The organism is Bradyrhizobium sp. B120 (assembly GCF_049075665.1).
GTDB lineage: Bacteria > Pseudomonadota > Alphaproteobacteria > Rhizobiales > Xanthobacteraceae > Bradyrhizobium.
The window spans coordinates 1071391-1124895 of sequence record NZ_CP185242.1; the positions used below are offsets into that span (position 1 = coordinate 1071391).

The 53505-nt window shown below is 65.4% G+C and carries 60 protein-coding genes and 1 other RNA gene (2 of these 61 cut by a window edge); 39 read left to right on the forward strand and 22 right to left on the reverse strand.

Annotated features, from left to right (window positions below):
• The 6 genes from ACOIX3_RS05065 to tkt form a co-directional block, all read right to left on the reverse strand.
• A protein-coding gene (locus ACOIX3_RS05065) for a thiamine phosphate synthase (RefSeq protein WP_420968694.1) crosses the window boundary here: on the reverse strand, nucleotides 1-361 show its 5' portion. 317 nt of this gene lie to the left of the window's left edge; only the first 361 of its 678 coding nucleotides appear in the window; its start codon is at nucleotides 359-361; its stop codon lies off the left edge, out of view.
• Nucleotides 362-1387, reverse strand: coding sequence for a class I fructose-bisphosphate aldolase (locus tag ACOIX3_RS05070; protein ID WP_420968695.1), 1026 nt, complete (start codon nucleotides 1385-1387; stop codon nucleotides 362-364).
• A gap of 202 nt (nucleotides 1388-1589) precedes the next feature.
• On the reverse strand, nucleotides 1590-2657 hold the full coding sequence (gene fba, locus ACOIX3_RS05075; RefSeq protein ID WP_420968697.1) for a class II fructose-bisphosphate aldolase: 1068 nt from the start codon (nucleotides 2655-2657) through the stop codon (nucleotides 1590-1592).
• Nucleotides 2658-2698: 41 nt separating this feature from the next.
• Nucleotides 2699-3895, reverse strand: coding sequence for a phosphoglycerate kinase (locus tag ACOIX3_RS05080; protein WP_420968698.1), 1197 nt, complete (start codon nucleotides 3893-3895; stop codon nucleotides 2699-2701).
• A gap of 156 nt (nucleotides 3896-4051) precedes the next feature.
• The gene (gene gap / locus ACOIX3_RS05085; protein ID WP_229169958.1) at nucleotides 4052-5059 is read right to left on the reverse strand and encodes a type I glyceraldehyde-3-phosphate dehydrogenase; all 1008 of its coding nucleotides are present in this window, start codon (nucleotides 5057-5059) and stop codon (nucleotides 4052-4054) included.
• Nucleotides 5060-5221: 162 nt separating this feature from the next.
• The gene (gene tkt, locus ACOIX3_RS05090; RefSeq protein WP_420968699.1) at nucleotides 5222-7204 is read right to left on the reverse strand and encodes a transketolase; all 1983 of its coding nucleotides are present in this window, start codon (nucleotides 7202-7204) and stop codon (nucleotides 5222-5224) included.
• A gap of 337 nt (nucleotides 7205-7541) precedes the next feature.
• Between tkt and ACOIX3_RS05095 the strand changes: the two genes are divergently transcribed.
• Both ACOIX3_RS05095 and ACOIX3_RS05100 read left to right on the forward strand, forming a co-directional pair.
• Nucleotides 7542-7862, forward strand: a complete 321-nt coding sequence (locus ACOIX3_RS05095; RefSeq protein ID WP_092123643.1) for a DUF4164 domain-containing protein — start codon at nucleotides 7542-7544, stop codon at nucleotides 7860-7862.
• Nucleotides 7859-8242: a cell division protein ZapA gene (locus tag ACOIX3_RS05100; protein ID WP_342724566.1), complete on the forward strand. Its 384-nt coding sequence runs from the start codon at nucleotides 7859-7861 to the stop codon at nucleotides 8240-8242. Before ACOIX3_RS05095 ends, ACOIX3_RS05100 begins: the two co-directional genes overlap by 4 nt.
• Before the next feature lie 69 nt (nucleotides 8243-8311).
• On the opposite strand, the gene ACOIX3_RS05105 is transcribed toward ACOIX3_RS05100, so the two are convergent.
• Nucleotides 8312-9472 carry an acyl-CoA dehydrogenase family protein gene (locus tag ACOIX3_RS05105; protein WP_420968701.1) on the reverse strand — a complete coding sequence of 387 codons (1161 nt, stop codon included), beginning with the start codon at nucleotides 9470-9472 and terminating at the stop codon, nucleotides 8312-8314.
• Between the two features lie 170 nt (nucleotides 9473-9642).
• Nucleotides 9643-10119: a PaaI family thioesterase gene (locus ACOIX3_RS05110; protein WP_420968702.1), complete on the reverse strand. Its 477-nt coding sequence runs from the start codon at nucleotides 10117-10119 to the stop codon at nucleotides 9643-9645.
• 126 nt (nucleotides 10120-10245) lie between these two features.
• Here ACOIX3_RS05110 and ACOIX3_RS05115 point away from each other — a divergent pair, with 126 nt between their 5' ends.
• From ACOIX3_RS05115 to ACOIX3_RS05130, 4 genes are all read left to right on the forward strand, one after another.
• Complete coding sequence (locus tag ACOIX3_RS05115; protein WP_420968703.1) at nucleotides 10246-10875, forward strand: TetR/AcrR family transcriptional regulator; 630 nt, start codon at nucleotides 10246-10248, stop codon at nucleotides 10873-10875.
• A gap of 210 nt (nucleotides 10876-11085) precedes the next feature.
• Nucleotides 11086-11246, forward strand: a non-coding RNA gene (gene ssrS, locus ACOIX3_RS05120) — 6S RNA.
• Between the two features lie 197 nt (nucleotides 11247-11443).
• The gene (locus ACOIX3_RS05125) at nucleotides 11444-12022 is read left to right on the forward strand and encodes a 5-formyltetrahydrofolate cyclo-ligase (protein WP_420968704.1); all 579 of its coding nucleotides are present in this window, start codon (nucleotides 11444-11446) and stop codon (nucleotides 12020-12022) included.
• Nucleotides 12023-12024: 2 nt separating this feature from the next.
• On the forward strand, nucleotides 12025-12849 hold the full coding sequence (locus tag ACOIX3_RS05130; protein ID WP_223966788.1) for a TIGR00282 family metallophosphoesterase: 825 nt from the start codon (nucleotides 12025-12027) through the stop codon (nucleotides 12847-12849).
• 276 nt (nucleotides 12850-13125) lie between these two features.
• On the opposite strand, the gene ACOIX3_RS05135 is transcribed toward ACOIX3_RS05130, so the two are convergent.
• Entirely contained in the window at nucleotides 13126-14550 is a 1425-nt protein-coding gene (locus ACOIX3_RS05135; RefSeq protein ID WP_420968706.1) for a methyl-accepting chemotaxis protein, read from the reverse strand.
• Between the two features lie 230 nt (nucleotides 14551-14780).
• Nucleotides 14781-16535 carry a methyl-accepting chemotaxis protein gene (locus ACOIX3_RS05140; RefSeq protein WP_420968708.1) on the reverse strand — a complete coding sequence of 585 codons (1755 nt, stop codon included), beginning with the start codon at nucleotides 16533-16535 and terminating at the stop codon, nucleotides 14781-14783.
• Nucleotides 16536-16771: 236 nt separating this feature from the next.
• Here ACOIX3_RS05140 and ACOIX3_RS05145 point away from each other — a divergent pair, with 236 nt between their 5' ends.
• The 8 genes from ACOIX3_RS05145 to ACOIX3_RS05180 all read left to right on the forward strand — a co-directional run bounded on the left by ACOIX3_RS05145 (nucleotide 16772) and on the right by ACOIX3_RS05180 (nucleotide 23009).
• The gene (locus ACOIX3_RS05145; RefSeq protein ID WP_420968709.1) at nucleotides 16772-17518 is read left to right on the forward strand and encodes a YebC/PmpR family DNA-binding transcriptional regulator; all 747 of its coding nucleotides are present in this window, start codon (nucleotides 16772-16774) and stop codon (nucleotides 17516-17518) included.
• 213 nt (nucleotides 17519-17731) lie between these two features.
• The gene (gene ruvC / locus ACOIX3_RS05150) at nucleotides 17732-18259 is read left to right on the forward strand and encodes a crossover junction endodeoxyribonuclease RuvC (RefSeq protein ID WP_420968710.1); all 528 of its coding nucleotides are present in this window, start codon (nucleotides 17732-17734) and stop codon (nucleotides 18257-18259) included.
• Nucleotides 18256-18873, forward strand: coding sequence for a Holliday junction branch migration protein RuvA (gene ruvA, locus ACOIX3_RS05155; RefSeq protein WP_229170503.1), 618 nt, complete (start codon nucleotides 18256-18258; stop codon nucleotides 18871-18873). Before ruvC ends, ruvA begins: the two co-directional genes overlap by 4 nt.
• A gap of 193 nt (nucleotides 18874-19066) precedes the next feature.
• A complete protein-coding gene (gene ruvB, locus ACOIX3_RS05160; RefSeq protein WP_212313983.1) occupies nucleotides 19067-20116 on the forward strand; it encodes a Holliday junction branch migration DNA helicase RuvB in 1050 nt (349 codons plus the stop codon).
• A 194-nt stretch (nucleotides 20117-20310) separates the two neighbouring features.
• Entirely contained in the window at nucleotides 20311-21228 is a 918-nt protein-coding gene (locus ACOIX3_RS05165; RefSeq protein WP_420968711.1) for a metallophosphoesterase, read from the forward strand.
• Nucleotides 21229-21296: 68 nt separating this feature from the next.
• Nucleotides 21297-21746, forward strand: coding sequence for a tol-pal system-associated acyl-CoA thioesterase (ybgC, locus tag ACOIX3_RS05170; RefSeq protein WP_420968712.1), 450 nt, complete (start codon nucleotides 21297-21299; stop codon nucleotides 21744-21746).
• A gap of 86 nt (nucleotides 21747-21832) precedes the next feature.
• A complete protein-coding gene (locus tag ACOIX3_RS05175; RefSeq protein ID WP_097676708.1) occupies nucleotides 21833-22300 on the forward strand; it encodes a DUF1348 family protein in 468 nt (155 codons plus the stop codon).
• A 232-nt stretch (nucleotides 22301-22532) separates the two neighbouring features.
• Nucleotides 22533-23009 (forward strand): hypothetical protein, encoded by a 477-nt coding sequence (locus ACOIX3_RS05180; protein WP_420968713.1) that lies wholly within the window; start codon nucleotides 22533-22535, stop codon nucleotides 23007-23009.
• A gap of 85 nt (nucleotides 23010-23094) precedes the next feature.
• Here the strand turns inward: ACOIX3_RS05180 and ACOIX3_RS05185 are convergent, their stop codons facing one another.
• Entirely contained in the window at nucleotides 23095-23739 is a 645-nt protein-coding gene (locus tag ACOIX3_RS05185; RefSeq protein ID WP_420968715.1) for a glutathione binding-like protein, read from the reverse strand.
• Between the two features lie 97 nt (nucleotides 23740-23836).
• Between ACOIX3_RS05185 and ACOIX3_RS05190 the strand changes: the two genes are divergently transcribed.
• The 4 genes from ACOIX3_RS05190 (at nucleotide 23837) to ACOIX3_RS05205 (ending at nucleotide 26213) form a co-directional block, all read left to right on the forward strand.
• Complete coding sequence (locus ACOIX3_RS05190) at nucleotides 23837-24496, forward strand: TetR/AcrR family transcriptional regulator (RefSeq protein WP_420968716.1); 660 nt, start codon at nucleotides 23837-23839, stop codon at nucleotides 24494-24496.
• A 91-nt stretch (nucleotides 24497-24587) separates the two neighbouring features.
• Nucleotides 24588-25238: a dihydrofolate reductase family protein gene (locus ACOIX3_RS05195; protein ID WP_420968718.1), complete on the forward strand. Its 651-nt coding sequence runs from the start codon at nucleotides 24588-24590 to the stop codon at nucleotides 25236-25238.
• Nucleotides 25239-25336: 98 nt separating this feature from the next.
• Nucleotides 25337-25741, forward strand: a complete 405-nt coding sequence (locus ACOIX3_RS05200) for an ArsR/SmtB family transcription factor (protein WP_420968719.1) — start codon at nucleotides 25337-25339, stop codon at nucleotides 25739-25741.
• On the forward strand, nucleotides 25734-26213 hold the full coding sequence (locus tag ACOIX3_RS05205) for an SRPBCC domain-containing protein (RefSeq protein WP_420968720.1): 480 nt from the start codon (nucleotides 25734-25736) through the stop codon (nucleotides 26211-26213). The genes ACOIX3_RS05200 and ACOIX3_RS05205 overlap by 8 nt, the downstream gene beginning before the upstream one ends.
• A gap of 180 nt (nucleotides 26214-26393) precedes the next feature.
• On the opposite strand, the gene ACOIX3_RS05210 is transcribed toward ACOIX3_RS05205, so the two are convergent.
• Nucleotides 26394-27359, reverse strand: coding sequence for a 2-hydroxyacid dehydrogenase (locus ACOIX3_RS05210; RefSeq protein WP_420968721.1), 966 nt, complete (start codon nucleotides 27357-27359; stop codon nucleotides 26394-26396).
• A gap of 89 nt (nucleotides 27360-27448) precedes the next feature.
• Here ACOIX3_RS05210 and ACOIX3_RS05215 point away from each other — a divergent pair, with 89 nt between their 5' ends.
• The 6 genes from ACOIX3_RS05215 to ACOIX3_RS05240 all read left to right on the forward strand — a co-directional run bounded on the left by ACOIX3_RS05215 (nucleotide 27449) and on the right by ACOIX3_RS05240 (nucleotide 31241).
• Complete coding sequence (locus ACOIX3_RS05215; RefSeq protein WP_420968722.1) at nucleotides 27449-27736, forward strand: hypothetical protein; 288 nt, start codon at nucleotides 27449-27451, stop codon at nucleotides 27734-27736.
• A gap of 189 nt (nucleotides 27737-27925) precedes the next feature.
• Entirely contained in the window at nucleotides 27926-28294 is a 369-nt protein-coding gene (locus tag ACOIX3_RS05220; RefSeq protein ID WP_157347862.1) for a YciI family protein, read from the forward strand.
• Complete coding sequence (locus tag ACOIX3_RS05225) at nucleotides 28291-29568, forward strand: RNA polymerase sigma factor (RefSeq protein ID WP_420968723.1); 1278 nt, start codon at nucleotides 28291-28293, stop codon at nucleotides 29566-29568. The genes ACOIX3_RS05220 and ACOIX3_RS05225 overlap by 4 nt, the downstream gene beginning before the upstream one ends.
• A 200-nt stretch (nucleotides 29569-29768) precedes the next feature.
• On the forward strand, nucleotides 29769-30179 hold the full coding sequence (locus ACOIX3_RS05230; protein ID WP_176533584.1) for a DoxX family protein: 411 nt from the start codon (nucleotides 29769-29771) through the stop codon (nucleotides 30177-30179).
• Nucleotides 30180-30213: 34 nt separating this feature from the next.
• Entirely contained in the window at nucleotides 30214-30750 is a 537-nt protein-coding gene (locus tag ACOIX3_RS05235) for an SRPBCC family protein (RefSeq protein ID WP_420968724.1), read from the forward strand.
• A gap of 80 nt (nucleotides 30751-30830) precedes the next feature.
• Complete coding sequence (locus ACOIX3_RS05240; protein WP_420968725.1) at nucleotides 30831-31241, forward strand: VOC family protein; 411 nt, start codon at nucleotides 30831-30833, stop codon at nucleotides 31239-31241.
• A 237-nt stretch (nucleotides 31242-31478) separates the two neighbouring features.
• On the opposite strand, the gene ACOIX3_RS05245 is transcribed toward ACOIX3_RS05240, so the two are convergent.
• The 3 genes from ACOIX3_RS05245 to cobT form a co-directional block, all read right to left on the reverse strand.
• A complete protein-coding gene (locus tag ACOIX3_RS05245) occupies nucleotides 31479-31901 on the reverse strand; it encodes a hypothetical protein (RefSeq protein ID WP_420968726.1) in 423 nt (140 codons plus the stop codon).
• A 115-nt stretch (nucleotides 31902-32016) separates the two neighbouring features.
• On the reverse strand, nucleotides 32017-32307 hold the full coding sequence (locus tag ACOIX3_RS05250) for a hypothetical protein (RefSeq protein ID WP_016842535.1): 291 nt from the start codon (nucleotides 32305-32307) through the stop codon (nucleotides 32017-32019).
• A 173-nt stretch (nucleotides 32308-32480) separates the two neighbouring features.
• Nucleotides 32481-33494 carry a nicotinate-nucleotide--dimethylbenzimidazole phosphoribosyltransferase gene (gene cobT / locus ACOIX3_RS05255; RefSeq protein ID WP_420968727.1) on the reverse strand — a complete coding sequence of 338 codons (1014 nt, stop codon included), beginning with the start codon at nucleotides 33492-33494 and terminating at the stop codon, nucleotides 32481-32483.
• Nucleotides 33495-33547: 53 nt separating this feature from the next.
• Here cobT and cobS point away from each other — a divergent pair, with 53 nt between their 5' ends.
• Nucleotides 33548-34300: an adenosylcobinamide-GDP ribazoletransferase gene (gene cobS / locus ACOIX3_RS05260; RefSeq protein WP_420968728.1), complete on the forward strand. Its 753-nt coding sequence runs from the start codon at nucleotides 33548-33550 to the stop codon at nucleotides 34298-34300.
• A gap of 152 nt (nucleotides 34301-34452) precedes the next feature.
• Here the strand turns inward: cobS and ACOIX3_RS05265 are convergent, their stop codons facing one another.
• Nucleotides 34453-34899, reverse strand: a complete 447-nt coding sequence (locus ACOIX3_RS05265; protein WP_420968729.1) for a hypothetical protein — start codon at nucleotides 34897-34899, stop codon at nucleotides 34453-34455.
• A gap of 657 nt (nucleotides 34900-35556) precedes the next feature.
• On the opposite strand from ACOIX3_RS05265, the gene ACOIX3_RS05270 reads away from it, so the two are divergent.
• Complete coding sequence (locus ACOIX3_RS05270) at nucleotides 35557-36126, forward strand: histidine phosphatase family protein (protein WP_420968730.1); 570 nt, start codon at nucleotides 35557-35559, stop codon at nucleotides 36124-36126.
• 160 nt (nucleotides 36127-36286) lie between these two features.
• On the opposite strand, the gene ACOIX3_RS05275 is transcribed toward ACOIX3_RS05270, so the two are convergent.
• Nucleotides 36287-37075, reverse strand: a complete 789-nt coding sequence (locus ACOIX3_RS05275; protein ID WP_420968731.1) for an SDR family NAD(P)-dependent oxidoreductase — start codon at nucleotides 37073-37075, stop codon at nucleotides 36287-36289.
• 156 nt (nucleotides 37076-37231) lie between these two features.
• Nucleotides 37232-38902: a methyl-accepting chemotaxis protein gene (locus ACOIX3_RS05280; RefSeq protein ID WP_420968732.1), complete on the reverse strand. Its 1671-nt coding sequence runs from the start codon at nucleotides 38900-38902 to the stop codon at nucleotides 37232-37234.
• A gap of 486 nt (nucleotides 38903-39388) precedes the next feature.
• Between ACOIX3_RS05280 and ACOIX3_RS05285 the strand changes: the two genes are divergently transcribed.
• From ACOIX3_RS05285 to ACOIX3_RS05335, 11 genes are all read left to right on the forward strand, one after another.
• Nucleotides 39389-40042, forward strand: a complete 654-nt coding sequence (locus ACOIX3_RS05285; RefSeq protein ID WP_420968733.1) for a glutathione S-transferase family protein — start codon at nucleotides 39389-39391, stop codon at nucleotides 40040-40042.
• A gap of 162 nt (nucleotides 40043-40204) precedes the next feature.
• Nucleotides 40205-40576, forward strand: coding sequence for a nuclear transport factor 2 family protein (locus tag ACOIX3_RS05290; RefSeq protein WP_342724533.1), 372 nt, complete (start codon nucleotides 40205-40207; stop codon nucleotides 40574-40576).
• A 70-nt stretch (nucleotides 40577-40646) separates the two neighbouring features.
• Nucleotides 40647-41855 (forward strand): serine hydrolase domain-containing protein, encoded by a 1209-nt coding sequence (locus ACOIX3_RS05295; RefSeq protein WP_420968734.1) that lies wholly within the window; start codon nucleotides 40647-40649, stop codon nucleotides 41853-41855.
• Between the two features lie 123 nt (nucleotides 41856-41978).
• Nucleotides 41979-42395, forward strand: a complete 417-nt coding sequence (locus ACOIX3_RS05300; protein WP_420968735.1) for a YciI family protein — start codon at nucleotides 41979-41981, stop codon at nucleotides 42393-42395.
• 170 nt (nucleotides 42396-42565) lie between these two features.
• Entirely contained in the window at nucleotides 42566-42991 is a 426-nt protein-coding gene (locus tag ACOIX3_RS05305) for a YciI family protein (RefSeq protein WP_207833036.1), read from the forward strand.
• An 81-nt stretch (nucleotides 42992-43072) separates the two neighbouring features.
• Nucleotides 43073-43438: a hypothetical protein gene (locus ACOIX3_RS05310; protein ID WP_420968737.1), complete on the forward strand. Its 366-nt coding sequence runs from the start codon at nucleotides 43073-43075 to the stop codon at nucleotides 43436-43438.
• Between the two features lie 204 nt (nucleotides 43439-43642).
• Nucleotides 43643-44173: a dihydrofolate reductase family protein gene (locus ACOIX3_RS05315; RefSeq protein ID WP_420968738.1), complete on the forward strand. Its 531-nt coding sequence runs from the start codon at nucleotides 43643-43645 to the stop codon at nucleotides 44171-44173.
• A 131-nt stretch (nucleotides 44174-44304) separates the two neighbouring features.
• Complete coding sequence (locus tag ACOIX3_RS05320) at nucleotides 44305-45018, forward strand: TetR/AcrR family transcriptional regulator (protein WP_420968739.1); 714 nt, start codon at nucleotides 44305-44307, stop codon at nucleotides 45016-45018.
• A 131-nt stretch (nucleotides 45019-45149) separates the two neighbouring features.
• Nucleotides 45150-45641 carry a DUF2852 domain-containing protein gene (locus ACOIX3_RS05325; protein ID WP_420971664.1) on the forward strand — a complete coding sequence of 164 codons (492 nt, stop codon included), beginning with the start codon at nucleotides 45150-45152 and terminating at the stop codon, nucleotides 45639-45641.
• A 109-nt stretch (nucleotides 45642-45750) separates the two neighbouring features.
• On the forward strand, nucleotides 45751-46224 hold the full coding sequence (locus ACOIX3_RS05330) for a DUF4304 domain-containing protein (RefSeq protein ID WP_420968740.1): 474 nt from the start codon (nucleotides 45751-45753) through the stop codon (nucleotides 46222-46224).
• Nucleotides 46225-46267: 43 nt separating this feature from the next.
• Nucleotides 46268-47032 carry a serine O-acetyltransferase gene (locus ACOIX3_RS05335; RefSeq protein ID WP_420968741.1) on the forward strand — a complete coding sequence of 255 codons (765 nt, stop codon included), beginning with the start codon at nucleotides 46268-46270 and terminating at the stop codon, nucleotides 47030-47032.
• Between the two features lie 32 nt (nucleotides 47033-47064).
• On the opposite strand, the gene ACOIX3_RS05340 is transcribed toward ACOIX3_RS05335, so the two are convergent.
• The 3 genes from ACOIX3_RS05340 to ACOIX3_RS05350 all read right to left on the reverse strand — a co-directional run bounded on the left by ACOIX3_RS05340 (nucleotide 47065) and on the right by ACOIX3_RS05350 (nucleotide 50560).
• The gene (locus ACOIX3_RS05340) at nucleotides 47065-47823 is read right to left on the reverse strand and encodes a haloacid dehalogenase type II (RefSeq protein ID WP_420968743.1); all 759 of its coding nucleotides are present in this window, start codon (nucleotides 47821-47823) and stop codon (nucleotides 47065-47067) included.
• Nucleotides 47824-48151: 328 nt separating this feature from the next.
• Nucleotides 48152-49225, reverse strand: coding sequence for a tartrate dehydrogenase (locus tag ACOIX3_RS05345; RefSeq protein WP_420968745.1), 1074 nt, complete (start codon nucleotides 49223-49225; stop codon nucleotides 48152-48154).
• A gap of 21 nt (nucleotides 49226-49246) precedes the next feature.
• Nucleotides 49247-50560: an MFS transporter gene (locus tag ACOIX3_RS05350; protein WP_420968746.1), complete on the reverse strand. Its 1314-nt coding sequence runs from the start codon at nucleotides 50558-50560 to the stop codon at nucleotides 49247-49249.
• Between the two features lie 253 nt (nucleotides 50561-50813).
• On the opposite strand from ACOIX3_RS05350, the gene ACOIX3_RS05355 reads away from it, so the two are divergent.
• On the forward strand, nucleotides 50814-51731 hold the full coding sequence (locus ACOIX3_RS05355; RefSeq protein ID WP_420968747.1) for a LysR family transcriptional regulator: 918 nt from the start codon (nucleotides 50814-50816) through the stop codon (nucleotides 51729-51731).
• 140 nt (nucleotides 51732-51871) lie between these two features.
• Here the strand turns inward: ACOIX3_RS05355 and ACOIX3_RS05360 are convergent, their stop codons facing one another.
• A complete protein-coding gene (locus ACOIX3_RS05360) occupies nucleotides 51872-53263 on the reverse strand; it encodes an MFS transporter (protein ID WP_420968748.1) in 1392 nt (463 codons plus the stop codon).
• 237 nt (nucleotides 53264-53500) lie between these two features.
• On the opposite strand from ACOIX3_RS05360, the gene ACOIX3_RS05365 reads away from it, so the two are divergent.
• Nucleotides 53501-53505, forward strand: partial view of a hypothetical protein gene (locus ACOIX3_RS05365; protein WP_223966842.1) — the 5' portion only. It continues 304 nt past the right edge of the window; the window shows 5 of its 309 coding nt (coding positions 1-5); the start codon lies at nucleotides 53501-53503; its stop codon lies beyond the right edge, outside the window.

A 53505-nucleotide genomic window follows, 5' to 3' on the forward strand; every position in this document is an offset into this window, starting at 1 on the left:
CGTGACGCGTCGCGAGCCCGCCGACGCCTGCGATGCGGTCGGGCTTCAGCGCAGGCAGCGCCTCTTCCATCGCGGCGAGGCCGGTCAGATGCGCGCCGTCGGCGCCGGCGCGGGCCACGATGTCGGGATGGCCGTCGATCAGCAGCGCCGCACCCGCGTTCTGGATCGCAGGCGCCAGCGCCTTGATGGTGGAGATCATGCTGCGCGGATCGGTCTCGCGCAGCCGCACCAAGACGGCCGCGACGTCGGCCGCGGCGAGCAGGTCGGCAAGCTCGGCCGCAAGCTGCAACGGCTCGTCGACCGGTGGGGTTGCCAGATAGAGGCGCGGCGCCGGCCGCGGCGGAACGGGCTTGGTGGCCAACTATGCCGCCTGTTTCTCGAGGCGGGCTTCCCAATTGCCGGTGCTCGCCAGCCCGTTCATCCGGGCGCGATGCGAGAAGGCACGCTGGCCCGCCGGGACGTTGTCGGGCTTGCCGGACCACGCCTTCTGCGGCGCGGCCTGCAGCGCACGGCCATAGGAGAAGGTCAGCCGCCAGGGCAAATGGCCGATCTTGTTCATGGCGTCGAGATGCGCGGTCGCCTCCTCGTCGCCCTGTCCGCCGGAGAGGAAGGCGATGCCGGGCACCGCGGCCGGCACGCAGCTCTTGAGCAGACGGATGGTCTTCTCGGCGACTTCCTGCACCGACGCCTGCTTCGGGCATTTCTTGCCCGAGATCACCATGTTGGGCTTCAGGATCATGCCTTCGAGCGCGACGCGCTGCACCCGCAATTCCTGGAAGGTGCGGTTCAGCACGCGCTGCGTCACCTCATAGCAGCGGTCGATGTCGTGATCGCCGTCCATCAGCACCTCGGGCTCGACGATCGGGACGATCTGCGCGGCCTGGCACAGCGCCGCGTAGCGCGCCAGCGCGTGCGCATTGACGCGGACCGCGGTCTGGGTCGGGATTCGCGGCCCGATATCGATCACGGCGCGCCACTTCGCAAAGCGCGCACCGCGGTCGTAGTATTTCTTCAGGCGCTCGGCGAGCTTGTCGAGACCGACGGTGACGAGTTCACCCGGGCAGTTCGGCAGCGCCTGGGTGCCCTCGTCGACCTTGATGCCGGGAATGCTGCCAGCCTGCTCGATCAGCTTGACCAGCGGCGTGCCGTCCTTGGCATTCTGCCAGATCGTCTCGTCGTACAGGATGACGCCGGAGATGTACTTGCTCATCGCCTCCTGCGAGCGGAACAGCATCTCGCGATAGTCGCGGCGACTATCTTCGGTCGAATCGACCTTGATGGCGTCGAAACGCTTCTTGATGGTGCCGGAGGATTCGTCGGCGGCGAGGATGCCCTTGCCCGGGGTGACCATGGCGAGCGCAATTTTGTTGAGGTCAGCGAGGTTCATCGGGGGCGTCCTCCGGAGCCATTGCCTTTGCAAACCAAAATAGGCGGTTCTCGGGCAAATGCCTAGAAAACGTTCGTCGCGGCCGATGTTTGTGGCGGCCGGCGATCAAGCCCCGGGACACCGTTTCCGACTGCGTCAGAACCGGTGTCCCGCCTTAATGATTCAGGCGAGAAGTTGTCAGGCGATCTCTCAGGCAACCTTGTCAGGCGACTTTGGGATCGAGCGCGCCCGAAGCGTAGCGCTTGGCCATTTCCGCGGTGGTCAGCACCTTCTTGATCTTGCTGGCTTGGCCGGCGGTGTTGAACTCCTGCAGGCGCTGCTTGCACAGCCTGGTCATCGCCTCCATCGCAGGCTTCAGGTACTTGCGCGGATCGAACTCTTCCGGATTGTCCTTCAGCACCTTGCGGATCTGGCCGGTCATCGCCATCCGGTTGTCGGTGTCGATGTTGATCTTGCGCACGCCGTTCTTGATGCCGCGCTGGATCTCGGCGACCGGCACGCCCCAGGTCGGCTTCATCTTGCCGCCATTGGCGTTGATGATCTCCTGCAGATCCTGCGGCACCGACGAGGAGCCGTGCATCACGAGATGCGTGTTCGGCAGCTTGCGATGGATTTCCTCGATCACGTTCATGGCGAGGATGTCGCCGTCGGGCTTGCGGGTGAATTTGTAGGCGCCGTGCGAGGTGCCCATCGCGATCGCCAGCGCATCGACCTTGGTTTCCTTGACGAACTTCACGGCCTCGTCCGGATTGGTCAGAAGCTGGTCATGCGACAGCTTGCCCTCGGCGCCGTGGCCGTCTTCCTTGTCGCCCATGCCGGTCTCGAGCGAGCCGAGCACGCCGAGCTCGCCTTCCACCGAGATGCCGCCGAGATGGGCCATGCCCGTCACGGTCCGGGTGACGCCGACATTGTAGTCCCAGTCGCCGGGGGTCTTGCCGTCGGCCTTGAGCGAGCCGTCCATCATGACCGAGGTGAAGCCGGCCTGGATCGCCGTCATGCAGGTGGCGGGCTCGTTGCCGTGGTCGAGATGCACGCAGACCGGGATCTGCGGATAGATCTCGGTGACGGCGTCCATCATGTGCTTGAGCATGACGTCGTTGGCGTAGGACCGCGCACCGCGCGAGGCCTGGATGATGACGGGCGCGTCGACCTCGGAGGCCGCGACCATGATCGCCAGCGCCTGCTCCATGTTGTTGATGTTGAAGGCAGGTACGCCGTAATCATGCTCGGCCGCGTGATCGAGCAGTTGCCGCAATGTTATGCGAGCCATTCCATTTCTCCCTGTAAGCGCGTTCGCGGATCTGAACTAAATCAACGGTTTTTCAACACTTCGACGCCCGGCAGCGGCTTGCCTTCCATCCATTCAAGAAACGCGCCGCCCGCGGTCGAGACGTAGGAAAAATCGCCGGCGACGCCCGCCTGGTTGAGCGCCGCGACGGTATCGCCGCCGCCGGCGACCGAGACCAGCTTTTTGGCCCGCGTGCGCTCGGCGGCATGCTTGGCCGACACCACGGTGCCGCGGTCGAACGGCGTCAATTCGAAGGCGCCGAGCGGCCCGTTCCAGACCAGCGTCGCGGCATCGTCGATCGCGGCATGGATCCGCGCGATCGATTGCGGGCCGACGTCGAGGATCATGCCGTCGGCCGGGATCGCGTCGAGGCCATAGGCATGCGACGGCGCGTTGGCGGCGAACTGGTTGGCGACGACAGCATCGACCGGCAGGATGATCGCGCAATTGGCGGCGTTGGCCTTCTCCATGATCCGCAGCGCAGTCGGAGCGAGGTCCTTCTCGGCGAGCGACTTGCCGACGGCGATGCCCTGCGCGTGCAGGAAGGTGTTGGCCATGCCGCCGCCGATCACCAGCGCATCGACCTTGTTCACGAGGTTTTCCAACAGGTCGATCTTGGTCGAGACCTTGGCGCCGCCGATGATCGCGATCACGGGCTTGGTCGGGGCTTCCAGCGCCTTGCCGAGCGCGTCGAGCTCGGCCTGCATGGTGCGGCCGGCATAGGCCGGCAGCTTGTGGCCGAGCCCTTCGGTCGAGGCGTGGGCGCGATGCGCGGCGGAGAAGGCGTCGTTGACCCAGATGTCGCCGAGTTTTGCCAGCTCTGCGACGAAGCCGGCGTCGTTCTTTTCCTCTTCCTTGTGGAAGCGGGTGTTCTCGAGACAGAGGATGTCGCCGTCCTTGAGGGCCGCAACCGCCTTGGCCGCAGGCTCGCCGATGCAATCCTCGGCGAAGGCGACCGGGCGCTTGATCACCTTGGACAGCGCTTCAGCGACCGGCTTCAGCGACTCCTTCGGATCGCGGCCCTTGGGCCGGCCGAAATGGGCGAGCAGGATCACCTTGCCGCCCTTGTCGGAAATTTCGGTGATGGTGGGAGCAACGCGCTCGAGCCGGGTGGCGTCGGTGACGCGGCCGCCTTCCATGGGAACGTTGAGGTCGACGCGCAGCAGCACGCGCTTGCCCTTCACGTTGACGTCGTCGAGGGTGCGGAACGATTTGGTCATTGGCGTTTCCTGTACGGCGTTTCCTGTGCGACCGGACACAGCCGTCCGACGGACGGCGTCGCTTTCGCTTGCCGATGTCGCGGCCGTTGAGGTCGCGAATGCGGGGGCAAACACGCAGATGCCCGGCGCTCGGCCGGGCATCACGGTGGTCTATTTTCAGATCAGCTTGCCGATCGCGACGGCGGTGTCCGCCATGCGGTTCGAGAAGCCCCACTCATTGTCGTACCAGGCCATCACGCGCACCAGCGTGCCGTTCTGCACCTTGGTCTGGTCCATGTGGAAGGTGGCCGAGTGCGGATCATGGTTGAAATCGATCGAGACGTTCGGCGCGGTGGTAAAGCCGAGGATGCCCTTGAGCTGCTGCTCGGAGGCGCGCTTCATCGCCTCGTTGATTTCCTTGGCGTCGGTTGAGCGCTTGGCGACGATCTTCAGATCGATCACCGAGACGTTCGGGGTCGGCACGCGGATCGAGACGCCGTCGAGCTTGCCCTTCAGTTCCGGCAGCACCAGGCCGATGGCTTTCGCAGCACCGGTCGAGGTCGGGATCATCGACATCGCCGCGGCGCGGCCGCGATAGAGATCCTTGTGCAGGGTGTCGAGCGTCGGCTGGTCGCCGGTATAGGCGTGGATCGTGGTCATGAAGCCGGTCTCGATGCCGACGGTCTCGTTCAGCACCTTGGCAACCGGCGCGAGGCAGTTGGTGGTGCAGGAGCCGTTGGAGATGACGAGCTGATCCTTGTTCAGCGTGTCATGGTTGACGCCGTAGACGATCGTCGCGTCGGCACCGTCGGCGGGCGCCGAGACCAGCACGCGCTTGGCGCCGGCGGTGAGGTGCGCAGAAGCCTTGTCCTTGGCGGTGAAGATGCCGGTGCATTCCAGCGCGATGTCGACGCCGAGGGCCTTCCACGGCAGCTTGGAGGGATCGCGCTCGGCCGAGACCTTGATCTTGTTGTCGCCGACGCTGATCGAGTCGCCGTCGACGGTCACGGTGCCCGGAAAGCGGCCATGCACGGAATCGAAGCGCAGCAGGTGCGCGTTGGTCTCGACCGGGCCGAGGTCGTTGATGCCGACCACCTCGATGTCCTTGCGGCCGGACTCGGCGATGGCGCGCAACACATTGCGGCCGATACGCCCAAACCCGTTGATCGCGACGCGGATTGCCATGCTGTGTCTCCTCTAAAAGCTACTGCCGGCCCCGCGGGAGGTGTCCCACGAGGGTTTTACGGCGGAACGCCCGGTTCAGCCGGACGCGAGCGGAAAAGATGGAGCTTTGGTAATCCTTTTTCGCGGCAAGCTCAACCTTTGACCGGCGGTGTCAGGCCAGCGTCAGACGCGCTTCAGGGCAGCGTTAACGACGGCCTCCGCAGTAATGCCGAAGTGCGGGAAAAGGTCCTTCGCCGGGGCGCTGGCGCCGAAACCGTGCATGCCGACGAATTCGCCATCGCGGCCGATCACGGCATCCCAGCCCCAGCGCACCGCAGCCTCGATCGCGATCTTGACCGGGGCGTTGCCGATCACGGCATTTTGCCGCTCGGCGGGCTGCGCCAGCAGCAATTCGAGCGACGGGACGGAGACGACCCGCGTCGCGATGCCGCGCCCGGCGAGCTGCTTCTGCGCCTCGACCGCGATCTGGACCTCGGAACCGGAGGCGAACAATGACACTTTTGCGTCACCCTGCGCCGCGACCAGCTCGTAGGCGCCGTGGCTGCACGGGTTGTCGTTCGGCGCCGTGGTGCGGAGCTGCGGCAGGTTCTGGCGGGTCAGCGCCAGCACGGTCGGCCCGTCGATCCGGTTGAGCGCCAGTTCCCAGCACTCGGCGGTCTCAACCGCGTCGCAGGGACGGAACACGCGCATGTTGGGCATCGCGCGCAGCGCGGAGAGATGCTCGACCGGCTGGTGCGTCGGGCCGTCCTCGCCAAGACCGATCGAGTCATGGGTCATGACATAGACCACGCCGGTGCCCATCAGCGCCGACAGCCGCATCGCACCGCGCGCATAGTCGGTGAACACCAAGAAGGTGGCGCCGTTCGGCGCGAAGCCGCCATGCAGGAAGATGCCGTTGAGGCACGCCGCCATGCCGTGCTCGCGGATGCCGTAATGGATGAAGCGGCCCTTCGGCGTCTTGGCGGCGAACCCGACCGCCGACTTCGCCTTGTTGTTGTTGGAGCCGGTGAGGTCGGCGGAGCCGGCCACGAATTCCATCGGCATCGCGGCGGCGATCACCTCGATCGCGGCTTCCGACGATTTGCGGGTCGCAACGTTGAGCGGATTTTCCAGCAGGCCCTTCTTGAAGGCGCGCAGCCCCTTGGCGAGCGACTGCGGCCGCTCGTGACGCAGGCGGCGCTCGAACTCGGCGCGCTTGCGGTTGCCGAGCTGCGCGAACTGCTCGTCCCAGGCCTTGTGTTCGGCGGCGCCGCGGGCACCCGCCTCGCGCCAGGCCTTCAGCACGTCGTCGGGCACCGAGAACGGCTCGAGCGAAATGCCGAGCTTCTCCTTGGCACCCTTGAGCTCGGCGGCGCCGAGCGCCTCGCCATGCGCCTTGGCGGTGCCGGCCCTGGTCGGCGCGCCGAAGCCGATCGTGGTTTTGCAGGCGATCATCGAAGGCTTGCTGGATTTCTGCGCGCGGGTGATCGCAGCGGCAATCGCCTGCGGATCATGGCCGTCGATCAATTCGGCGGCCCAGCCGGCGGACTTGAAGCGCTTCACCTGGTCGACGGAATCGGAGATCGAGGTCGGACCGTCGATCGAGATGCCGTTGTCGTCGTACAGCACGATCATCTTGTTGAGGCGCCAGTGACCGGCCAGCGCGATCGCTTCCTGCGAGATGCCTTCCATCAGGTCGCCGTCGGAGGCGAGCACATAGGTGTGGTGGCTGACGATCTTCTTGCCGAACTCTGCGGCGAGCATCTTCTCGGCGAGCGCCATGCCGACCGCGGTGGCAATGCCCTGACCGAGCGGGCCGGTGGTGGTCTCGATGCCCTTGGTGTGGAAATTCTCCGGGTGTCCCGGCGTCAGCGATCCGAGCTGGCGGAAATGCTTGAGCTGGTCGAGCGTCATGTCCTTGTTGCCGGTGAGGTACAGCAACGCATAGAGCAGCATCGAGCCATGGCCGGCCGACAGCACGAAGCGGTCGCGATCGGGCCACGCGGTGTCGGCGGCATCGAATTTCAGGAATTTTGTGAACAGGACGGTCGCGATGTCGGCGGCGCCCATCGGCAGGCCGGGATGGCCGGAATTCGCCTTCTCGACGGCGTCCATGGCAAGGCCACGGATCGCATTGGCCATACGGGTGTGATCGACCTGCGTCATGATGAAAAGTCCGCCTGAAATGAGGAGCTGATTGCTGGACGCATCGGGGCGGGCAGCCGCGATACGCGCGTGGATGGCCTTACGGGTTGGAGGGTGGATTAGCACCTCAATTCCGCAAGTCCAAGGCGATGAAACGCCCCAAAACGGGGAAAAGTTGCTCAAAATGGCCCAATTTCATTGAACGGTGCATAGTTTGGCGCCGCCGTTGCGCTCGGCTCGCTTGCCACGTAAATTTCGTCCGCTAACCGCTTGCCGAACCGCCAGTTTTGCCGTGCGGCAGGCCTGTTTCCACCAGGCTACCCCAGCTAGCCAATTTGAAGGGTCCGCACCGCGTGTCATGAGTGATCGTCTCGCCAACGGCTCTGGCAATACCGAGGCACCGCTCGCCGATATCGATGCTGCGACAAGGCGGCTGATGGCAGCGCTCGACGCGCTGGAGAGCTCGGTGGAGCGGCGCCGCGAGGCCGACCGCGACGAAAACGAATTGGCGAGCCGGATCCAGGCGCTCGGCGCCGATCGCTCCAGGCTTGCCGACGAGCTCGACGGATCGCTGGTGAAGACGCGCAAGCTCGAGCGCGTCAATCGCGACATCGCGGAAAAGCTCGACGCGGCGATCGGCACCATTCGCGCCGTGCTCGAGGGCGGAGAAGGCAGATGAGCCACATCAACGTCACCATCAATGGCCGGCAATACCGGATGGCCTGCGAGGAGGGCCAGGAGGTGCGGCTCCTGAAGCTCGCGGAAAATCTCCAGCAGCGCGTCGAATCGCTGCGCGGCAAGTTCGGCGAGATCGGCGATGCGCGGCTCACCGTGATGGCGGCGCTCACCGCCTGCGACGAACTGGTCGATGCGGGCGCACGCATCCGCAGCCTCGAGGAAGAGGTCGAGCAGCTACGCAATGCTCGCGTCGCCGCCACCGACCGCGCCCGCGCGACCCAGACCGCGGTCTCCAATGCGCTCAACGCCGCTGCGGAGCGGATCGAGCGCACCACGCAGGTGCTCAACCGCACCATCGGCGGCGGCATCGCGATCGGCTGAAATTCGCGGCAGCTTCACCTGCGGGGAGGACAGGCCGGACTGAAATGATCGGACGCCGCCGGATGCGATCTATTTGCCCGCATCTGCCAACAGGCTGCGGGCGATGATCAGTTTCTGGATCTCGCTCGTTCCATCGAAGATCCGGAAAGCACGAACGTGGCGATAGAGCCGTTCAACGACTTCACCCTTGGTGACCCCCATTCCACCGAAAATCTGAACGGCGCTGTCGATGATTCGATGGGCAGCTTCCGATGCGTAAAGCTTGGCCATTGACGACTCGCTGCCGCTGCCGCCCCCGGTGTCCGCGTTCCACGCGGCGCGATAGACGAGCAACGTGGCGGCATCCAGGTCCGTGGCCATCTCCGCAAGCTTCGCCTGGATCAACTGATGTTCGGCAATCGGCTTGTTGAAGGCCCGGCGTGACAGGCTTCGGCGCACCGCCTCGTCGAGTGCCCGGCGAGCGAAGCCGACCGCTGCTGCGCCGACCGTCGGCCTGAAGATCTCGAGCGAACGGAGGGCGGTCCGCAATCCTGCGCCGGCCCCGCCGATCAAGCGACTAGCCGGAACACGACATTCTTCGAGGCGCCACGTGCCGACAGTATGCGGCGACAGCACCTCCAGGCGCCGTTCGAAGACAAGGCCGCCGTCCGCCGGCTCGACGGCGAATGCTGCTATGCCACTTCTGCCCTGCTCCCCATCCAGGCGTGAAAAGACGATGTAAAGGTCGGCGAGCCCGCAATTTGACGTCCAGGTCTTTCGACCGTTGATAACGAAGTGGCTACCCTCCCTCCGTGCGGATGTGGTGATCGCCTGAATGTCCGATCCTGCATCGGGTTCGGAGAGTGCGAATGCAGGTAGCATCGAACCGGCCAAATAGCCGGGAAGATACTTCCGTCTCAGCTCGGCTGAGCCGCCGACTATCAACGGCAGTGCACCGAGCCATGGTTCAGACAACGCAACATCGGCGATCGCCGAAGACTGCCCGCAGATTTCCCGCAGCAGGCATACAGCGCGAAGGTCGAGCGCCATCCCGTGTTCGTCGGATGCGGAGGTCGACCGCAGCCAGCCATCGCGTCCCAGCGCCTCGAAAATCAGGCGTGCCGCCCGTCCATCGCCACCCTCATCAGCTTCATGGGGTGTCAGATTGACATTGGCCCAGTCCGCAAACCTCGTCGCGAGCTCGGAATGACGTGCCTCAAACAGAGGCCAGTGCAGATGTGAAGTTGCCAAGATCGTCGCCTCGCTGCGAGCCTCGGTCCGCACATCGTCCGCCGGACCGCACGAGTGGCGCATGGCGCGCTAAAGCATGATCCGGAATAGTGTGAAGCGGTTTTCCGAAAAGATCATGCTCAAACAAGAAGCTAAAGCGCGATGACGATTCAATCTGATCTCATTACGCTTTAGCGCTCCGGCCGCACCGCGACCCGATATGTCGACGTGATATGGGCGCAAGGGTCTGGCTCGCCGTCGGACGTCAGCCAGCATTCGAGATAATGCAGGCGGCGGCCGCGGCGCACGATGCGCGCCTCCGCGATCAGATCCGAATCCCTGGCTGGCCGCAGGAAGGTGATGTTGAAGGCTGCCATCACCGGGATGACGTTTGCTCCGAGGGCCGCCAGGACGCAGCCGTACATCGTGGTGTCGGCAAGGCCCATCACCATCGGTCCCGAAAACACGCCGCCGCTGCCGTCTTGCCACAACTCGGCTCCCATGAACGCCTGCCGATACGGAAGCCGGACGCGGATCGCGTTCGGTCCGACGTTCTCGACGATTTCGCCGTGGTGATCGATGCTCGGCAGGTTTCGGATGATCGCCCGCCGCACTTGCTCGGCATCCAGCAGAGGCTCAATGGAGCGTGCCGTATCGTGTTCACGCATGGTGCTCTCCGGGAGAGGTTCTGAATTGCGTCTGGCGTCGGAAGTCCTTGGGGCCGCGGCGCCTTGCCCAAGCGAAATAACAGTGTTATCTACTGGAAACGATGTTACAGAATTGGCAAGGAGTCAATGTCTGCCGCTGCGCAAACCTATCAGGAGACCCTCGACCTTCATCGGCGTCGCGTGATCGTTGACGCCGCGCGTCGTGTGTTTGAGGCCAGCGGCCTCGAAGGTGCGTCGATCAGGGCGATCGCGCAAATGGCCGGGTGCACGACAGGCGCGATCTACCCGCTGTTTCGATCGAAGGAGGAAGTATTCGCGGCGGTGCTGGGTGAATCGCTGTCGGCAGTCACTGAAGAAGTCAGGGCAGCGATGGACGGCATCGCTGTTCCCGCGAAATCCCTTCGACGCGGGACCCTCGCGATAAACAAGTACTACGACGCGCATCCGTCCGAGCTGACGCTGTCGCTCTTGCTGTTCAATGGGGACCGCAAGAAGAAGCTCGGGTCCGGATTGGATGAGGCCCTCAAGCGGCAACTGGACGTTCTGCTCGCTCTGCTCGCGGAGCAGGTCCGCAAGGCCACGGCGAAGCCGTTTCTGCCGATGGTCCGCATCGAGGCCACCGCGCTTATCACGCATCTGGTCGGGTTGCTGGTGCTCAAGCACGGGGGAAGGATCGACGTGCTCGGCAACAACGCGCCGGTTCTGCTGGCGCACTACACCAAGAACATGGTGGCGCGGCTGGGCGGCAGAGGCTGATTGAAGGGCCAGCTCGGGCGGCGGGATCGGCTTGGGGTCGCCCGCTCCGACTGGCGCCGCGACGGACCGCACGCCAGGCACCGGATGTTTTGCACTCCGCCGGAAGCCGAGCACGGCGCCGGCGCCCGATTTGCGGAAGTCCGCCCCTTGTTTGCGGAAGTCCGCCCCTTGCCGCTGGCGGAACCGCAACTTCGTCGCTACATTGGCCCTGCGAAGCTGCGTCGTGCGTCAGGAGCCATATATCCCCGGGGCCTTATCGATCCTTTAGGGAACTGTCCCTGGCCGGGTCCGTGGACCCGGACATATGGTGCCCACCTACTTTCGTAGGGAACTCCGGGATCGAGCGCTCCAACGGCCTCTGCGGCTTCGCACTGATTTTTGCTGTTGCCTTGTCGTCGCGCTGCGGCGGTTTGATTAGCAGTTTCCCGCAATGGGTCTCGTCATCGGCTCGCCCGCTGGCAGGCTCTCGCGGGATGTCCAGTGCGCCGCGGCCTGGTCAAACGAATGCTAGCGTTTCTGAGTGCCGGCTCGTTCGCGTTTTGCGGACGATGACAGCGGAAGATGGATCATGCACGCAGCTCCATCGAAGGCCGAGCTTCGGGCGCTTGCTCTCGCCAAGCGCGACGCGCTGAGCGATGAGCAGCGTGCGACCGCCGCCGAAGCGCTCGCCAAGCGCGGCGCGCCGTTCGAGATCACGCAGGGCATGATCATCTCGGGCTATGCGCCGATCCGCAGCGAACTCGATCCGGCACCGCTGATGAAGAAGCTTGCCGAAAAGGGGGCGCGGCTTGCGCTGCCCTGCATCAATGCGCGCGGCCAGTCGCTGACCTTCCGCAGCTGGTCGCCGCAGGACCGGCTGATGCTCGGGCCGCTCGGCATTCCCGAGCCGTCGCCGGCCGCCGCCGAGGTGCATCCCGACGTGATGCTGGTGCCGCTCGCGGCATTCGACAAGCTTGGCCACCGGATCGGCTATGGTGCCGGCTATTACGACTATACCTTTGCGCATCTGCGCAAGGCCAAGCATGTGATCGGGGTGGGGGTCGCCTTTGCTGCACAGGAAACCAAGGCGATTCCGGCGCTGTCGCACGACGTCCCGCTCGATTATGTGCTAACGGAGCGCAAGACGTTCGATTTCCGGAGTAGCTAGCCTTGCGTATTCTGTTCGTTGGTGACGTCGTCGGCAGGACCGGCCGCACCGCCATCTCAGACCATCTTCCCGGCATGATCAAAGACTGGTCGCTCGATCTCGTCGTCGTCAACGGCGAGAACGCCGCCGGCGGCTTCGGCATCACCGAGGCGATTTACCAGGAGCTGCTCGATGCCGGCGCCGATGCGATCACGCTCGGCAACCACGCCTGGAATCAGAAGGAGGCGCTGGTCTTCATCGAGCGCGCGCCGCGCCTGATCCGGCCGCTGAATTTCCCGCGCCATTCGCCGGGCCGCGGCGCCACGCTGGTCGACACCAAGAGCGGCAAGCGCGCGCTGATCATCAACGCGATCGGCCGCGTCTTCATGGAGCCGTCATCGAACGATCCGTTCAGCGCGATCGAGCGCGAGCTCGAGGCTTGCCCGTTGCGCGAGGGCTGCGACGCCATCGTGCTGGATTTCCATGCCGAGGCGACCTCCGAGAAGCAGGGCGTCGGCTTCTTCTGCGACGGCCGCGTCAGCCTCGTGGTCGGGACCCACACCCATGTGCCGACCGCAGACCACCAGGTGCTGCCCGGTGGCACCGCCTATATGAGCGATGCCGGCATGACCGGCGACTATGATTCGGTGATCGGCATGCAGAAGGAGGAGCCGCTGCAGCGTTTCCTCACCGGCATTCCCTCCGGCCGTTTCGAGCCGGCCGGCGGCGTTGCGACGCTGAGCGGCGTCGCGGTCGAGACCGACGATGCGACCGGGCTCGCGGTCAAGGTCGCGCCGGTGCGCGCCGGCGGGCGGCTCGAGCCCGCGGTGCCGCCGTTCTGGACCTAGCGCCCGTAGCCCGGATGGAGCCAACGGGTCGCGCGAACGCGCGCCCGATGACAGGCTCCGCGAAATCCGGGGTCCCTCGCGAGTTGAGAGGCTGTACCCGGATTGCGCTTCGCTCCATCCGGGCTATGGGGCTATTTCGGAATAATGGAAAAATACTTTTGAGTTGCCCGACGTGTCAAGTGCAGTGCCGGGCGCGCCGGCAGCGGCCGGCTACTTTGCATGGGGTTGTTTTCAATATTTTGGCAGTTCACCCCGCCGTCCGGGCGAGGGGCTGGCCTAGCTCTGCCGAAAACCCATCCGGAAGGCGCCCCAGTGGCGGCCGTTCACGACGATCGGCGACGAGACGTCCTTCATCAGCACGAAATTGCCGCCGCCCATGTCGCGGCGATAGGTCTGCAACAGGAACGGCTTGGTATTGGCCGCGACCTTGCTCACCGCGCGATCGTTGAACAGCCGGCGGTTGCGGCAATTGGCGTTATTCCACACCGGGTCCGGTCCCTGCGGCAGCCGGTAGTTCGGATTGTGGGTCGGCAGATAGCCGCTGCGCGCCCAGGCGACGCAGAACACGATGCGCGGATCGGTCTTCTGGATCGGGTCCTGGATCGCGGGCAGCACGCGGTCGGTGAAGCTGACATAGTCGGTGAGATACTGCTTCGGATTGGTGCCCGCGATCTCGCGATAATTCTCGTCCATCAACTGCGCGAGCGTGATCTCGCCGCGCGCGATCGCATGCTCGAACAGCTCTGAGATCTGTTTCGCTGTGTCGATCACGACGCGGATCAGCGGCGCATCGCTGGTCTCGACGCCGCTATCGGCGATGGTCACGATCAGGCTCTCGGACAGCTCGAGCAGCTTCGCGACGCGGCCGTCGGCGTGCTTGAGGTCGCGCGAGGAGAGGTCGACGCCCTTGGCGAGCTCGTTCAGCTCCGCGATCACGGTGTCGCAATGACCGAGATTGGAGGTCGCGGCGCGCGCCACGCTGCCGATCTCGGCGCCGACCGATGAGAAGCCCTCCTGCACGCGCATGATGATGCCTGAGATCTGCCGGGCGCCTTCGCCGGCGCTCTTGGCGCGCAGCGAGGCGTCGCTGCTCTCGCCGATCAGGCTGCCGATCTGGCCGTCGAGGTCGCGCACGGTGTCGGAAATCTGATGGGTCGCCTGGCGGGTCGCCTCGGCAAGGTTCTTCACCTCGCTTGCGACCACGGCAAAGCCGCGGCCGGCGTTGCCGGCGCGCGCGGCCTCGATCGTGGCGTTGAGCGCGAGCAGGTTGGTCTGCTTGGCGATCGCCTCGATCGAACCGGAGACCTTGGCGACCTGGCTCAGCGCGGTGCCGACCGCAGCGAGCCGCGCCTCGATCCGTCCGACCGCCGCGACGAGCTCTGCGATATGGCTCACCGCCGTCTCGACCGCGTTGCGCGATTCCGCGATCTGGCCGACCGCCGCGGATGCGGTCGTTTGCACCGCCTGGGATGCATTGGCGATGTCGTGATTGGCCGAGACCATGATCTCGGCGGTCTCCTGCAAATGATGGAACCGCTCCGACTGGCTCGAGACGCGGTTCGCGACCTCCTGGACGTTGCCGGCGATGTCGGCGAGCTCGACCCCGAGGCCACCAATGCGGTCGGCGAGCTGGTCGACCAGCCGTTCGGCCAGCGTCCGGTCTGATGACGTATCCAGCACTGCAAGCTGCGCCGCCGACATATCGCGTTTCCTCCGTTACAGCAGCCCGTCGCGCCGCCGCAGCATTCCCCATTCCGATCTAAAGCGTGATTCGCTCAGACGGTCTTGCCTGAGCGTGCACTGCGTAGCTCGGACTGCAGCGCAGTGCGTGTCGTCGCGTAGCCCGGATGGAGCGAAGCGCAATCCGGGGTTCCCGTCCGCGGGTACATTGGTCCCGGATTACGCTTCGCTGCATCCGGGCTACGAAGTCATTAGAGCTTGTACGCGGTGCGAAACGCGCCCCAGTGCCGGCCACCCACGCGGATCGGCACGTCGATCTCGCGCATCATCACGGTGGTGCCGTTGCCCATGTCGCGCGCGTAGCTTTGAACCAGATAGGCGCGCTCATTATGCGCGGCGGCGAGGCCCGCGGGATCGTTGAAGACACGGCGATTGCGGCAATTGGCGGTGTTGTAGGCGACGTCGCCCGGCCGCTGCGGCTGCGAGTAGATCTTGTTGTGGACCGGCAGATAGCCGTTCCGGTCGACCGTCGCGCAGAACGCCAGGCGCTTGTCCTTGGCGAGGAACGCCTCGAGCAGAGTGGGCAGCGCGCGATCCGCCCAATCCAGCATCCTGGTCCGATACTGCACCGGGTTGGTGCCTGATATCTCGACATAGTCGGTGTCGAACATGTCAGCGATCGTGATCGCGCCGCTTGCCAGTCCGTCCTCGAAGAGCTTGCTCAGCGTGCGGCCGGCTTCCATCGCGCGGGTGACGAGTTCGGCGTTCTCCTCGTGGATCGCCCACATCCGGTCTTCGATCTTCTCGCGCAGTTCGGCGGACGCCGCCTCGAAGCGCGCCTGGCTGCCTGCCTTGGAGCGGTCGCCGATCCTGATCCGGCAGGCGCCGATATCCTGCAACGTCGCGGTCAGGGTCTCATGGGTCGGCAGCCTCTCGGCATCGGGCCCGCCGATCAGGATGCCGTCCATCGCGATCTCGTAGACCGGCGCGGTGATCATGCCGCGCGCGGTCGTGATCTCGATTGTGAGGCTGCAGGGCAGGCGCTCGTTCTTGCGCGGATCGCCGCGCTCGTCCTGGCGCAGCAGTACCGCGCAGCGCGCCTTCAGCTTCTGGGCGAAGCCGGTCACCGCCTTGCCGGCCTTCGCGACGTTGTCGCCATGCGCGGCAGCTTCGCGCGTTGCCGAATCGATCTCGCCGGCGCTGGTGCCGACCGAGACGATGAAGTGGGAGGCGGAGGCCGCGTTCTGGCCCATCTCGCCGGTGATCTGGTTCTGCTCGGCAACCGCGCCGTTGACGTTCTCGAACACCGGCCGGATCTTTTCGATCGCCTGCGAGATGCGGTGGACGGCGTCCGCCGATCCGGTGGCATCCTTCTGCAGTGCCTCGATCTTGCGCGTGATCTCTTCGGTTGCGCTCTGGGTCTGCACTGCGAGCGCCTTGACCTCGGTGGCGACCACCGCAAAGCCCTTGCCGGCCGCGCCGGCGCGCGCAGCTTCAATGGTCGAGTTGAGCGCGAGCAGCGTGGTCTGCCGCGCGATCTGCGCGATCAGATTGACGACATTGCCGATCGCCGCCGAGGATTCGCGCAAGCGATCGACATTGACCGTTGCCTCGCGCGCCGCTGCTGCGGCATCGTCGGCGAGCTGGCTCGCGCTGCGCACCTGGGCGCCGATGCCTTCGGCGGAGTGGGTGAAACGGTCGGCGGCTTCCGAGAACGTCGTCGCGGTGCTCTGCGCATCGCTGCTGCGGCCGGTCAGTGCGTCGGTGCGGGCGCGGATGGTCGCGAGCTTGGCGGCCGTCGCCTCGGCGCCGTCGGCCACCGAGCCTGCGGCACGCTCGAGCTGGCGGATCATCGCGCCGAGCTCCAGTTCCAGCAATTCCAGGATCTCCCTGGACGAATCCTTGGCCGAATCAGTCTCGGTCGAGGCTTCAGCCGCGGCGGCCACGCTTGGAACCTGCGGCGCAGCCGGCTCCGGCACTTGCTTTCGAAACAAACCGAACGCCATGGGGGCTCTGTGGGGCTGTTGGAAGTTGGCTTGGTAGTTGCCTTGGAAAGTTGCGGCAGGACGGGGTGATCCTCGCATCCGGGCATGAAGTCATGGTTAACAAGTGCCTCATATTCCGGCTTGCGGTAGTATTCCCGCGCCGGACGGCCCCTGCCGACCTTTGATTTTGACCGCCAGGGGCCTATAAGGCCGCGTTTTCCACCCCTGTTCAGATCCTACGCTCGAAGAGACGTCGCATGGCCGGCCATTCCCAATTCAAGAACATCATGCACCGCAAGGGCCGGCAGGATGCCCAGAAGTCGAAGCTTTTCGGCAAGCTGGCCCGCGAAATCACCGTGGCGGCCAAGCTCGGCACCCCGGACCCGGCGATGAATCCGCGGCTGCGCGCCGCCGTGGTCGCCGCCCGCGCCGAGAATATGCCGAAGGACAATATCGACCGTGCCATCAAGAAGGCGATCGGCGGTGAGGGCGAGAACTATGACGAGATCCGCTACGAGGGCTATGGCCCCGGCGGCGTCGCCGTGATCGTCGAGGCGCTGACCGACAACCGCAACCGCGCCGCCTCCGACATCCGCTCCTTCTTCACCAAGTCGGGCGGCAATCTCGGCGAAACCGGTTCGGTCGCCTTCATGTTCGACCGCACCGGCATCATCGAATACGACGCCAAGGTCGCCTCCGACGATGCCATGCTGGATGCCGCGATCGAGGCCGGCGCCGACGACGTGGTCTCGAGCGAAGCCGGTCACGAGGTCTACGCCTCGCAGGACACCTTCCGCGAAGTCGCAAAGGCGCTGGAGGCGAAGTTCGGCGAGCCGCGCAAGGCGGCGCTGACCTGGAAGCCGCAAAACACCGTCGCAGTCGACGACGAGACCGGCGAAAAGCTGCTGAAGCTGATGGACCTGCTCAACGAGCACGACGACGTGCAGAACGTGTACGCCAATTTCGAGGTATCCGACGCGCTGCTCGCGAAGATGGGCGGCTGACGCAGCTCTCGTGTCCCGGACGCGGCGCAGCGCGTAAGCGGTGCGCTGCAGAGCCGGGACCCATGTCTCTGCATGCGAAGAAGATAGATAGGCCCCGGTTCAGCGCCGCATCACTTCGTGCTGCGCCGCGCCCGGGGCACGAACGCCCGCTTTCCCGGGTATGATGGCGGCGTTTGTGTTTCGTTCTCGCAGGCTAGGCGGTATCACTACCCCATGACATCGCAGCCGATTCGCTCTCCCGTCCGCATCATCGGTATCGACCCGGGTCTCCGCCGCACCGGCTGGGGCGTGATCGAGACCGAAGGCAACCGTCTGGTCTATGTCGGCTGCGGTTCGGTCGAGCCGCCGGACGATCTGCCGCTGGCGAGCCGGCTGCTCGCAATCCATGAGGGGCTGGCCGCCGTGCTCGGCGACTACAGGCCGGCGGAGGCGGCGGTCGAGCAGACCTTCGTCAACAAGGACGGCGTTGCCACGCTGAAGCTCGGCCAGGCCCGCGGCGTCGCCATGCTGGCGCCCGCAATGTTCGGTATCTCGGTCGCCGAATACGCGCCGAACCAGGTCAAGAAGACCGTGGTCGGCGCCGGACATGCCGAGAAGAACCAGATCCAGGTGATGCTGAAGATCCTGCTGCCGAAAGCCGAGCCGCCGTCCGCCGACGCCGCCGACGCGCTCGCGATTGCGATCACCCACGCCCATCACCGTCAGAGCATCGCGCTGCGCCTCAGGGTGGCGAACCTATGATCGGCAAGCTCAAGGGCCTGATCGATTCCTACGGCGAGGATTACGTGATCCTCGACGTCGGCGGCGTCGGTTATCAGGTGCATTGCGCGAGCCGCACGTTGCAGGCGCTGCCACAGCCGGGCGGGGCGGCCGTGCTTTCGATCGAGACCTATGTCCGCGAGGACCAGATCAAGCTGTTCGGCTTCCGCTCAGATCTCGAGCGCGAATGGTTTCGTCTGTTGCAGACCGTGCAGGGTGTCGGCGCCAAGGTCGCGCTCGCGGTGCTCAGCACGTTGCCGCCGACCGATCTCGCCAACGCTATCGCGTTGCGCGACAAGGCGGCGGTGGCGCGGACGCCCGGTGTCGGGCCGAAGGTCGCCGAGCGCATCGTCAGCGAATTGAAGGACAAGGCGCCGGGCTTTGCCGATGTCGATCCCGCGGTGGTGCAATTGTCAGGCGCGATCGACAACAATCGCGCGCCACGCCCGGTCACCGACGCGATCTCAGCGTTGGTCAATCTCGGCTACGGCCAGCCGCAGGCCGCCGCCGCCATCGCCGCCGCCTCGCGCAGCGCCGGTGAGAAGGCCGAGACCGCGCAGCTGATCCGGCTGGGGCTTAAGGAATTGTCGAAGTGAACCTGCGCTCGATATCGTGCATCATTCGCGCTGGGCGCGTCACTGCGTTCCCTCCCCCCTTGTGGGGGAGGGTTAGGGAGGGGGGTGCCGCGGCGGCAGTCTTCGTGTGGGCCCCCTTCCCCAACCCCTCCCCACAAGGGGGAGGGGAGCCTAACCACCACCGACGCGGCTTGCGTTGTACTGGTCTGCGAACATGAACACGCCCTCGCGCATCGTTACGCCCGAACGCCGCTCCGACGATGTCGGCGACACCGCGCTGCGTCCGCAGTCGCTGACGGAGTTCGTCGGCCAGGCCCAGGCGCGCAAGAATCTCTCGATCTTCATCGAAGCCGCCAAGAAGCGCGGCGAGGCGCTCGATCACGTGCTGTTCGTCGGTCCTCCGGGCCTCGGCAAGACCACGCTGGCGCAGATCGTCGCGCGCGAGCTCGGTGTCGGCTTTCGTGCCACCTCCGGCCCTGTGATCGCGAAGGCCGGCGACCTTGCGGCGCTGCTCACCAATCTGGAAGAGCGCGACGTGCTGTTCATCGACGAGATCCATCGCCTGAGCCCGGCGGTCGAGGAAGTGCTCTATCCCGCGATGGAGGATTTTCAGCTCGATTTGATCATCGGCGAAGGCCCTGCGGCGCGCTCGGTGAAGATCGAGCTGTCGAAATTCACCCTGGTCGGCGCGACCACGCGCGCAGGCCTGCTCACCAATCCGCTGCGCGATCGCTTCGGCATTCCGATCCGGCTCAATTTCTACACCGTGGAAGAGCTGGAGAAGATCGTCACCCGCGGCGCCCGCGTGCTCAACATCGGCATGAGCCCCGATGGCGCCAACGAGATCGCGCGCCGCGCCCGCGGCACGCCGCGCATCGCCGGCCGCCTCTTGCGCCGCGTGCGCGACTTTGCCTCCGCGGCCGATGCCGACGCCATCGATCGCGGCATCGCCGACCGGGCGCTGAGCGCGCTCGAGGTCGACAGCGCCGGCCTTGATGCGATGGACCGGCGCTATCTCACCACCATCGCCTTGAACTATGGCGGCGGTCCGGTCGGCGTCGAGACCATGGCGGCGGCGCTGTCGGAGCCGCGCGATGCGATCGAGGACATCATCGAGCCCTATCTGATCCAGTGCGGCTATTTGCAGCGCACCCCGCGCGGAAGACTGCTGACCTCGCATGCCTTCCGCCATCTCGGCCTCGCCGAGCCGAACCGCGATCCCTCGCAGTTCGGCCTGTTCGGCGGCAATGGCGACGAGGATTGAGGCACGCGCTCTCGAAGACGTGAACAGACGTGTTGACGCAGTGCATCGCGCCGCGCGGTAACCTTGCGCGCTAACCATTGCGACGTCTCTGCAGGCCGTCTGCACAAACGCGGCCCAATTTCGCTCCAATCAAAGGGCCTATGATCGTTTGGAGCGTCTTCCCGGAAGCGCCAGGCATCACCGATCAAGCGTCCATGATTTCACGTCGACATTTTCTGCGCACCGCCGGCGGATTGACCGCCGCCACCGCCTCGACCGCGGCCTATGGCCTGAGCGAGCCGGTCGTCCGCCTCACGCTGACGCGCTACGATCTGTCGCCGCGGCAATGGCCTTCGGATTTTCCGCTCAAGATCGCCGCGCTCGCCGACATTCACGCTTGCGATCCCTGGATGTCGCTCGATCGCATCGCTGAGATCGTCGAGCGCACCAACGCGCTGAACCCCGACATCATCGTGCTGCTCGGCGACTATGTCGCGGGGTTGCGCCACGTCACCCGCTTCATTCCGGCCTCCGAATGGGCTGCGGTGCTGAAGGATTTGAAGGCGCCGCTCGGCGTGCATGCCGTGCTCGGCAATCACGATTATTGGGAAGACAAGACGGTGCAGCGCCTGGGGCAGGGCACACCCGTCGCGCGCCGTGCGCTGGAGCGCGCCGGCATTCCGGTCTACGAGAACGATGCGGTGCGGCTCACCAAGGATAACCGTCCGTTCTGGCTCGCCGGCCTCGGCGATCAGCTCGCCTATCTGCCGGCGCGGCGTTATCGCGAGGTCCGGCGTATCGGCGTCGACGATCTCAACGCGACGCTTGCAAAAGTCACCGACGACGCGCCGGTGATCCTGCTCGCGCACGAGCCCGACGTCGCGCTCCGCGTGCCCTCGCGCGTCGCGCTGCAACTGTCCGGCCACACCCATGGCGGCCAGATCCGGCTGCTCGGCTGGTCGCCGGCGGTGCCGGTGAAGCACGGCATGCGGCTCGCCTATGGCCACATCAAGCTGAAATGCGACGTTGTCGTCTCTGGCGGCCTCGGCTGCAGCATCATGCCGTTCCGCCTCGGCGTGCCGCCCGAGATCGTGCAGGTCACGCTCGGCGCAAAGGGGCCGGTGGTGTCCTGATCGCGCTTGCGTGATCGCGCAATTTGCGCAAAACGATTGTTCTCACGAGGGCAATCGAGGGGCCGCAATTGACCTTACCCCATATCGACGGCGCGATCCGCGATGGCCGACATCATATGCAGGTCCGTGTCTATTACGAGGACACCGATTTTTCCGGCATCGTCTATCACGCCAATTATTTGCGCTTCATGGAGCGCGGGCGCACCAATCATCTCCGATTGATGGGCGCCGAACAGAACGCGCTGTTCGAGGAGGCGCAGGAGGAGACCGGCGGCTTCGCCTTCGTGGTGCGCTCGATGACGCTGGACTTCCTGAAGCCCGCGCGGATGGACGACATGCTCGACGTCGTGACCTGGCCGATTACGGTGAAGGGCGCCTCCATCATGCTCGCGCAGGAGGTCAGGCGCGGCGATGACGTGCTTGTGAAGGCGCAGGTGCGCGTCGCCTTCGTCAGTCAGGGCCGGGCACAGCCGATTCCGAAGTCCATCCGCGCGCTGATGAAGGCCGATCTGGCCTAGCTATCGGGCGATAGGAAACGCCCCATCGACTCTTCATCCAGCGACGATAGATTTGCGCGTGACAAAACAACCGCGAGGGATCGCCGATGTCACGCCCGCCACTGCCGCCCTTTACCCGCGAGACCGCCGCGCAGAAGGCGCGCATGGCGGAAGATGCCTGGAATTCGCGCGATCCGGTTCGGGTTGCCGGCGCCTATACCGAGGACAGCCGCTGGCGCAATCGCGCCGAGGTGTTTCAGGGGCGCGAGGCGATCGTGGCCTTCCTGACCCGCAAATGGGAAAAGGAGCGGGAGTATCGCCTGATCAAGGATCTCTGGGCGTTCGACGGCAACCGCATCGCGGTGCGCTTCCAGTACGAATGGCACGACGCCGGCGGCAACTGGTTTCGCTCCTACGGCAACGAGCAGTGGGAGTTCGATGAGCACGGCCTGATGCGCCGGCGCGAGGCCTCGATCAACGACATCGCGATCGCAGAGAAAGACCGCCGCTTCCACTGGCCCGCGCCGGGCCCGCGTCCGGCCGATGTGCCTGGGCTAGGGCAAGAGCCGTTCTGATCGCCGCGTAGCCCGGATGGAGCCAACGGGTCGCGCGAATGCGCGCCCGATGACAGGCTCCGCGAAATCCGGGGCAGTCTCTGATGCGGTGAGATCGATCCCGGATTGCGCTTCGCTCCATCCGGGCTACGGGTCGTTGTGGAGACTCATCGAAAGCGGTTGCGCGTGTCGATGAGGGTTGGTCTATGCTGGTCGGCGATTGCAACCTCACCGCGTCCGCCGGATCCACCACATGCCAATTGAACGTTCTGCCGCCTTCGCGCTCGCAGGCTTCCTCCTTGCGACTGCCCTCATTCTTGCCCAGCCCGCGGCTGCGCAGAGCAACGCGGACCATTCCGCAAAATGGGGGGCGCTGTTTCGCACTCAGGTCGCCAAGTGTTGGCGTAAACCTGCCCCCGTTGGGGACGAGGCAGCGAACATAAAGTTGGTTCTCGAGATTAAGCTGACGCGCGAGGGCTCGCTGGCGGAGCAACCGTCGGTGTCGTCGCAGAACAGTCCGGCCGTGTCAGACTACTCCCGGGCATATCGCAAGAGCGCGCTGCAAGCGATCACGCTCTGCCAGCCATATTCCTTGCCGGCCGAATATTACGATGAATGGAAATACTTCATGCCGGTGTTTCTTGAGATGCCGTCCCCTCCCGGCGGGAAGGGGAAGCCTGCAGCCGGGGAGCTCGATAAGCGGAAGCTTTCGATTTGCCGAGGCTGCTGACGTAACAGCAGGCAGCGCATGCGGAAGCAGCCCCTCACCCCAACCCTCTCCCCGTGAAGAACGGGGGAGAGGGGGCGCAGTGTGCTTACGCCGCCGCCTTGTGGCGGGCGATCTCGGCCTTGTAGAGCTCGAACTCTTCCGCGACCGCCTTCGCGACCGACGGCCTCGTGCGCAGGCGTTCGTAATACGCCTTTAGCGCCGGCCATTTCGCGAGCTCGATCGGCGGCGTCGCCATGGTCCAGTTGATGACCGTGACGAGATAGGCGTCGGCGACGCTGAAATGATCCAGCAAATACTCGCGGCCCTTCAGGTGGTCCTCGACATGGTCGAGCCGCGACACGTACTTCTCCAGCGCGTAGGTCTTGGCGTCGGGCGGCGCCTTCTTGTCGAGCAGCGGCAGGAACAGGCCCTTGTGCAGCTCGGTGCCGATGAAGCACAGCCATTGATGCAGCTTTGAACGCTCGGCGTTCGACGCGGTGCCGAGGCCGGCGCGCGGGAACTGGTCGGCGACATATTGCAGGATCGCCGCGTTCTCGGTCAGCACGACGCCGTCGTCGGTGCGCAGCGTCGGCACCAGGCCGAGCGGGTTGACCTTGTTGAAGTCGGAGCCGTCGTTGCGCACCTGCTTGGTCTTCGGATCGACCTCGAGATAGTTGGCCGGCTGGCCGGCTTCATAGAGCGCGACGCGGGTCGCCATCGAGCAGGCGAGCGGCGAGAAATAAAGATCCATGGTGCCTCCTTGGGGCGTCTGGCGCGGGTGTCCCGGCCGTTGTTGATTTTTGTACTGTCTTGGATAATATTGAGGGCGTCAAGGAATTAAATGCGAAATGGTACAAAAAAGTAAGAGGCCGCCAGCTGCTGCCAAAATCGAGGCTCCGGTCGCGCCGAAGCGCCGCGGGCGGCCGCGCGCCTATGAGCCCGAGGTCGCGCTCGGCAAGGCGCTCGATCTGTTCCGCCGCGACGGCTTTGCCGCGACCTCGCTCGACGATCTCAGTGCTGCGACCGGCATGAACCGGCCGAGCCTCTATGGCGCATTCGGCGACAAGCGCGAGCTCTACATCAAGAGCTACCAGCGCTACCGGGACGACGCGCGCGCGGCGATGGTCGACATCTTCCGCGCCGAGGCGCCGCTGCGCGAGCGGCTGGAGCGCATCTATCGGATCGCGCTCGACATCTATCTCTCCGGCGAGTCCGGCCCGCGCGGCTGCTTCACGGTGATGACCGCGGCGTCCGAGGCGGTGTCGGATCCGGGTATCCGCACCATGGTGGTGGAGGGACTGACCGAGCTCGACAAGGCGTTCGGCATCTGCTTCCGCCATGCCAAGGAGCGCGGCGAGCTGCCTGAGGGCGCCGATCCGGCGTCGCTGGCGCATCTTGCCTCCGCCACCGTCCACACCATCGCGATCCGTGCCCGCGCCCGCGTGCCGCGCGGGGAACTCGAGGTGATCGTCAAGGGTGCCCTCGACGTGCTGTGCGCGGCCAAATAGAAGCGGCAAAGTTTCTTCGGCAGCAAATGTCGGGTGCTGTTCTTCCCGCCCGTCTTCCGTATGGTCTCTCAACCTACGGAAGTGGAATATCATGGGAAAAGTCAGGACTTCGGCATTCTCGGTCTCGATCGACGGATTTGGCGCCGCGCCACGGCAGAGCCTCGAAAATCCATTCGGCGAAGGTGGCATGGCGCTGCCAGGCTGGTTCCTCCAGACGCGAACGTTTCGCCAGACCTTCGGCCAGGATGGCGGCAGCACCGGGCTCGATGACGAGATTGCGCGCAAAGCGATGGAAAATATCGGTGCCTGGATTCTGGGCCGCAACATGTTCGGCCCGATCCGCGGGCCGTGGCCGGATCATGCGTGGAAGGGCTGGTGGGGCGCCAATCCGCCGTATCACACGCCGGTCTATGTGCTGACCCATCACGCACGGCCTGACATCGAGATGGAAGGCGGCACCACGTTTCATTTCGTGACCGACGGCATTCACGCCGCGCTCGAGCGGGCGCGCGCCGTTGCGGGGGACAAGGACATCCGGGTGGGTGGCGGCGTGTCGCTGGTGCGCCAATTCCTTCAGGCACGCCTGCTCGACGAGGTGCAACTGGCGCTGTCGCCGGTGCTGCTCGGCGCCGGCGAAAATCTGTTCGCAGGCATTGATCTGCCCGCGCTCGGATATGCCGTCGTCTCGCATGTCGCGAGCCCGAACGCCACCCACGTCACTTTCGCGCGCAAGACATCCTGAACGGTTCACACCCGCGTCAGCGGCCAAAATTGGCCGTTGACGCGACCGCCGTTCGGTCGTATTTAACCCATAGGTTATTTAACCCATGGGCTAAATACATGTCGCTCGATCCCCTCACTTCGACCTTCGCCGCGCTGGCCGATCCGACCCGGCGCGCGATCCTGGCGCGGCTCGCGCTCGGTGAGACCTCGGTGATGGAGCTGGCAAAGCCGTTCGACATGAGCCTGCCGGCGATCTCCAAGCACCTGAAGGTGCTGGAGCATGCCGGGTTGATCTCGCGCGGGCGCGAGGCGCAGTGGCGGCCGTGCCGCATCGCGCCCTCTTCGTTCAAGCAGGTCGACGGCTGGCTCGGGAATTTCCGCCGCTTCTGGGACGAGAGCTTCAACCGCCTCGACGGCCTGCTCGAGGAGATGAAGGCGGAGGAGGCCGCGAAGGCCCCGCCGCACACCACCCGTAAAGTCAGAGTAAAGAAGGAGAAGCAACGTGGACGCACGCGTGGATAAGACGCTGAGGATCACCACCCCGTCGGATTTCGAGTTCGCCATGACGCGCCAGTTCGACGCGCCGCGGCGCTTCGTGTTCGACGCCATGACCAAGCCCGAATACGTCGTGCGCTGGCTCGGCTGCGAGCAGCTCGCAATGCCGGTGTGCGAGATCGACCTGCGCGTCGGCGGCGCCTATCGGTTCGTGTTCCGGTCGTCCGACGGCGTCGAGCACATCCTCACCGGCACCTATCGCGAAGTGGTGCGCCCGGAGCGGCTGGCATTCGGTGAGATCTTTGCGATGCCGGGCTTCACCAGCGACGAATATCTGGTCATCTCGACCTTCGTCGAGGAAGGCGGCACGACCACGCTGACGACCACCATTCGCCATCCCACCAAGGAGGCGCGTGACGGTCATCTCAATTCCGGCATCGACAAGGGCGTCGAGCCAGCCTACGACCGGCTCGCGGAGGTCGTGGCCGAGATGGGGTGAGGCTGCGGCCGAGAGTTGCGCTTCGCCGGCGAAGCGCTGCTCCATCAACGTGGTCGTCCCTGCGAAAGCAGGGACCCATACCCCGCGGCCGGTGTAGTGAAACAGACTCGTCGTTCCACTATCGCGCGTCAATAAGCATCGGTGGTTATGGGTCCCTGCTTTCGCAGGGACGACACTGCCTCAATACCCCCGCGTGCGATCGACCAGGTTCTCCAACGCGCCGCCTTGCTCGAAACGCGCGATCTGCTGCGCGACGTATTTCGAGATCTCGTCGGCGTCGGTGTCGGCGGCGTTGTGCGGCGTCAGCACCACCTTCGGATGGCTCCAGAACGGGCTCGCCTCGGGCAGCGGCTCGGTCTCGAAGACGTCGAGCGAGGCGGCGCCCAGCGTGCCGTCGTCGAGCGCGCGCAAAATGTCTGCTTCGTTCTGCAATCCTCCGCGGCCGGCATTGATGATGACGGGCGCGCCGAACGGGCTGGTGCGGTTCAGTTTCGCGAACGCGTCGCGGTTCAGCACGTGACGGGTATCGGGCGTCAGCGGCAGCAGGCAGACCAGGATGTTGGTCTCGCGCAGGAACGCGTCCAGTCCCTCAGTGCCGTGGTGGCAGGCGATGCCGTCGATCCGCTTCTCGCTGCGGCTCCAGCCGACGACGCGGAAGCCGAGCGCCCGGAGTGCTTTTGCCGAGGCCGCGCCAAGCGTGCCGAGCCCCATCACGCCGACGGTGATCGCGCTTGCCGCCCATTGATAGTCCGGCGCCCAGCGCCTCAATCGTTGCGACTCCCGCAGATAGAGCTCCTGGCGGTGATGCATCAGCACATGCAGCACGACATATTCGGTCATGCGGTCGGTGAGATCGCCGACCGCGACCCGCACCAGCGGCACGTCGGGCAGCGAGCGGTCGGCCATCAGCGCGTCGACGCCGGCGCCGAGGTTGAAGATGACGCGCAGATTCTTGAACGCTGCGAGCTCGCCCGGCTGCGGCTTCCACACCGCGGCATAGTGCACCTCGGCGGGATCGAGCGCGCCGTCCGGCAGCAGCACCACGGGGCGGTCCGGGCAGACCGTGTCGAACCGCGCTTTCCAGCGCGCCGACGACCAGTTTTCCGAGCCGCCATTGATCAGCAGCGCCAGTGCGCCCTTACCCATCCGGATACCTCCAATTTCAATGTGATTGACATCACAGAGCGAGCTTGGCCCGCTCCCTAGTCTCCTGCCATCAACCGGGGAGAACTTCCATGCGCAAGCTGATCCTGATCGCGGCTTTCATCGCAGCCACCGCCACCGCCGCTCACGCTGGCCAGAGCCGAGGCCTCGTGCTCGCAAACGCCGATGCACCCGCGCAGGCGCAACCGGCCGTTGCGCCCGCTGCGGCCGAGGTCCAGCCGGCCCCGTCGCAGGCGCAGCCGGCGGAGCCTTCGGGGCAGCAAGCCTCCCGGCCAACGAACAGGAGCTACGCCAACCGCCGGGAGAGCGATGAAGCCAAGGCGCGCCGGATCGCCGCCCGTTACGGCGTCTATTGGTGATCGCAGCATCGTCGTTGCGGCGATGACCTGACACGCGGTCGCTGTGGCCTCAGCCTTCAGTCTGCCGCGGCGCGCCATGAAGCGTCGGCCAAATCCTTCGCCGACATCCGGAACTTAAATTTCTTTCGCTCCGTCTGTCGGCAGCGGGCATAATCGTTCGTTCTTGCAATGAACGGAGATGCCTTTTCGATGCTGTACGCCATCCTCTGCTATCATGACGAAGACATGGTCGGTTCCTGGAGCAAGGAGCACGACGCCTCGGTCATGCAGAAATTGTCGGTCGTGCAGGACAAGCTCGCCAAGCAGGGCCGGCTCGGCCCGGTGGCGCGGTTGCTGCCGACCACCGCGGCGACCACGCTGCGCAAGGAAAACCCGCCGCTGGTGCTGGACGGCCCGTTCGCCGAAACCAAGGAGCAGCTGCTCGGCTTCTATCTGGTCGAGGGCAAGAATCTCGACGAGGTGCTCGACATCGCGCGCGACCTCGGCGAGGCCAATCCCGGCGGCACCTATGAGATCCGCCCGGTCGGCTACTTCAATCAGGGGGGCACGAAGGCGTGAGCATGACCGACACCGCCTGGATCGATGCCGCGCTGACGTCGGCGCGTCCCCAGGCGGTTGGCGCGCTGCTGCGCTACTTCCGCAATCTCGATACCGCCGAGGAGGCCTTCCAGAATGCCTGCCTGCGGGCGCTGAAGAGCTGGCCGCAGAACGGCCCGCCGCGCGATCCCGCGGCGTGGCTGATCATGGTCGGCCGCAATGTCGCGATCGACGACATCAGGCGCGGCAAGAAGCAGGAGGCGTTGCCCGACGACGACCAGGCGATCTCCGACCTCGGCGACGCCGAGGAGGAGCTCGCCGAGCGGCTCGACGGCTCGCATTACCGCGACGACATCCTGCGGCTGTTGTTCATCTGCTGCCACAAGGACCTGCCGGCAACCCAGCAGATCGCGCTCGCGCTGCGCATCGTCTCCGGCCTGTCGGTGAAGCAGATCGCGCGCGCCTTCCTGGTCTCGGAAGCCGCGATGGAGCAGCGCATCACCCGGGCCAAGACGCGCGTCGCCGACGCCAATGTGCCGTTCGAGACGCCGGGCGCGGTCGAGCGCAGCGAGCGGCTCGTCTCGGTGGCCGCGATGATCTATCTGATCTTCAACGAGGGTTATTCGGCGAGCGGCGACACCGCGCAAATCCGCTCGCCGCTGTGCGAGGAGGCGATTCGCCTCGCCCGCCTGCTGCTGCGGCTGTTCCAGAGCGAGCCGGAGATCATGGGGCTGACAGCGCTGTTGCTGTTGCAGCATGCCCGCGCCGCCGCGCGGTTCGACACCGATGGCGCGGTGATCCTGCTCGACGACCAGGACCGCAGCCTCTGGAACCAGAAGCTGATCGCCGAAGGTCTCGCGCTAATCGACAAGGCGATGCGCCATCGCCGCAGCGGGCCCTATCAGGTGCAGGCCGCGATCGCCGCACTGCACGCCCGTGCGGAAAAGCCCGAGGATACCGACTGGACCCAGATCGACCTGCTCTATGGCGCGCTCGAGATCATGCAGCCGTCGCCGGTGATCACACTCAACCGCGCCGTTGCAGTCTCCAAGGTGAAGGGGCCGGAAGCCGCGCTCGAGATGATCGAGCCGTTGGCGCCGCGGCTTTCCAATTACTTCCATTATTTCGGCGTGCGCGGCGCCTTCCTGATGCAGCTCGGCCGCAACGAGGAGGCCCGCGTCACCTTCGACCGGGCCATCGCGCTCGCCAACACCACCGCCGAAGCCGCCCATATCCGCATGCATATCGACCGCCTGATGCGCGACAGCCAGCCGCGCAACGTGAAGGCGAAGTAGTCCCCCAACATTGCTGCTCGTCATGCCCGGCCTTGTGCCGGGCATCCACGTCTTTGGATGCCGCAAAAAAGGAAGACGTGGATGGCCGGGACGAGCCCGGCCATGACGAATCTCAAAAAATCTTCACCGTCCTTGTCGGTCCAGTACCCCTCCGTTCGTCATGAAGGCAGAGAGCATCACCAAGCGTTACGGAGCCCGCCATGCCGACGATCGTCGACACCGAAGTCTCAAAGCCCGCCCGCATCACCGGCCGCGTCATGAGCGGCGTGGTCATTCTTTTCCTGTTGTTCGATGGCGCCATCAAGCTGCTGCCATTGCCTGTCGTCACCGAGACCATGGACAAGATGGGCTTTGGTGCGAGCGATACGTTGGCGCGCAGCCTCGGCATCATCACCATCGTCTGCACGCTGCTGTACTCGGTGCCGCCGACCTCGATCCTCGGCGCCATCCTGCTCACCGGCTATCTCGGCGGTGCGATCGCGTCCCATGTGCGGATCGGCAGCCCGCTGTTCAGCCACACCCTGTTCGGGCTCTATCTCGGCCTCATGGTGTGGGGCGGGCTCTATCTGCGCGACGGCAATCTGCGCGCGCTGCTTCCGTTCCGCCGCTGAGCTATCTTCTCAATTCATCTGCCTGGAGACCATCATGTTCGAGACCATTGCCATCATCGCCGTCATCCTCGCGGTCGCGATTGCCGTCATCCTCGTCCTCGCGGCGACCAAGCCGAGCACGTTCCGCGTCACGCGTGCGACCAGCATCAATGCGCCGGCCGAGCGGATCTTTCCGCTGATCGACGATTTCCGGCAGTGGACGGTGTGGTCGCCGTACGAGAACCGGGATCCGGCCATGAAGCGCAGCTATGACGGCGCCGGGCGCGGGCAGGGGGCGGTCTATGCCTGGGACGGCAACAAGAATGTCGGCACCGGCCGCATGGAGATCCTGCAATCGTCCGCGCCGTCGAAGGTCGTCATCAAGCTCGACTTCCTCAAGCCGTTCGAGGGCCACAACACGGCCGAGTTCACAATGCTGCCGCAGGGAGATGCGACCAGCGTCACATGGACCATGTATGGTCCGGCCGTCTTCATGTCGAAGGTGATGCAGGTGTTCATGAACCTGGATCACATGATCGGCAAGGATTTCGAGGTCGGTCTCGCCAATCTGAAGAAGCTGACTGAAAAATAGCGAGCGTTTTCGAGCGAAGTGGTTTCCGGTTCGCCTGAAGAAAGCGCGTCAAAACGAGAATCTAACCCAGGGAGCATGTGATGCAGGTCAACCCCTATCTCTCCTACGACGGCAATTGCGGCACCGCGCTGAACTTCTACCAGAAGGTTCTCGGTGCGCGGATCGAGGAAAGCTATCCCTACGGCGAGGGCAATCCTGAGATGCAGACGCCGCCCGGCTGGAAGGACAAGATCATGCACGCCAGGGTCTCGATCGACGGCGAGATCATCATGGCCTCCGACGCCCCGCCCGGCCACTTCCAGAAGCCGCAAGGGTTTCACGTCTCGCTACAGGTCGAGGATCCCACGGAGGCCGCGAGCCGCTTCAAGGCGCTGTCCGAAGGCGGCACGGTCACCATGCCTTTCGGCAAGACCTTCTTCTCCAACGGTTTCGGCATGTGCGTCGATCAGTTCGGCATCCCCTGGATGGTGAACTGCCCGCAGCAGATGTAGGTCGCGAGCAACCCGATTGGACCGTCATCCTGAGGTGGCCGCTCCTTCAGCAGCCCTCTAAGGATCGACGGCCCAGCTGTTGCGACTGCAGGCTGAGCCATCCGGGCCGTGCATCCTTCGAGGCTCGCCCAGCGGCGCAATTGCGCCGCAAGGCTCGCACCTCAGGATGACGGGTTTGGGATCGCAGCGTGGGCATGGCGCAGACGTGCCTTTGCCCACATTACAAGCTGCAAATTCTCACCTGCACCGCGGATAGATCGCGGCGAGCTCGCGGCCGCGCAGCAGCAGCAGGCGTGAGGTCAGGCCGCCGCGGCGCACGATCCAGCCGCGCACCGGCGCCGGATAGGCCTCCAGCACCGCCTCGGATGCTTCCGGCTCCGCATAGGTCCGGCCGCGCCGGTCGATCGAGCGCGCGGCGTGGAAGCCGAGCACGGCGCGCCGCGTCACGCAGATGCGATCGCCCGGCACCGTCGAGAGCACCAGCGTGCAGGCCGACAGGCACGGCCCGTCGATCACCACGCGCTCACCGGACTCGCGCACCTTGTCGAACAGGTCGATGAACGGGCCGACCTGCCCGCCGGGGCTGGCAAGGATGCGGACGTCGGCTTGTGCACAGCCAATCGTTGCGCAGAAGGCTGCCGCCGCGACAAACATTTTCATCAGCGCAATCCCTGCCGACGATGCGGTCGAGGTCTCGCCGCATCCGAAGCCGCAAGGCTCGCGCCGGAATGGGGCATCGTCAAGACCGATGCCCCTTTCGCGATGACAGGCGGGCTCAGGCTGCCCGGTTCTTGAGCGCGCCCACGATCGCCGTGAGCACTGCGCCGGCAACGCCGCCGCCGGCGACCTGTCCGATGATGCTGCCGATGTCAGGCGTCGCGCCGGAATTGGCGAGCAGCGGAATCAGCATGCCCAGAAGCTGTCCGCCCGCGCCGCCGCCGATGGCGCCCGCGATGGTGTTTCCGAGCGTGCCGAGATCGATGTTCTTGGCCGCTCCGGCGGCGACATTGCCGCCGACGGCTCCGCTGATGACTTGAATGATCAGATTGATGAGGACTCCCGACATGACGCGATTTCTCCCCGGTATCTGGTTCAGCATGGCTGAGACGCCGGCGGCGCCCCACCGGGGCAAAGGTTAGGCTTCCAGCGCGCAGAGGTCATGCTGCGCACGCTAAGATTGCGGCCCATGCGGGCGGTATGCACCGGCTTTTTGGGGAGAGGTTCGGCTAACCTGCAGCTTTAGCCCGCTCCGGAGACGCCGGCCTCGGCAAAGGTCGCCATGCCGCCATGACAGGCGAGCGCGGCGCGCAGCAGCAGGATCGCAATCCCTGCGCCGGAGGCTTCGCCGAGCCGCATCTCGAGATCGAGCAGGGGCGCGAGCTGCAATTCGCGCAGCAGCTGGCGATGGCCGAGCTCGGCCGAGACATGCCCGGCGCGGCAATGCGCGAGGCTATCAGGCGCAAGCCGCGCCAGCGGCAGCACCGCCGATGTCGCGACGAAGCCGTCGAGCAGCACCGGGATCGATCGTGCCCGCGCTGCCAGCACGGCGCCCGCGATGGCCGCGAGCTCGCGGCCGCCGAGCGCGACGGCGACGGCGAGCGGATCGTCGAGCAGGCTGCGATGCAGCTTCAGCGCGGTATCGATCACGGTGCGCTTGCGCAGCAGGCCGGCATCGTCGACGCCGGTGCCGCGGCCGGCCCAGCGCGCGCCGCGCCCGCCCATCAATGCCGCGCACAGCGTGGCGGCGACCGTGGTGTTGGCGATGCCCATCTCGCCGACCACGAGCAAATCGCACTGCTCCGGCACCGTGCGCCAGCCGGTGTCGAAGGCGACGAGGAAATCGGCGCCATCCATCGCCGGCGCCATCGTAAAATCGCGGGTCGGACGTGCGAGCTCGAGCGGCTCGACGCGCAGCTCGGCGCCGGCAAGCCTGGCGATCTGGTTGATCGCGGCGCCCCCCGCGGCGAAATTCGCCACCATCTGCGCGGTGACTTCAGAGGGAAAGGCGGAGACGCCGCGTTCGGCGATGCCGTGATTGCCGGCGAACACGGCGATCGTGACCTGGTCGAGCCGGGGGATCTCGCGCCGCTGCCAGCGCGCCAGCCAGATCGCGACCTCTTCCAGCCGGCCGAGGCTGCCCGGCGGCTTGGTCAGGTTCTGCTGGCGCAGCGTGGCGGCCGCGGCGCTCGCTTCGTCGCCGTCGGGCAGCTCGCGACAAAAGCTGCGGATGTCGTCTAGAGTACTGAACTGCATGCGATTCCCTCGTCGAGCGGGCCGCAAAATAGTTCAATTCGAAGGCCGCGACCATGAATCAATGGCTCGACGATCTCAGGACCGCCATCGCCTTCCTGACCCGGCTGCCGATGCCGCATCCGGACGGCGCGCGGCCGGAGGGCTTCGCCCGGGCGCAGCGGCTGTTTCCCCTGGTCGGCGCCGGCATCGGGGCCGCGATCGGCCTGTTCTGTCTGCTGCTGCGGTCGATCGGTGTCCCGGACCTCGCCGCGGCGGCGCTGGCGCTCGGCGGCGGCGCGCTGTTGACCGGCGCGCTGCACGAGGACGGGCTCGCCGATGTCGCCGACGGGTTCGGCGGCGGCCGCGATGCAGCGGCCAAGCTCGAGATCATGCGCGACAGCCGGCTCGGCACCTATGGCGCGCTGGCGCTGGTGGTGAGCTTTGCCACCAGGCTTGCGGCGTTGGCGGCGCTTCCCGACGGCATGGTGGTGCAGAGCCTGATCGCGGCGCATGCGCTCGGCCGCGGTGTGCTGCCGTGGATCGCGATCAGCCTGCCCTACGCGCGCAAGGATGGGCTCGCGGCCAATGCCGGCCGGCCCGATGGCACGATTGCGGTGGTCGCAGCCGGCATCGCGCTGGTGATCGCACTCCTCGCTCTGCCTTTCGGCAGCGCGCTGCTGGCGGCGATCGCGGCCGGTGCGAGCGCATTGATCATGGCGCTGCTGGCAAAGCGGCAGATCGGCGGCCAGACCGGCGACGTGCTCGGCGGCGCCGAGCAGGTTGCGGAGGCCGCGATCCTGGTGTTGCTCGCGGCGCGGCTCGGCTAGAGCATTTCCAAGCGAAGTGGAGACCGGTTCGCGTGAAGATGATGCGATCCCATGCAACAGTCGGCGCGAAATTCAGCTATGGCCCGAACTGGAGGCCGCGCCGATCTAGCCGCTGTTGCGGGACAAGACATCGATGAGCATTGCATCGACCATCACCATTCGTCGTAGAGCCACTCCCTGGGCATTGGAGGCCGCGCTCTTGCATACGGGGGCTGAGCCGTCCGCTCGGGCTTGCGCACGCTTGGAGTCGGTGGCGTCGGAAGCGGTAACGGCTTCGGCTCGGAGACCTTCGCTAGCGTCCGTTTCATTTCTTCCTGGCTCGCCTTGAGTTCCTCGATGGCTTTGGAGTTCGCGCGGGCCATCTGTTGCTGGTCCGCCTTGAGCTGCTCGATACTTCGCTCAACATTTTCGAGGTTGCGGGCGATCGTTTGCAGCAGCTGCGCCTGGTCGGGAAGAGCTGTATTGGCTGTCGGCGCGGCATTCTGCGGCGGTGCGGTCTGAACCGGGGGCGTCGCTTGGGGCGGAGCGGCGTCTGCCGCTGCGACCTGAACGGTCGGTGGAGCGGGCTGCACCGCAAGCGGCGGATTATCCGGGGGCAATGATGGAGTCGAAGCGAGCTGGGGCACCCAACGGGCGACAACCTGCTTGGCTCCTCTACCATACGACGACTGCAAAGCCAGTGCAGCGACAACGATACATGCTGCCAGCGACAAGCCGGCGACAGCACGGAACCCCGGCATTCGGCGCGGCGATCGCGAGCGAGGTCCCGAAGAGGTAGGGCCAGGCTCGGAAGCGGCAGGGCTGGGTCCGACCGAAGGCGGGGCAGGTTGCGCCGGAGCCGGGGATGCAGCATCGCGCTCCATTCTTGCAAGCTGATCGCTCAAACGCGCGAGATCTTCATTGGCGCGCGTGATCTGCTTGTGGGTTTCTGCGAGTCTTTCGTCGGCGCCCGTGGCCGGGCCATCGTTTGATTCGACTGGGTTCGGGGTGGGGGTGGAGTTCACTGGCGCTTCCCTTTCCATCCAATGTCACCCAAGCGTGCCGACTCGGTTATCCGTTAGGGTCGATCAGCCCCCAGCACTCCCGTCAGTCTTGTCCAAAAAATGGCCGGATGATAGCGGGCTTGAGGTCTCGTGGTAATGGAGGGGGACCAGCTCGTGCCGAGCACGTTAACGCATTTCCGCCTTGCCCGATAAATCGGGCATCAACTGTCCATGAGTACACGCCCTGGTCAGAATGGAAGGGCTCCTGCAGCGATGGATTACGAAACGCATCTCTGGCTGATCCGCCACGCGCCGGTCGACGGTCCGCGCGGCGTGATCCATGCGCCGGATGCGCCCGCGGATCTCGGCGATGCCGCGGCCTTTGCCGCGCTAAAGGCGCGGCTGCCGGCCGACGCTGTCGCGATCTGCAGCCCGGCGCGGCGCACAAGCGAGACCGCAGCAAAGCTCGGCCTCACGGCAACGGCGGATGATGCTTTTCGCGAGCAGGATTTTGGCGACTGGACCGGCCGTCGCCACAGCGAGATTGAAGCCGAATTCGGTGCGGCGGCCTATCGTGCATTCTGGCAATCGCCGGGGACCAACCGGCCGCCCGGCGGCGAAAGCTTCGCCGATCAGATCACGCGGGCGCGGGCAGGGCTTGCGCGCCTGCCGTCCGGCGATGTCGTGCTGGTCGTGCACTCCGGCACCATCCGCGCGATTCTCGCAATCGCGCTCGAGCTGGCGCCGGAATTGGCGCTGCGCTTCGTCATCGATCCGCTGTCGCTGACGCGGATCGACCGGCTGCCGGGCGCGTGGCGCGTTGTTGCAGTGAATGGGCGGTAGGCCAACTACGCCGCTGCCAACCCCGTCATCCTGAGGTGCGAGCTCTTGCGAGCCTCGAAGGATGAACGGCCACAGTCGGGCCGTCGACCCTTCGAGGGCCGCTGAAGAAGCGGCCACCTCAGGGTGACGGTGATGCTGTGTGTCCTACTGCGTGGACGTCTCACCCATTCCGGCGCTGGCCGCGCAGGGTCGGCAGGCCGATGCCGGCGGCATCGAAGCCGCCGTCGACGGCGAGGATCTGGCCGGTGATGTAGCTGGCGCGATCCGAGCACAGGAAGAAGATCGCTTCCGCCAACTCCTCTTCCAGGCCGTAGCGGTTGAGCGGGATGGCGTCGTGATAGTCGGCGCGGATCTCCGGCGTGTGCACGGCCTTGGCCATCGCGGTCTCGACCGGCCCGGGCGCGACGCCGTTGACGCGGATGCCGAGCGAGGCGAGCTCGACCGCGAGCTGCTTGGTGAGATGCGCGAGGCCGGCCTTGCTGGTGCCGTAGGCCGAGCGCAGCGTCGAGGCGCGCACCGCCGAGATCGAGGTGATGTTGATGATCGCGCCGCCGCCATGCTCGCGCATCACCGGCGCCGCCGCCTTGGTGCACAGGAACGGGCCGGTGAGGTTGACCGCCATGATCCGGTTCCAGTCGGCGTCCGACGTCTCCAGCACCGGCGTGAACACGGCGATGCCGGCGTTGTTGACCAGCGCGTCGAGCCGGCCGAAGCGGTCCGTGATCGCCGCGATCGCGGCTGTCACACCAGCGGCATCAGACACGTCGCAGGTCAAAGCCAGCGTCGTGTTGGGCTGCTGCAATGCCGCGACCGCGGCGCGCAGCAATTCGCCCTCGATGTCGAGCAGCGCGACGCGCCAGCCCTCAGTGAGAAAGCGTTTCGCTGCGGCGAGCCCGATGCCGCGCGCGGCGCCGGTCACGAGTGCGACTTTGGGGGAAGCGGAATTCATTGGATGGTCCATCGGTTCGGGCAGCAAGTCCCGACCGTCTGCGACCTTTACTCCGACGTGTCAACCCGATGGGGATTCTTCGTCATTCGGGGCGCGTCTCGAAGGATGTACGGCCGCCAGCCCGGGCCGTCCATCCTTCGAGGATCGCACCGCAACCTACGCCGCGAGCTCGGCGGAGGCGCGCTGCATATTGGTCGACATGTCCTGCGTCACGATGCTCTGCTCCTCGACCGCGGCGGCGGTGGAGGTGATGTATTCGTTGACGCCGGCGATCGCCGCCTTGATCTCGGATAGCGAGGTGACCACTTCGGCGGCGATCGAGTTCAGCGCATCGATCTCCGAGGAGATCGTGTCGGTCGCCTGCTTGGCCTGGTTGGCGAGGCTCTTCACCTCGGAGGCCACCACCGCGAAGCCGCGTCCGGCTTCGCCCGCACGCGCCGATTCGATCGTGGCGTTGAGCGCGAGCAGGTTGATCTGCCCGGTGATGCTCGAGATCATCTCGACGATGCCGCTCATCGCCTGAGCTGCGGCATTGAGCTTCTGCGCCTGACCGTCGGCAGCCTCGACACGGCCGGTGGCGACCGCGGCGTTCTGCTTCGACTTGGTCATGGTCTCCGAGATCTCGCGGATCGACGCGCTCATCTCCTCGCTGCCGGCGGCAACCGCCTCGATCAGGCCGCGCGCGCTGTCGGCCTTCTTGCGGCCGATCGCCTGCGCGGTGATGTCGGTGGCGTATTTCACCACCTTGTAGGGCTTGCCGTTGAGATCGAGGATCGGATTGTAGGAAGCCTGGATCCAGATCTCGCGGCCGCCCTTGGCGATGCGCTTGTATTCGGCGGCCTGGAACTCGCCGCGGTTCAGCGCTCCCCAGAACTCGCGGTAGCCCGCCGAGCTCGCCTCGACCGGCTCGACGAACATGCTGTGATGCTTGCCCTGGATCTCGGCGAGCAGATAGCCCATCGCGCCGAGGAAGTTCGGGTTCGCGGTGCGGATGGTGCCGTCCATGTTGAACTCGATCACGGCTTGCGACTTGCCGATCGCGTCGATCTGGCCGTCATTGTCGGCGGCCTTCAGCTTCTGCTGCGTGACGTCGGTCGCGAACTTGACGACCTTGAACGGCTTGCCGCGGTCGTCGAGGATCGGGTTGTAGCTGGCGAGGATCCAGATCTCCCTGGCGCCCTTGGCGAGCCGCTTGAACTCGCCGGTCTCGAGCTCGCCGCGGTTCAGCCGTGCCCAGAAATCGCGATAGGCCGGGCTGTCGCGGTCGGCCGGCGGCATGAAGATGCTGTGATGTTTGCCCTGGATCTCGGCGAGCGAGTAACCCATCGCGCCGAGGAAGTTCTCGTTGGCATTGACGATGGTGCCGTCCATGTTGAACTCGATCACCGCCTGCGCCCGGCCAATCGCGTCGATCTTGCCGGAGTCTTCCATGCTGTGGATCTTCTGCGCGGTGATGTCGGTGGCGAACTTGATGACGCCGACCGGCTTGCCGTTCTTGTCCAGGATCGGGTTGTAGGAGGCCTGGATCCAGATCTCGCGGCCGCCTTTGGCGATGCGCTTGTACTGTGCGGCCTGGAATTCGCCGCGGTTGAGGCCCGCCCAGAACGCGCGATAGTCTTGGCTGTCGCGATACGCCGGCTCGACGAACATACTGTGGTGCTTGCCCCTGATCTCGTCGAGGGAGTAGCCCATCGCGTTCAGGAAGTTCTCGTTGGCGGTGACGATGGTGCCGTCGAGCTTGAACTCGATCACCGCCTGCGATCTGCCGATCGCTGCGGCTTGCGCCAGCGCATTGTCGATGTTTGCCTTGTTGCTGAAACTGAACATCAGGGCTCCGTGAGGGGTCAAATGAAACGGGATGGAAAAGCAGATCGCGGCAACTCACGGAAAAGTTGCAGCGAGCCGTTTAGCATCGGTAAAGGCTGCGGTCTGGCACGGACTGCATAATGCAACGCGGCGCGCGTGCATCTATCTCAGTTTGCGAAGTAATTTTCTGATCTGAACGTTATCGTCCATAGTCGTGATGCGATGTTCACCGTAATCTTACGGATGAAAATCGATGACAACTTTGGTCTGATGCAGATGATTGCAACGCGTGCACTTCAGCAACGCTGATAGACCTATTACGAACGTTGATATTGCTCACTGTTTTCACGGATCGATTCAGCACCGCGATTCGCGTCCTCAACGAATGCATGTCGCGTCGATGCCCGCTCTCGGTGCCGGGCGACGGGCAAAATAATTTCCGAACGAGATGTCTGCAGAGCGGTCTGCGGTTCGTCCTGCGGGTACTGGTTCCATGATGGAGTTCTGATGTCACTGACCCTGCATTACCACCCGCTGTCCTCGTTCTGCTGGAAGGCGCTGGTCGCGCTTTACGAGAACGGCGCGCCGTTCACGCCGAACATGGTCAATCTCGGCGATCCCGCCGAACGCGCGGCGCTGCTCGCGCTGTGGCCGATCGGCCGCTTTCCCGTGCTGCGCGACGAGGCGCGCGGCGAGACGGTGCCTGAATCGAGCATCGCCATCGAATATCTCGACCGGCACTATCCCGGCACCGTCAGGTTGATTCCTGACGACCCGGAGCTTGCGTTGCAGACCCGGCTGCGCGACCGCTTCCTCGATCTCTACGTCCATCTGCCATTGCAGAAGATCGTCGGCGACCGGCTGCGTCCGGCGGACAGCAAGGATCCGCGTGGCGTCGCCGAGGCGCGGGCCCAACTCCGCACCTCCTATGCGATCCTCGACCAGCAGCTCGCGCATGGCGGCTGGATGATGGGTGAGCAGGTCTCGCTGGCCGACTGCGCCGCCGCGCCGGCGCTGTTCTACGGCAACAAGGTCGAGCCGATCGGGGAGGGCCATCCGCATCTGGCGGCCTATCTCGAGCGGCTGAAGGCGCGGCCGTCCTTCGCGCGCGTCCTCAAGGAAGCCGAGCCCTATTTCGGCATGTTCCCCAAGGAGGACTGAGAGGGAAACCTGAAAAAGGGAACCTGAGGTCTGATCAGGACCCCGAAAATTAATGCGGCGCGATGTCGTTTTCGCGCCGCCCCGTTCGTCATCTCCCTGAAGCCCGGGTTCTGGAGCGCCGGTCGCGCCCCGGGGCTCGGGCGGCACTTTGTGGGAGACGACATGGCTGCAGCTGGCAACAGGGCCGAGATCATCCGCGGGATCTTCGCCGCCTATCTCGCCAATGACCGCGCGAGCGTCGAGGCCGCGTTCGCGGAGGATTTCCGCTTCTCGACGCCCTATGGCGAGAACATCGACAAGCCGCGCTATTTCGCCGAGTGCTGGCGCGACTCTGGCTGGATCGGCCGCCACGAGATCGAGCGCATCATGGTCGACGGCGTTGAGGCTTTCGTCACCTATCGCTGCGTCGCCCGGGACGGCAAGAGCTTCCGCAACACCGAGTTCTTCGTGTTCGACGGCGACAAGGTGTCGCGCATTGACGTCTATTTCGGTCCGTCGCATCAGGACGGCGAACTCGTCAGGCAGGATCGATGAGGCAGCCTCGGTGATGTCGCTCGCGCGATCGTCGCAGGCGAGCACGAATTCTGCGAAGGAAACCTGGAAAATGTCCATTGCGAGTGAAAGCAGCGGCCTGTCGCAGGCACGGCTCGGACGCATGCGCGAGGTGCTGGCACGCCATGTCGATGGTGGCGACGTTCCAGGCCTCGTGGCGCTGGTCAGCCGTCGCGGCGAGATCCATGCCGATGTGCTTGGACGCATGGCGATGGACGGGCCGCCGATGCAGCGCGACACCATCTTCCGCATCGCCTCGATGACCAAGCCGGTGACGGCGGTCGCCGCGATGATCCTGGTCGAGGAATGCCGGCTCAAGCTCGATGATCCCATCGATCGTTGGCTGCCCGAGCTCGCCGATCGCCGTGTGTTGCGCACGATCGCATCCGAGATCAATGACACGGTACCGGCCAAGCGCGCGATCACGCTGCGCGACCTGCTGACCTTCCGCCTTGGGCTCGGCATGATCCCGGTATTTCCGGCGCGCTATCCGATCCAGATGGCGATCGCGGATGCCGGTTTCACGCTCGGGCCGGTGTTTCCGTCGTTTCCGCCGGACGAATTGCTGCGCCGCTACGGCACGCTGCCGCTGGTCTATCAGCCCGGCGAACGCTGGCTCTACGACGCCGGGAGCCATATCCTCGGCGTCCTGATCGCACGTGTTGCCGGAACCTCGTTCGCCGGCTTCCTGCAGGAGCGTATCTTCGGGCCGCTCGGCATGAACGATACGGCTTTCCATGTGCCGCAACACAAGCTGTCGCGGTTTGCGACGTGCTATGGCGGCGATCCTGCGACCGGCACGCTGAAAGTGTTTGATGCACCTGCGACCGGCAAATACGCGGCGCCGCCGGTGTTCGAGAACGGCAGTGCCGGGCTGGTGTCGACCGCGGATGATTTCAACGCCTTCGCGCAGATGCTGCTCAATGGCGGGCGGCTCGGCACCGAGCGCATTCTGTCGCGTCCCTCGGTGGAGCTGATGACCTCGAACCAGCTCACGCCGGAACAACAGCTTGGCTCCGAGCTGTTGCTCGGTGCGTCGCTCGGCTGGGGTTTCGGGCTGTCGGTCGTCACCGCGCGCGACGATCTCTGCCATGTGCCGGGCCGCTACGGCTGGGACGGCGGCTATGGCACCTCCTGGTATTCCGACCCGCGCGAAACGATGACCGGCATCCTGCTGACCCAGCGCATGTTGGATTCGCCGCAGCCGCCCGCGGTGTTCTCCGATTTCTGGACGCTCGCCTATCAGGCGATCGATGACTAGCGCGGAGCCTGCGTCAATGACCCAAAGAATAATTTCAAACGCCGTGTCGGGATCGCAAACTCTGCATCGTCGTTCAATCGAGCGCCGGTGCTGTGATCGGCTCAGAGAGAACGGAGCAGGACGATGAAGTTCATGGTGATCGTGAAGGCGAACAAGGATACCGAGGCCGGCGTGATGCCGAGCACCGAGCTGCTTGCCGCGATGGGCAAGTTCAACGAGGAGATGGTCAAGGCCGGCGTGATGCAGGCCGGCGAGGGCCTGCATCCGACCAACAAGGGCGCGCGCGTCAAATATGCCGGCGGGCAGAGCACCGTGAGCCACGGGCCGTTCAGCCCGACCGGCGATCTGGTCTGCGGCTTCTGGCTGATCGAGACCTCCTCGCTCGATGAAGCGATCGACTGGATGAAGCGCGCGCCGTTCGGCGGCGGCTCCGAGATCGAGATCCGCCAGGTATTTGCCGCGGAGGATTTCGGCGAGGCGCTGGCGCCCGAGCTGCGCGAGCAGGGAGAGCGTCTGCGTGCGCAGGCCGGAAACAGGTGATATTCGACCGTCATTCCGGGATGCGCCGCTAGGCGCAGGCCCCAGATGCGCAATTGCGCATCGGGGAATCCATACTCACGATCGTGGTTATGGGCTCATCGCTAACGCGATGCCCCGGAATGACGGGAGAGAGGGTCACACGTGATTCAACAGATAAGGAAGTCCGACCAATGCGTTTCATGATGCTGATGATCCCACTCGGCTACGAGTCCGCGCCGGCCAAGCTCGAGCTCGACCCGGAACGGGTCGCCGCGATGATGCGATACAATCAGGCGCTGAAGGACGCCGGCGTGCTGATCACGCTGGAAGGCCTGCATCCGCCGGCGTCAGGCGCGCGCGTCAAGTTCGACACCGGCCTGCCGGTGGTGATCGACGGTCCGTTTACCGAGGCCAAGGAAGTGATCGGCGGCTTCTGGATGATCGAGGTCGCCTCGCGCGCCGAAGCGATCGCATGGGCGAAGCAGTGCCCGGCCTCCGCCAACGAGATGATCGAGATCCGCCAGGTGCAGGAGATGGCGGATTTCTCCGAGGAAGTGCAGCAGGCGGCCGCGACTTTCGAGCATCCGCAGGGCGGCTGGGGCAAGGCGCTGCGCTAGATCTCAACCGAGAAGCGATGCCGCTCCTAAGCGTCATCGTATCACCAACCGATCGTCAAACCACCACAACGGAGAAGCACGATGAGCAACGACACCTTCCTCGCCGTCTATCTTGGCGGCGGCAAATCCGGTTCGCGCATGGCAGCCTGGAACGCACTGCCGGAGGCCGAACGGCGTGCCAAGGAGCAACAGGGCATGGCCGCGTGGGGCGCCTGGGTCGAGAAGCACCACGACGTGATCGTCGAGATGGGCGGGCCGCTCGGCAAGACCAAGCATGTCGGAGCCGGCGGCACCGCCGACATCGCCAATCTGATGACCGGCTTCACCGTGGTGCGCGCGCCCTCGCATGAAGCGGCGGCAAAGCTGTTCGAGAACCACCCGCATTTTTCGATCTTCCCCGGCGAGGCCGTGGAGATCATGCCGGTGCTGCCGATCCCGGGACGGTAGTCCCCGGGGCGATAGCGCCCGGGGTGCTAGAGCGCCAAACTCACTGCACCTCTCCCGCTTGCAGCGGGAGGGGCTCCGTTCCGGAGATCGAACGTCGGCTTGTTCGATCTACCGAACAAGCTGCGTGCATTGATCCGCCCGACATCGCCCTCACGTCATGCCGGCCCAAGCAAATCTGAAAACCCCGGGTAGAGGCCGCGTGCCATGGCGAAGCTCGTCTTCGGATTGAACCAATCGCTCGACGGCTATGTCGATCATCAGGCCATGCTGCCGGACACCGGGTTGTTTCGGCATTTCATCGAGCAGGTGCGCGGCGTGACCGGCATGCTGTACGGCCGGCGCATGTACGAGGTCATGCGCTATTGGGACGAAGACCGCCCTGGCTGGGATGCGGAGGAGCGCGACTATGCTGCAGCGTGGCGGAGCCGGCCAAAGTGGGTCGTGTCGCGCTCGCTGAAGTCGGTCGGACCCAACGCGACGCTCGTCGAGGGGGACCTCGCGGCGGCGGTGCGCGGGCTGAAGGCCCGGCTCGACGGCGAGATCGAAGTCGCTGGACCAGAGCTGGCGGGGAACCTGACCGAGCTCGGCCTGATTGACGAGTATCGAATCTACCTCCGGCCGATCGTGCTTGGTCGCGGCAAGCCGTTCTTTGCCGGCCCCCGCGCGCCGCTCCGCCTCGTGGCGAGCGATCGGCTGGGCGAGAACACGATCAAGTTGACCTATGTCCCTACCTAGTCACGCAATGCGCCTGACGGCTTGGCGAGGCAGGCCTCGGCGGCGTTCAGCCCGCTGATCCGTTAATCTTGATGAACCGCCGGCCTGGCCGCTAGTGACCTTTACCGCCGGCTCATGTAAAAGCCGTTCACATGAGCTGGCGCAAGGACCAAGGCCGCGCCGAGCGCGGCTATCATCACGGCAATCTCAAAGAGGCGTTGCTGCAGGCAGCCCTCGACCTGATCTCGAAGAAGGGGCCGGCCGGCTTCACCTTCGCCGATGCCGCGCGCATGGCCGGCGTCAGCCCCGCCGCGCCCTACCGCCATTTCCGCGACCGTGACGAACTGATCGCCAGCATCGCGCAGCGCGGCTTCGAGCAGTTCGAATCCCTGCTGACGCAGGCCTGGGACGACGGCCGCCCTGACACCGTTTCGGCGTTCGAGCGGGTCGGCAAGGCCTATCTCGCCTTCGCGCGCGAGGAGCCCGCGTTCTACTCCGCGATGTTCGAATCCGGCCTGCCGGTCGATTCCAATCCGACCTTGATGGCGGCAAGCGAACGCGCCTTTGCGATCATCCGCGCCGCCGCCGAGCGGCTCGCGGCGCTTGCGCCGCCCGGCACACCGCGCCCGCCGGCGATGATGATGGCGCTGCATATCTGGTCGATGTCGCACGGCGTCGCCTCGCTGTTCGGCCGCGGCGATGCCGCGCGGCGCAAGCTGCCGATGTCGCCGGAGGATCTGCTCGAGGCCGAAGTGCTGATCTATCTGCGCGGTCTCGGCTTCCTCACCGACCGCAAGCCCGGAACCGCGGCAGCCGACGACAAGCCGGCCGGCGACAGATCCGGTCCGTGGGGCAAGCCGAAATAAGGTTCAACGGCTGGCCTAAAAATAATCCGAGGGGTGCGTCATCTGCTCTGCTTGACTTTCCCAAGGGCTCGGCTATCTATGTAAATGTTATTTACATTCACAACGGCGTGATTGCCGTGATGGAGAAGGAAATGGCCTACACCGCAGATGTCAATCGCTGGCGCGGCCCCGTCGAAGAGCCCTACCGTCCACACTTCTACGCGACGCCGTGGCATCCCCTGAAGATCGCCGGGATCATCCTCGGCTTCATGATCTGGTGGCCGATCGGCCTCGCCCTTCTCTTTTTCACACTCGGGAGCAGAAAAATGGCCTGTTGGAGTCACTACGATCAGGATCGCTGGGCGAACAAGATGGAGCGCATGCAGGACAAGATGGAGCGGATGAAGAGCCGCATGGAGCGCCGCGGCTTCCCGTTCGGCGGCTTCGGCCCGCCCACCAGCGGCAACCGCGCTTTCGACGAGTACCGCCAGGACACGCTGCGCCGGCTCGAGGAAGAGCAGGTCGAGTTCAAGAACTTCCTCGATCGTCTGCGCCACGCCAAGGACAAGGAAGAGTTCGACGCCTTCATGGCGCAGCACAAGACCCGTCCGACCCCGCCGACCGATCAGCCGCCGCAGAGCTGATCCCGCGAGGCAAGCACTGAGCCTTCAGGCGATGTGCCCCCATAGCACCTGATGGCCCGAGCCGCCCGTTTGCGACAAGCAAGCGGGCGGTTTGCATTTTGCGGCTGCCATGTCCACTGTATCGTCTTTAGTGGCTCAGTTTGAATTTTCGACCGCTTTGCGTTTCTTTCGCAAGGGAATGGAAATGAGCGAACGTGACAGGATGATTCTGGCGTTGAAAGAAGCCGTTCAGCCCTACCTACGTTTGGTGAAATTTTCGGGGGCATTTCCCCACTATCGAAGAATTGGGAATGACCGCATCGATTTGGTGACTTTCCAGTTCGACAAAAACGGAGGCGGCTTCATTATGGAGACCGCGCAATGTTCGGTTGATGGAATCATCACGGCTTGGGGCGCACATATCGCACCCAGCAAGGCAAGGGCATGGGACGTTCACCCGGATAAGAGGACGCGTATTCAGGCTAAAGCGGGAGCCGGCACTGATGCTTGGTTTCGGTTTGATGCGAATCCCACAAGCATCGTTGCTCAGGACGCGCTCAATCACCTTAAGGCAGCGTTTGGACGACAGGAACCTCCAAACTGAGACAACACGCTATTCTCGGCAATCCGGGCGATGAGGTGAAGTGATGGCGGCATCTGCGACGGCGAGTCCTGACGACCTCTGGCTTGCGATCCGGCGCGAGGCGGAAGCTGCCGTTGTCGCCGATCGCTTTCTCGAGGCCTCGGCTGCCTTCATCCTCGATCAGGGCGATCTCGGCGGCGCGCTCGCTTTCCTGATCGGCCGGCGAATCGGCCGCGCCGAAGCCGATCGCGCGCAGTTCATGCGGACGGCGCGCGAAGCGTTCGCGGCCGAGCCCGCGCTGGTCGATGCTGCCGCCACCGATCTGGTTGCCATCGTGCGCCGCGACCCGGCGATCACGGGCCTGCTGCAGCCGCTCCTCAATTTCAAGGGCTACGTCGCGCTGCAAGCCTGGCGGGTGTCGAACTGGCTGTGGCGCCATGATCGCCCCGACATTGCGCTGCTGATGCAGAGTGCCGCGGCGGACCAGCTGCAGATCAGCATTCATCCCTCGGCCCGGATCGGAACGGCGGTGTTCCTCGATCACGGCACCGGCATCATCATCGGCGCGCTGGCTTCCGTCGGCGACGAGGTCACGATCCTGCAGAACGTCACCATCGCGCGGCATCAGGATGACCCGCGTCACGCCCCGAGGATCGGCCGCGGCGTGCTGCTCAGCGCCGGCGCAACGCTGATCGGGGATCTCACCGTCGGCGACTTCGCCAAGGTCGGCGCCGGCGCGCTGGTCACGTCCGATGTGCCGGCCGGCTGCACCGCGGTCGGCGTGCCGGCGCGGCTGACCAATTGCGCGGAAGCGGGTGCGCTGTCGTGAGGCGAGCGACCTGACCGGGTTTTCTTGCGCAGCTACGCCGGCACGAGCATGTCGGCGAGTTGCGTAAAGCTGTCCGCGTGGAGGTCGATCCAGCTTTCCGGCGCGACGTCGACCTTCGCCGCCGGCCCGAACTCCAGCGGACGGGCGACGAATGCGGTGCGCATGCCGAAGGCGCGGGCCGCCTTCAGGTCGTATTTGTGGCAGGCGACCATCAGGATCTTGTCGGCGGGATAACCGAGGTAGTCGACGGCGAGCTGATACACCGCGGGTGACGGCTTGTAGCTGCGCGCAAGCTCCGCGGTCAGCACGGCGTCGAACGGCAGCTTGGCGTGCTTGACCACCGCCACCACGGCGGCCATGCCGGCATTCGACAAGGTCGAGGTCACGAACCGGCTGCGCAGGCGCGCAAGGCCTTCGACGCTGTCGGGCCATGCGTCGAGCTTGCTCCACACCGTGTTCAGTTCGTCGCGCTCGTCGCCCGAGAAGGCCTCCGAGAGGCGGTGGCGATCGAGCAGCACATCCAGCGCCTCGCGATAGATGCGGTCGACCCGAATCCACGCGCGCTTGCCGGCGATCACGTCGTCGAGCGCGGCACGATACAGATCGCGCCACTCGCTCGAGAGCTTGGCCCAGTCCAGCGCCAGTCCCTTCGTGGCGTTGACGGCCTGCCCGGCACGCAGGATCGGCTGATAGAAGTCGACGCACGTGCCCTGGACGTCGAACGCGATGGCGCGGATCCCATCGCGCCATGTCGCGGCGCCTGCCGGCTGCATCCCCGTCATCGCGGCCATGATCGATAGTCCTCCAGCAGTCATGAAGTGTCGTCTGGTCAGATCGGGTAGCACGGTTCGTTCCCCGGTTGCTGGTATCGGAAGGGGCGCACCAACTCATCGTAAGGTGAGCACTGTGTCAGGCTCCCTCTCCCCTTGTGGGAGAGGGTGGGGAGAGGGGTGGCCCCGGGAGGGACGTGAGACGTCGGTTCGACTCCATCAACAGATATCTCCTGAGAGAATCAGCAGCGGAGCAAGTGCGCCCCTCTCCCCAACCCTCCCCCGCAAGGGGGGAGGGAGCCCGAGCCGCGTGCTCACCTCACTGAATGATGCGAAGCCGATAGCACCCTCACACATTCGATCCATGGATCGCGTCGATCACGGCGTCGGTCACTTCCTTGGTCGTCGCCGTGCCGCCGACGTCGGGCGTCAGCACGCCGGCCGCGCACACCTTCTCGACCGCGGCCATCAGGCGCGCGGCGGCGTCCTTTTCGCCGAGATGCTCCAGCATCTGCGCACCGGTCCAGAAGGTCGCGACCGGATTGGCGATGCCCTTGCCGGTGATGTCGAAGGCCGAACCGTGGATCGGCTCGAACATCGAGGGGAAGCGGCGCTGCGGGTCGATATTGCCGGTCGGCGCGACGCCGAGGCTGCCGGCCAGCGCGCCTGCGAGATCGGAGAGGATGTCCGCATGCAGGTTGGTCGCCACGATGGTGTCGAGGCTCTTCGGATGGAGCGTCATCCGCACCGTCATGGCGTCGACCAGCATCTTGTCCCAGGCGACGTCGGGGAATTCCTTCGCCACTTCGGCCGCGATCTCGTCCCACATCACCATGCCGTGGCGCTGCGCGTTCGACTTGGTCACCACGGTGAGGAATTTGCGCGGCCGCGACTGCGCAAGCTGGAACGCGTAGCGCATGATCCGCGTCACGCCGACCCGGGTGAAGACAGCGACCTCGGTGCCGACCTCTTCCGGCAGGCCGCGGTGCGCACGGCCTCCCATTCCGGCATACTCGCCTTCGGAATTCTCGCGCACGATCACCCAGTCGAGATCGCCGACGCCGACATTGCGCAGCGGCGAGGCGACGCCGGGCAGGATTTTCGTCGGCCGCACATTGGCGTATTGGTCGAAGCCTTGGCAGATCGGCAAGCGAAGGCCCCACAGCGTGATGTGATCGGGCACGTCGGGCGCGCCGACCGCGCCGAAATAGATCGCGTCGAAGGTCTTCAGGTCTTTGAGCCCGTCGGCCGGCATCATCACGCCGTGCTTCTTGTAATAGTCCGAGCCCCAGTCGAAGGTCTTGACGTTGAAGCTGATGTCGCCCGAGCGCTTCGCCAGTGCCTCGAGCACGCGGACACCCGCGGAGATCACTTCGGGGCCGATGCCGTCGGCGGGGATGGCGGCGATGGAATGGGTACGCATGGGTTCTCTCCGGGTCTGTTGTTAGCGGGTTCGCACGGGATTGGGTTGCGGTTCGGTTTGCGCGGGTGCGTTCTGTGCGCGCGACAGCAGCAGCGTGAGCACGGCCGACAGCACCAGCAGGCCGGCGACGAAATAGAGGCCGCCCTCGAAGCTGCCGGTGCGCTCCTTGATCCAGCCGATCATTGCGGGGCCGACGAAGCCGCCGAGATTGCCGATCGAGTTGATGGTGGCGATCCCGGCCGCGGCGGCCGAGCCTGACAGGAACATGGTCGGCATGCTCCACAGCGGCGGCTTCGACGAGGAGATGCCGATATTGACCAAGGTCAATGCCGCGATCACGGCGGCAAGGCCGGTCCATAGCCCGGCAAGCGCAAGTCCTGCGGCCGCGATCAGGCAGGCGATCACGACGTGCCAGGTGCGTTCGCCGGTGCGGTCGGAATGCCGTGCCCACAGGATCATCGCAATCACGGCGACGGTCGCCGGCACCGCGTTGAGGAAGCCGACTTGCAGCGACGACAGGCCGAACGCCTTGATGATCTGCGGCGCCCACACGCCGAGTGTGTAGAGCCCGGCCGAGGTGCCGAAATAGACCAGCGACAGCGCCAGCACGCGCGGGTCGGCCAGGCCGCGCCAGATGCTGTGGCTCGCGGTGGCGGCCTTGCCGTCGGTCTCAGCCTTCATGGTCTTGACCAGCCAGGCGCGCTCGTCGTCGGCAAGCCATCTGGCCTGCTCCGGCCGGTCGGTCAGGAAGCCGAGCACGACGAAGCCGAGCAGCATGGCGGGCACGGCCTCCAGCACGAATAGCCATTGCCAGCCCTTGAAACCGAACAGGCCGTCCATCTCCAGCAGCGCGCCGGACACCGGCGAGCCGAGCACGGTCGAGAGCGGCGCTGCGGCCATGAAAAGTGCGGTGACGGCGGCGCGCTGCCGCGCCGGGAACCAGTAGGAGAGGTAGAGGATGATGCCGGGGAAGAAGCCGGCCTCCGCGGCGCCGAGCAGGAAGCGCAGCACATAGAAGCTGGTCGCGCCCTGCACCAGCGCCATCGCTGCCGAGACCAGGCCCCAGGTGATCATGACCCGCGCGATCCAGATCCGCGCGCCGATCTTGTGCAGGATGATGTTGGAGGGCACCTCGAACAGGAAGTAGCCCCAGAAGAAGATACCGGCGCCGAAGCCATAGACGGTCGGCGACAGGCCGATGTCCTTGTTCATGGTCAGCGAGGCGAAGCCGATATTGACGCGGTCGATGAAGGCCACGAAGTACAGCAGCATGATGAACGGCACGATGCGCAGTGAGATCTTGCGCAACACGCGCGTGCCAAGCTCGCTTTCCATGGGCTTCCCCGGGTTCATCTTGTTTGTTGGGACGGGCGCATTTTGCCGCGCCATTGGGAAGCCTAGCGGCGCGCGCCCTTCCGATTCAATCCGCGCCGGTTTATACAAAAAAATGATATAATCGCGCAGCTCTCACCGGCGTCATGCTCGGCCTTGTGCCGGGCATCCACGTCTTGGCCGGACACAGGGAAGACGTGGATGGCCGGGACAAGCCCGGCCATGACGATGACCGAGCCGAAAGGAAGCCCGTACCTTGGAATTGCACCAGCTTCGCTGCTTCGTGGCGGCTGCCGAGGAACTGCATTTCGGCCGTGCCGCGCAGCGCTTGCAGATGATGCCCTCGGCGCTCGGCCGCCACATCAAGCTGCTGGAGGAGGATCTCGGGGTGCGGCTGTTCGCACGCACCACGCGCGCGGTGTCGTTGACCGAGGACGGCTCGGTGCTGCTGCGCGAGGGACGCGCGCTGCTTGGCCGCGCCGAGGCGATCGAGAACGGCTTTCGCCGCCGGCTGCGCAAGCCGCAGGCGCGGCGCTTCCGGATCGGCGCGATCGACAGCGCCGCGGCCGGCCTGCTGCCGCCGCTGCTGCGCGACCTCCGCGCGATCCATCCCGAGGTCGCCGTGCAGCTGCTGGAGGAGAAGACCATCCGGCTGCTTCCAAAACTGTTGTCGGGCGCGCTCGATCTCGCCTTCGTGCGCCCGCCGGAGCGGCCCGACCGCCGCATCGAGTTTTTTCCGCTGCTGCAGGAGACCGCCGTGGTGGCGCTGTCGCACAAGCATAAGCTGGCGCGGCGCAAGCAGATCGTGCTGCCCGACATCGCGGATCAGCCCTTGATCGTGCCGGAGCGCCGCTCGCGGCCGCACAGCCACGACCTCACGACAAAGCTGTTCGACGAGGCCGGGCTGACGCCGCGCATCCAGGAGATCGCCGACGAGAAGCAGACCATCGTCAACATGGTCGCAGCACGGCTCGGCGTCGCCATCGTGCCGCGTTGGACCGCGCGGATGGCGATCCCGGGCGTCCGCTTTGTGCCGCTGCGCCTAAAACGCGGCAGCAGCACCGGCCGCCTGCCGCTCGCCGCCGCCTGGCTGAAAGGCTCCCGCGATCCGGTCCGCGACCAGGTGATCGCGGTGCTTGAGGCAAGGTTGAAGAGTTACGCGCGGGAGGCGTGAGCGCATCTCTCCGCTCGTCATTCCGGGGCGTGCGAAGCACGAGCCCGGAATCCATCAGGCCGCATGTTCCATGGATGAATGGATTCCGGGCTCGCGCCAAGAGGCGCGCCCCGGAATGACGGGAGGATGGAGGCGTGCTCCTACCGCTGCTCCGCCCGTCCGGTCTCCGCAGCGGGAAACAGGACCGCCGCGGCAACCACGCCGGCAATCGCCCCGAACGCTGCGAGGACGAACGGGGCCGCGAATGCCGGCGTCAGATCCGTTGTCCCGAGCGTCGCGCCCAGCGCCGCAATACTGATCGCGAAGCCGGCCTGGCGGACGATCATGGTCATGGCGGACGCCATGCCGGCCTGCGCGGGCGGCGCCAGCGCTAGCGCGACGCTTCCCAATTGCGGGTTCGCCAGTGCAGCTCCAATGCCGATCGTCAGCATGCCGGCCGCGGTTGCGATGCCGCGCAGCCCGGCGTCGGCGGATAGCGCAGCGATCACGAGCAGCACATCTCCGGCAGCGATGATGCCGGAGGCGATCATGAAGAAGCGCCGCCAGCCCCATTGGGTGACGAAGCGGCCACCGAGCAACGGGACCAGCAGCATCGGCAAAGTCGCCGCAAGCAACGCCACGCCAGCCACTTCCATGCTGACATGCAGGGCGGTGCTCAGGAACAGCGGCAGATAGACCAATACCGCCCAGTAACCGAACTGGATCGCGGTCAACGAGGCCGCGACCCCGATCATCGGCGCCGTCGCGAACACGCGCGGGTCGAGCACCGGATGTGGACTGCGCCACTGCTGCCAGACGAACCCGACGGCGGTCGCCACGCCTGCGATCAGCCCGGCCGCTCTCACGATCGGCGAGGCGTCATGCCTCAACAGCGCATCGATGGCGAGGCCCAGCGAGAGTGTCAGCAGGACGACACCCACCGGATCGAGCGGGCGTCCGCCGGGCTGATGCGTCTCGGCAACGACCCGCGGCACGGCGAAGGCCAGCGTCAGGCAAAAGGGGATGTTGGCATAAAAGATCCAGCGCCAGCCGAACCACGCGGCGAGCAGGCCACCCAATGTCGGACCCAGCGCCATGGCGACGCCCGAGATCATCCCGATGGTGCCGAAGGCTCGCGCCCGCTGACGCTGATGCGGGAATGCCCCGGCGACCAGCGCAATGGCGCCTGTGCTCAGGAAGGCCGCACCGATGCCTTGCAGCATGCGTGCGGCGAGCAGCAACGGACCGCTCGTCGCCGCGCCGCAGGCAATCGACGCCAGCAGAAACACGACGTTGCCGGCCAGCATCGCGCGCCGCCGCCCGAACCGGTCCGCAAGCGCGCCCGATGCCAATAGCGCGCCGGTGAGGGCAAGGCTGTAGGCGTCGATCACCCAGGCGGAACCGGCAACGGCGAACCCGAGATCCCCGGCAATGCCCGGCATGGCGACCACGACCGCGGTCACATCGAAAAGGATCAGGAACGCGCCAAGGCCAAGAACGAGCGTGATCAGGGTCGATCGCTCTTGGGCGACGTCAGATGAGCGATCGTGCATGTCACGCTGCCTCCCAATCCCGCCCGGGGTTGTACCCGCACGAAGTCTGCCTACGCCCGTCGTGCTGACAGCGTGGTGTCAGTAGGGCCGGCTGCCTGAACCTGTTTGCGATCGGGGCGGACCAACTTGCAAAGCAAGTGTCATATTGGCCTGCTAGCGCTTCCGTTGCGGCCTGCCTGTGCGCTCCTGCGCGGAAGTGGCCTGACGCTTCGCCGGCATTCTTTGACCGGAGGGATCATGCT

Coding starts and splice junctions, on each gene's coding strand:
- ACOIX3_RS05070 (WP_420968695.1), bottom strand. CDS start 1,387: ATGAACCTCGCTGACCTCAACAAAATTGCGCTCGCCATGGTCACCCCG.
- fba (WP_420968697.1), bottom strand. CDS start 2,657: ATGGCTCGCATAACATTGCGGCAACTGCTCGATCACGCGGCCGAGCAT.
- ACOIX3_RS05080 (WP_420968698.1), bottom strand. CDS start 3,895: ATGACCAAATCGTTCCGCACCCTCGACGACGTCAACGTGAAGGGCAAG.
- gap (WP_229169958.1), bottom strand. CDS start 5,059: ATGGCAATCCGCGTCGCGATCAACGGGTTTGGGCGTATCGGCCGCAAT.
- tkt (WP_420968699.1), bottom strand. CDS start 7,204: ATGACGCAGGTCGATCACACCCGTATGGCCAATGCGATCCGTGGCCTT.
- ACOIX3_RS05095 (WP_092123643.1), top strand. CDS start 7,542: ATGAGTGATCGTCTCGCCAACGGCTCTGGCAATACCGAGGCACCGCTC.
- ACOIX3_RS05100 (WP_342724566.1), top strand. CDS start 7,859: ATGAGCCACATCAACGTCACCATCAATGGCCGGCAATACCGGATGGCC.
- ACOIX3_RS05110 (WP_420968702.1), bottom strand. CDS start 10,119: ATGCGTGAACACGATACGGCACGCTCCATTGAGCCTCTGCTGGATGCC.
- ACOIX3_RS05115 (WP_420968703.1), top strand. CDS start 10,246: ATGTCTGCCGCTGCGCAAACCTATCAGGAGACCCTCGACCTTCATCGG.
- ACOIX3_RS05125 (WP_420968704.1), top strand. CDS start 11,444: ATGCACGCAGCTCCATCGAAGGCCGAGCTTCGGGCGCTTGCTCTCGCC.
- ACOIX3_RS05135 (WP_420968706.1), bottom strand. CDS start 14,550: ATGTCGGCGGCGCAGCTTGCAGTGCTGGATACGTCATCAGACCGGACG.
- ACOIX3_RS05140 (WP_420968708.1), bottom strand. CDS start 16,535: ATGGCGTTCGGTTTGTTTCGAAAGCAAGTGCCGGAGCCGGCTGCGCCG.
- ACOIX3_RS05145 (WP_420968709.1), top strand. CDS start 16,772: ATGGCCGGCCATTCCCAATTCAAGAACATCATGCACCGCAAGGGCCGG.
- ruvC (WP_420968710.1), top strand. CDS start 17,732: ATGACATCGCAGCCGATTCGCTCTCCCGTCCGCATCATCGGTATCGAC.
- ruvA (WP_229170503.1), top strand. CDS start 18,256: ATGATCGGCAAGCTCAAGGGCCTGATCGATTCCTACGGCGAGGATTAC.
- ruvB (WP_212313983.1), top strand. CDS start 19,067: ATGAACACGCCCTCGCGCATCGTTACGCCCGAACGCCGCTCCGACGAT.
- ACOIX3_RS05165 (WP_420968711.1), top strand. CDS start 20,311: ATGATTTCACGTCGACATTTTCTGCGCACCGCCGGCGGATTGACCGCC.
- ACOIX3_RS05175 (WP_097676708.1), top strand. CDS start 21,833: ATGTCACGCCCGCCACTGCCGCCCTTTACCCGCGAGACCGCCGCGCAG.
- ACOIX3_RS05180 (WP_420968713.1), top strand. CDS start 22,533: ATGCCAATTGAACGTTCTGCCGCCTTCGCGCTCGCAGGCTTCCTCCTT.
- ACOIX3_RS05185 (WP_420968715.1), bottom strand. CDS start 23,739: ATGGATCTTTATTTCTCGCCGCTCGCCTGCTCGATGGCGACCCGCGTC.
- ACOIX3_RS05190 (WP_420968716.1), top strand. CDS start 23,837: ATGGTACAAAAAAGTAAGAGGCCGCCAGCTGCTGCCAAAATCGAGGCT.
- ACOIX3_RS05195 (WP_420968718.1), top strand. CDS start 24,588: ATGGGAAAAGTCAGGACTTCGGCATTCTCGGTCTCGATCGACGGATTT.
- ACOIX3_RS05200 (WP_420968719.1), top strand. CDS start 25,337: ATGTCGCTCGATCCCCTCACTTCGACCTTCGCCGCGCTGGCCGATCCG.
- ACOIX3_RS05210 (WP_420968721.1), bottom strand. CDS start 27,359: ATGGGTAAGGGCGCACTGGCGCTGCTGATCAATGGCGGCTCGGAAAAC.
- ACOIX3_RS05215 (WP_420968722.1), top strand. CDS start 27,449: ATGCGCAAGCTGATCCTGATCGCGGCTTTCATCGCAGCCACCGCCACC.
- ACOIX3_RS05220 (WP_157347862.1), top strand. CDS start 27,926: ATGCTGTACGCCATCCTCTGCTATCATGACGAAGACATGGTCGGTTCC.
- ACOIX3_RS05230 (WP_176533584.1), top strand. CDS start 29,769: ATGCCGACGATCGTCGACACCGAAGTCTCAAAGCCCGCCCGCATCACC.
- ACOIX3_RS05235 (WP_420968724.1), top strand. CDS start 30,214: ATGTTCGAGACCATTGCCATCATCGCCGTCATCCTCGCGGTCGCGATT.
- ACOIX3_RS05240 (WP_420968725.1), top strand. CDS start 30,831: ATGCAGGTCAACCCCTATCTCTCCTACGACGGCAATTGCGGCACCGCG.
- ACOIX3_RS05245 (WP_420968726.1), bottom strand. CDS start 31,901: ATGAAAATGTTTGTCGCGGCGGCAGCCTTCTGCGCAACGATTGGCTGT.
- ACOIX3_RS05250 (WP_016842535.1), bottom strand. CDS start 32,307: ATGTCGGGAGTCCTCATCAATCTGATCATTCAAGTCATCAGCGGAGCC.
- cobT (WP_420968727.1), bottom strand. CDS start 33,494: ATGCAGTTCAGTACTCTAGACGACATCCGCAGCTTTTGTCGCGAGCTG.
- cobS (WP_420968728.1), top strand. CDS start 33,548: ATGAATCAATGGCTCGACGATCTCAGGACCGCCATCGCCTTCCTGACC.
- ACOIX3_RS05270 (WP_420968730.1), top strand. CDS start 35,557: ATGGATTACGAAACGCATCTCTGGCTGATCCGCCACGCGCCGGTCGAC.
- ACOIX3_RS05275 (WP_420968731.1), bottom strand. CDS start 37,075: ATGAATTCCGCTTCCCCCAAAGTCGCACTCGTGACCGGCGCCGCGCGC.
- ACOIX3_RS05280 (WP_420968732.1), bottom strand. CDS start 38,902: ATGTTCAGTTTCAGCAACAAGGCAAACATCGACAATGCGCTGGCGCAA.
- ACOIX3_RS05285 (WP_420968733.1), top strand. CDS start 39,389: ATGTCACTGACCCTGCATTACCACCCGCTGTCCTCGTTCTGCTGGAAG.
- ACOIX3_RS05290 (WP_342724533.1), top strand. CDS start 40,205: ATGGCTGCAGCTGGCAACAGGGCCGAGATCATCCGCGGGATCTTCGCC.
- ACOIX3_RS05295 (WP_420968734.1), top strand. CDS start 40,647: ATGTCCATTGCGAGTGAAAGCAGCGGCCTGTCGCAGGCACGGCTCGGA.
- ACOIX3_RS05300 (WP_420968735.1), top strand. CDS start 41,979: ATGAAGTTCATGGTGATCGTGAAGGCGAACAAGGATACCGAGGCCGGC.
- ACOIX3_RS05305 (WP_207833036.1), top strand. CDS start 42,566: ATGCGTTTCATGATGCTGATGATCCCACTCGGCTACGAGTCCGCGCCG.
- ACOIX3_RS05310 (WP_420968737.1), top strand. CDS start 43,073: ATGAGCAACGACACCTTCCTCGCCGTCTATCTTGGCGGCGGCAAATCC.
- ACOIX3_RS05315 (WP_420968738.1), top strand. CDS start 43,643: ATGGCGAAGCTCGTCTTCGGATTGAACCAATCGCTCGACGGCTATGTC.
- ACOIX3_RS05320 (WP_420968739.1), top strand. CDS start 44,305: ATGAGCTGGCGCAAGGACCAAGGCCGCGCCGAGCGCGGCTATCATCAC.
- ACOIX3_RS05325 (WP_420971664.1), top strand. CDS start 45,150: ATGGCCTACACCGCAGATGTCAATCGCTGGCGCGGCCCCGTCGAAGAG.
- ACOIX3_RS05330 (WP_420968740.1), top strand. CDS start 45,751: ATGTCCACTGTATCGTCTTTAGTGGCTCAGTTTGAATTTTCGACCGCT.
- ACOIX3_RS05335 (WP_420968741.1), top strand. CDS start 46,268: ATGGCGGCATCTGCGACGGCGAGTCCTGACGACCTCTGGCTTGCGATC.
- ACOIX3_RS05340 (WP_420968743.1), bottom strand. CDS start 47,823: ATGGCCGCGATGACGGGGATGCAGCCGGCAGGCGCCGCGACATGGCGC.
- ACOIX3_RS05345 (WP_420968745.1), bottom strand. CDS start 49,225: ATGCGTACCCATTCCATCGCCGCCATCCCCGCCGACGGCATCGGCCCC.
- ACOIX3_RS05350 (WP_420968746.1), bottom strand. CDS start 50,560: ATGGAAAGCGAGCTTGGCACGCGCGTGTTGCGCAAGATCTCACTGCGC.
- ACOIX3_RS05360 (WP_420968748.1), bottom strand. CDS start 53,263: ATGCACGATCGCTCATCTGACGTCGCCCAAGAGCGATCGACCCTGATC.